Here is a 57230-nt window from a genome sequence, read left to right as displayed (position 1 = left end):
GGCTGTGACCGTCTCCTGCATGAGGTGGAGCTGCAAGTCAGGGATATCGTCGAGGACCTTCCTCCGGTGTTCCAGGAGTTCTACGCATCCGAAATCGCCCGCACGTGCGCGGATTGCGGAACACTACACCCTGGGAAGGGCTGACTGTGGATATCATCGACATCCACACGCACTTCGTTCCGCGTGGCTGGCCGGACCTGGGCGATGGGCAGCCGTGGTTTCGTCTCGAATCCGAGCGCGATGCGATGATCATGATCGGGTCGCAGAGCTTTCGCCGCGTCGGGCGGGAGTGCTGGGATGCGGAAGACCGACTCGCCGACATGGACGCCGACGGGGTATGCGCGCAGGTTGTGTCACCCACGCCGGTGTTCTTCGGCTACGACGCCCCGGGCCCCGAGGCGACGAAGATCGCACGCATCTTCAACGACCTCGCCCTGGAGATATGCGCCCCCGGCGGCGGTCGGTTGCTACCTTTCGCCCAGGTCCCCTTGCAAGATCCGGATGCCGCGTGCCGAGAGCTCAGTCGTTGCCGGGAGATGGGGCATCTGGGTGTCGAGATCGGCAATCACGTCGGTGATCGTGACCTCGACGATGCCGGGGTCGTGACATTTCTGCAGCACGCGGCAGAAATCGGGATGCCGGTCTTCGTTCATCCCTGGGACATGGCCGATTCGCCGAGGCTGGGGCGCTGGATGGCACGCTGGTTGACGGGTATGCCCGCGGAGACCCACCTGTCGCTCATTTCGATGATCCTCGGTGGAACCTTCGACAAGGTGCCCGATTCGCTGCGAATCTGTTTTGCCCACGGCGGCGGCTCCTTCGCCTTCTGGCTCGGCCGGTTCGAGAACGCGTGGCACCGAAGGCCGGATATCGTCGCGACCTCGCAACAGCCGCCCTCTGCCTATGTGGGCCGTTTCAGTGTGGACTCGGTTGTGTTTCAACCGGAATCGCTTCGCCTGTTGGTGGACACGCTCGGCGTCGAGCAGGTCATGGTGGGCAGCGACTACCCGTACCCGCTGGGAGAGCGGCCCGTGGCGGACGTTGTCCGCCGGTCGGCGTTTCTGGACGACCACGAACGCGAACTCGTGTCGCGGGTCAATGCCGAGAAGTTTCTCGGGTTGCAAACCGGCCTCCGACGACCCAGCGCCGTGGCCGGACAAACGAGTGCAGGAAGTATTGTTCGCGGCGGTGACGCCGTGCCCAGAAGGAATCTCCCATGACCGAGACCACGGCCCAGTGTCCAGTAGCCCACGGGTTCGACCCGTTGTCGCCCGAGTACCTCGCGTCGCCGTACCCGCAACTGAACACTCTGCGGGAAGCCGGCCCCGTCCACTACATCCCCTCGCTCGACTACTGGATTGTCACCCGGTACGCCGACGTCGCGGCGGTATTCGCCGATCCGGCCACGTTTTCGGCAGTGATCGCGCAAGCGCCGCTGGCGCCGCTGACCGCCGAGGCGGCCGGCATTCTCGAATCGGGAGTGCGCAACACTCCGGTCCTGTCCAACTTGGATCCACCCGCGCACACCCGGGTCCGGCTACACCTGGCTACTCTGTTCCTGCCGCGCAAAGTCGCGGCCATGGTGCCGCAGATCGAAAGTCTGGCAACGGAACTGATCGACCGCTTCGCGGAGCGTGGATCCGCGGACCTCATCGCCGAGCTGGCCTTCCCGCTACCGGCCCTGACGATGTTCCGTCTCCTCGGCTTCCCGGACTCGGACGCCGAGATGCTCAAGTCGTGGTGCAACGACAAGCTCGAGGTCAACTGGGGCAAGCCGACGGCCGAGTATCAGCGACGCGCGGCGACGAACATGAGCAATCTGTGGAGCTATTGCGCCGAATTCGTCGCCCGTCGGCGGCGCGACCTCAGCGACGATCTGACCAGCACGCTGATTCGTCAGCGCGAGAACGACACCGAGGCTCTCGACGACCGGGAAGTCGCGAGCGTCCTGTTCGCCCTGGGCTTCGCCGGTCACGAGACCACGACGAACCTCATCGGCAACGCGCTGCGTCAGCTCCTGGCCCGACCGGCAACGTGGGCCGAGGTATGCGCGGACCCGGCGCTGATCGACGGAGCGGTCGAGGAGACGCTGCGTTTCGACTCCTCGGTTATCGCTTGGCGTCGCGTCACCACCCGTGCGACGACAATCGGCGGTGTAGCGGTACCGGCCGGGGCCAAGCTCATGGTGTCGTTGGGCGCGGCCAATCACGATCCGGCCATGTTCCCGGATCCCGAGACATTCGACATCCGGCGCTCCAACGCCAGGCTGCAACTGTCCTTCGGCAAGGGGACCCACTTCTGCCTCGGACAACATTTGGGCCGGGTAGAAGCACGGACGGTGATCCGGCTGCTGAGCGAGCGATTCCCGGATCTGAGTCCGGTCCCGGACCAGTCCTTCACCTTCCCGCCGAATATCAGCTTCCGGGGGCCGGAACATCTGCACGTCCAGTGGAAGGCGGCATCATGACGCGACTGCATGTCCTCATCGATCGGGAACGCTGCACCAGCTGCGGCGACTGCGTTCTCTCGGTGCCCGAGGTATTCGACCTGGACGACCACGACGCCAAGGTGATCTTGCTGAATGCGGAGCCGGACATCTCGCTGGCCGACGCACTCGAACAAGCCGCGGACGACTGCCCCACGGATGTAATCGAGATCCGGAGGTGAGTCGCCCGGGCGCGCTGATAGTCGGGGGCTCACGGGCTGGACTGAGTGCCGCCATGGCTCTTCGCAAAGGCGGCTACGATGAGCACATCCGGATCATCAGCGCCGAAGAGCACTTGCCGTACGACCGGCCCGCTGTGTCGAAGGACTTCCTCCTGGCCGCGAAAACCGTCGAGGAGTTGTCGCTGGTATCCCCGGGTAGTGTCGACACGATCGAATTCTCGCTGGGGCTGCGCGCGATCGCGTTGGATGTCGCCACGCGCCGGGTCCGCACGAGCAACGGGGAGCAAGCGCGATTCGATGTCCTGTTCCTGGCCACCGGATCCGAGCCGGTGTGGCCGGCCGCGCTGCCGCGGATCGGAGGCGTCCATACACTTCGGGGCGTCGAGGACAGTCTCGCGCTGCGGGATGAGCTGGGCAGCGCCGACAAGATCGCCATTGTCGGGGGCGGTTTCGTCGGTGCGGAGGTCGCGTCGGTGGCGCGCGGCCTTGGTAAAGACGTGCATATCATCCAGCGTGGTCCGGCGCTGCTCACCCGGATCCTCGGAGCGGAATTCGGGAGGATCTGGACGGACGTTCATCGTGCCCGCGGCGCGACCGTATCCTGCGGCGTCGAAGTCGCCGCGGTGTTGCAGGCCGATGGTCGCGTAGCCGGTCTCGAGCTGTCGGATGGTCGGAGAATCGAGGCCGACCTGGTCGTCATCGGCGCCGGCGCACGGCCGGCAACGGACTGGCTCCAGGAATCCGGCCTAACCGTCGCAGACGGCATCGTGTGTGACGAGTACCTGGTAGCGGCGCCGGGAATCTACGCTGTCGGCGATATCGCGCGCTGGCAGCACCCGCAACGCGGCGCTTCCACGCGTGTCGAGCATTGGACCAACGCGCACGAACAAGGCACGGCGGCGGCACTGCACCATCTCGGACGGGGCCGCCCTTTCACCAGTATCCCGTACGTCTGGTCCGACCAATATGGGAAGAGAATCCAGGTGTACGGGTCGACGACGGACGCGACACACGCCAAGGTTCTGTCGTCCGACGCGGACGGACTACCTCGTGTCGTCGTATACGGCCGGGCGGGGCGCCTGGTGGCGGCTCTCGGTGTGGACGCTCCACGAGAACTCCTGCCACTTCGAAAAGCGTTGATGCGAAACGATGAGTGGGATTCGGTAGCCGGGGCTGCCTGAGCCGCCGCCGCTCACTCGGTTCGGCTGGTCAGGTCACCGGAATGCGGGAATTCCGGTGAGCGCGCGCCCGATGCTCAGAGCATGCATCTCCTCGGTGCCCTCGTACGTCGCGACGGTCTCGAGGTTGTTCATGTGCCGCATCACCGTGTGGTCCAGGGTGATGCCGGCCGCGCCCAGCATGCCGCGCGCGGTGCGCGCGATCTCGAGTGCCGTGCGAACATTGGCGAGCTTGCCGTGGCTGACCTGTTCCGGCGTGATGCGGTGGGCATCCTTCAGCCGACCGAGTTGCGCGGCGGTGAGGCCGGCGCTGGTCAGCGCGATGGACATGTCGGCGAGCTTGCGCTGGGTCAGTTGGAAAGCGGCCAGTGGCCTGCCGAACTGGGTACGCGAAAGGCTGTACTCCAGGGCCTCCTCGAAGCAGGCGCGGGCAGCGCCGACCGCGCCCCAGAGAATGCCGTACCGGGCCTCGTTCAGGCACGACAGCGGGCCTTTGAGCCCACGCACTTCCGGAAACACCGCGGATGCGGGCAGGCGGACGTTGTCCAGCGAGAGTTCGGCTGTCACGGACGCACGCAGCGAGAGCTTGCGTTTGATCTCGAACGCTTCGAAACCCGGTGTGTCGGTCGGTACGACGAAGCCGCGGATGCCCTCGTCGGTCTGGGCCCAGACCACCGCGACCGCGGCGATCGTGCCGTTGGTGATCCACATCTTCGAGCCGTTGATGATCCAGTCGTCGCCATCGCGCTTGGCCGAAGTACGCATCGACGCGGGATCGCTACCGGCGTCGGGCTCGGTCAAGCCGAAGCAGCCGATCGCATCACCTGCGGCCATCCCGGGCAGCCACTCCTGGCGCTGTTCTTCGGTGCCCCAGCGATGGATCGCGAACATGGCCAGCGAGCCCTGTACCGATACCAAGCTGCGCAGGCCGGAGTCGACCGCCTCGAGTTCACGGCACGCCACGCCGTAGGCGGTGGCTGTCGTACCGGCGCAGCCGTACCCTTCCAGGTGCATGCCGAGCAGGCCGAGTTTGCCGAGGCCGGGCGCGATCGCGACCGGAATGGTTCCACGCTCGTACCAGTCGGCGACGTGTGGCGCGAGTTCCGAACGGACGTATGCGCGGACCGCGTCGCGGATCGCGCGTTCCTCTTCGGACAGCGAGCTGTCGATGTCGAGGACATCGCTGGAGGTCATCATTTTCCCTTCCATGCCGGCGGGCGACCAGCGTTGAATGCGGTGTGGAACTCGGCGTGGTCGTCGGTGGTCATCAGCAGGGCCTGGGTCATCGCGTCGAGTTCCATCGACGACGACAGTGACATGTCCAGCTCCCGCGTCAGCAGCGACTTGGTTTGCGCCAGAGCCAGGGTGGGACCGGTCGCGATCCGATGGGCGAGCGCGGCGACCGCGTCATCGAGCTGATCGTCGGCCACCAGCTGCGATGCCAGACCGTACCGATCCGCGGTCTCGGCGTCGATCGTGTCGCCGAGCATCAGCAGCGAGGTGGCCCGGCCGAGTCCCACGACTCGGGGCAGGAGGTACGCGGCTCCCATATCGCCGCCGGACAGGCCGACCTTGGTGAAGAGGAAGGCGAAGCGTCCGGATCGTCCGACGATGCGGAAATCCGCGGCGAGAGCGATGACAGCGCCCGCACCAGCGGCAATGCCCTGGACCTTGACGATGATCGGGATCGGACACTCGCGCATCGCGCGGATGACGTCGCCGGTCATCTTGGTGAACTGCATGAGTTCACCGGCCTGCATCCGGAGCAGTTCGCCGATGATCTCGTTGACGTCTCCGCCGCCACAGAATCCGCGTCCTTCGCCCTGAATGACCAGCACCTTGACGCCGTCGTGGTGGGGCAACTCCGCGAGCAGGTCGCGGAGGTCGGCGTAGGACTCGAAGGTGAGTGGATTGAGTTTGTCCGGACGATTGAGCGTCACGGTGGCGATGGGACCCTCGACCTTGAAGTCGAAGTGCTCCCAGGTCGTCGTGAGCCGAACCGAGGCCCTGAACCGAGTCACGGTGCACTCCTTTCCTTGAACAACTCGCGGGCGATGATCGAGCGCTGGACTTCCGAGGCGCCCTCGTAGATACGCGGCGCACGGACATCGCGATACAGGTGCTCGAGCGGGTGCCCGCGTTCCAGAGCGCGAGCACCATGGAATTGGACGCACTGATCCACGACCGTCTGGGCGGTCTCGGTGGCGAAAAGCTTGGCCATCGCGGCGGATCGAGTGATTTCACTGCGGGATGCCCCCGCGTCGTAGGAGCGTGCCGCGGCGTAGACGAGAAGTCGTGCGGCTTGCAGGTGGGTGGCCAAGTCCGCCAGCTTGTGGGCGAGGGACTGCTGCGCCGCGAGGGGGCCGCCGTACGCCGACCGGGTGGCGACGTAGTCGAGGGTGGTGTCGATCGCCGACTGTGCCATCCCGACGGCGAAGGCTCCGACGCTGGGGCGGAACAGGTCGAGGGTACGCATCGCGACCTTGAACCCGGCGTCGACCTGACCGAGCACGTCGCCCGGAGCGACGCGCACACCATCGAAGCGGAGGCGCCCGATCGGATGGGGGGACAGCAGGTCCAGGTGTTCGCCCGACAGTCCGTCGGCGTCGCCGGCCACCGCGAATGCGGTGACCCCCCGTGCGCCCGCGCCTGGGGTGGTACGGGCGAAGACGGTATAGACGTCGGCTTCGGGCGCGTTGGAAATCCAGATCTTCTCGCCGTGCAGCCGCCAACCCTCGCCGTCCCGATCGGCGCGCAATGCGAGGGCAGCGGCATCGGAACCCGCCGCTGGCTCGGTGAGTGCGAACGCGGCCACCGTCTCGCCGCGGACCACACCGGGCATCCACCGTTCGACGGTTTCGGGAGTGCCGGACTGCAGGATCGGATAGCTGCCCAGACCTTGCAGGGCAAGGGCGGTTTCGGCCTCGGTCGATACGCCCGCGAGGGTTTCGCGCAGCAGGCACAACTGCATAGCTGCCGCATCCCGCGGCGACTCCTCGGGAGACCCCCCGAACAGGCCGCGGAGCACGCCGTGCCGGCCCATGGCTGCCAGCAGCGGCCGGTTCACCCGGCCTTCGACGCCTTTCTCGGCGTGCGGAAGCAGATGAGCAACGGCCACGTCGCGGATGCGATCGGTGTATTCCCGCTCTTCGGTGCTGAGGACGGTCATCGAGCCTCGGCTTCCTTCGCGCCCCAGCGTGCGTGCCGGGTTCCGGTCCGGCCCTCACGGATGAGCTGGAGTCTCGGCTTCGGTCCGTCGGTGCGGCCGGTCTGCGGCTTGCGACGACCCGCCTTCCAGGGGGCGGGCCATTCGGCGCCGGGTCCGGTGTATCCCTGATCGGCGGCTGCGTGCAAGGTCCAGTTCGGGTCGTACAAGTGGACGCGGCCGAGAGCGCAGAGGTCGGCGCGGCCGGCGAGCAGGATGGAGTTGGCGTCGTCGAAGGAGGAGATGACGCCGACCGCGATGGTGGGGATGCCCAGCTCATTGCGGATTTTGTCGGAGAAGGGCGTCTGGTACGAACGGCCGAACGCCGGCTTTTCGTCGGGAGTCACCTGTCCGGTCGAAACGTCGATGGCTGCTGCACCGGCCTCCTTGAAAGCCGCGGCGATGGCGACCGCGTCGTCGGCGGTGATGCCGCCGTCGATCCAATCGGTGGCCGAGATGCGCACCGTCATCGGCTTGTGGTCGGGCAGGACTGCGCGCATGGCGCGAAACACCTCGAGCGGGTACCGCAGCCGGGCGGTGAGATCGCCGCCGTATCGGTCGCTGCGCCGGTTGGTGACCGGTGAGATGAAGGAGGAGAGCAAGTAGCCGTGCGCGCAATGCAATTCGATGAGGTCGAACCCCGCTCGGTCGGCATTTTCGGCCGCGGCCACGAACTGCTGGGTGATTTCGGCGAGGTCGGCTTCGGTCAGTTCCCGGGGTGTCTGGTTGACCCCTGGTCGGTACGGCAGCGGCGAGGGCGCGACGATTTCCCAATTGCCCTCGTCCAGGGGCTGGTCGATACCTTCCCACATCAGCTTGGTGGATCCTTTGCGGCCGGAGTGGCCGAGCTGGATGCCGATCTTCGCTCGTGTTTCCCGGTGCACGAAATCGGTCACCCGGCGCCATGCCTCGGTCTGCTCGTCGGTCCAGACCCCGGTGCAGCCGGGGGTGATACGCGCGATCTCGCTCACGCAGACCATTTCGGTCATGACCAGACCGGCGCCACCGAGCGCCTTGCCGCCGAGGTGGACGAGGTGAAAATCGTTCGCCAGGCCGTCGGCCGAACGGTACATGTCCATAGGTGACACGACGATTCGGTTGACCAACTCCAGCTGTCCGAGCCGGAAGGGCTGGAACATCGGGGGAGTGTCCGGCCGATGATCGGGGTGCTGCGCGGCGAACCAGGCAGTGACCCGCTCGACGAACTCGGGATCGCGCACCTGAAGGTTCTCGTAGGTGACCCGGCGGCTGCGCGTCATGATATTGAACGCGAATTGCCTGGGGTCCTGATCCACGTATTGCTCGAGGTTCTCGAACCACTCCAGGCTGGCCTGCGCCGCCCGTTGGGTGGAAAGCACGACCGCCTTGCGTTCGACTTCGTATTCCTCGAGCGCCGCCTCCACGTTGTCGTGTTCATAGAGGCAGGCGGCCAGGGACAGAGCGTCCTCCATGGCCAGCTTGGTGCCGGAGCCGATGGAGAAGTGCGCGGTGTGGGCGGCGTCGCCCAGCAACACGACGTTGCCATGCCGCCAGTGCTGGTTGCGCACTGTCGTGAAGTTGATCCACTGCGAGTTGTTGGCCATCACTTCGTGGCCGTCCAGGATGTCGGCGAACAGGTCCTTGATCCGCTCGATGGACTTCTCGTCGGACTCGCCTGGCCGGAATTCCTGCGCGGCGAAGACATCGAAGCCCGCGGCGCGCCAGACCTCTTCGTTCATCTCGACGATGAATGTGCTGCCGTGCGCGTCGAACGGATAGCCGTGCACCTGCATCACGCCGTGTGGTGTCTCACGGATGAAGAACTTGAATGCCTCGAACACCTTGTCGGTGCCCAGCCACATGTACTTGCAGGCGCGACGTTCGAGGCTCGGTCCGAAGGACTCGGCGTAGTTGGTTCGAACCGCCGAGTTGAGACCGTCGCAGGCGACGACGAGGTCGTGCGTCGCCGCAAGAGTCTCGACGTCGGGGGCTGCGGTCTGGAAGTGCACGACCACGCCGAGTTCGGCGCAGCGCTGTTGGAGAATCTCCAGCAGTCGCTTGCGACTCATGGCCGCGAAGCCGTGGCCACCGCTGGTCAGTACCTGATCTCGGAAGTGCACGTCGATGTCGTCCCAGCGGGCGAACTCGCGCTGCATCCGCTGGTAGATCGACGCGTCGGCGTGCTCGATTCCGCCCAGCGTCTCGTCGGAGAAGACCACGCCGAACCCGAACGTGTCATCCGCGGCATTCCGCTCCCACACAGTGATCTCGTGCTCCGGCCCCAGCTGTTTGGCCAAAGCTGAGAAGTACAGGCCACCGGGGCCCCCACCGACGACTGCGATACGCACGCTTGCCTCCTGGCTGACTCGGACAATGAGTCGATGTTATGCCGAAACTATTACGATCGTCAAATATGCGGCATATATTGGTCTTGTGGGCTCGGCCCTGGAGCGCCTTCCCGTGGGTGTGCCGAGCCGGCGACGCCCAGCAGTGCGCGGACCTCATCCGGCCACGGCACTGCACGACCTTCGCCGGCGTCGATGTGGACGGCGGACATCGCGCCACTGGCGGCGACCTCGTCGCCGCGCCGTACGGTGAAGCTGTAGCGGATGGAAGTTCGCCCCACAGCGGCAAGTCGCAGGGTGATGGTGACTCGGTCCCGGAACCACAGCCGAGCTCGATAGTCGACCTCGTATCGGACGCGGGGGATGACCCCGAACAGGTTCGACAGTCCGAGCTGTTCGTGCAGCTCCGCCTCGGCTGCTTCGACCCAGCGCACTACGGTCGAATGGTGGTAGTGGCCGGCGGCGTCGGTGTCGGGCCACTCGACGATCCGCTCGACCGTTACGCCCGGAAGAGAGTTTCCGGTCATCAGACTTCTGTGCTGGTCTGCGGGATCAGGTCATGGAGCCGGAACCGCTGCAACTTTCCGGTGGTCGTCTTGGGCAGGGCATCGACGAATACCACGCGCCGAGGGTATTTGTAGGGTGCGATGCGCTGTTTGGCATGCGCTTGCAGTTGCGTGACCAGCTGATCGTTCCCCTCGACGCCGTCACGCAGGACGACGAACGCGGCGACGATCTGGCCGCGCGCCGAGTCGGCCAGCCCGACCACGCCGCACTCCCGTACGTCGGGGTGGTCGAGCAACGCGTCCTCGACCTCGGGCCCGGCGATGTTGTACCCGGAGGAGACGATCATGTCGTCGCTGCGAGCCTGGTACCAGAAATAGCCGTCGGCGTCCTGAATGAAAGTGTCGCCCGTGATGTTCCATCCGGCCTGCACATACTTACGTTGGCGCGGGTCGGCCAGGTAGCGGCACCCGGTGGGTCCTTTGACCGCCAGTCGCCCGGGCGTACCGGGCGGCTGTGGATTGCCTTTGTCGTCCAGCACCGTGGCGACGAAGCCGGGTACGGCGCGCCCGGTGGAACCCGGCCGAATCTGGTCGCCGGCGGCGCTGATGAAGATGTGCAGCATTTCGGTCGCGCCGATGCCGTTGATGAGTTCGATGCCGGTCTGCTCGAACACCGCCTGCCAGGTGGCAGCGGAAAGGTGCTCGCCGGCCGACACCGCGCGACGGAGTTTCGACAGCGACTCGGCCTTGCCGGAGGCGAGCATGGCGCGGTACGCCGTCGGTGCGGTGAAGCAGATCGAGACGCTGTGCTCGGCGATCAGCGCGGCAAGTTCGTCGGGGGTCGCCTTCTCGAGCAGCAACGTGGAGGCGCCGACCCGTAGGGGAAAGATCACGAGGCCGCCGAGGCCGAAGGTGAAGGCAAGGGGCGGCGTGCCGGTGAAGACATCGTCGGCTTCCGGCCGGAGCACGTGCGCCGAGAAGGTATCGGCAATCGCCAGGACGTCGCGATGGAAGTGCATCGTGGCTTTGGGGCGACCGGTGGTTCCGGACGTGCACGCGATCAACGCCACGTCGTCGGCCGAGGTGTCGACCGGTGCGAATTCTTCGTGCTTGCCGGCGATCGCCGACGTCAATCCTCCGTCTGCGCCGTATTCGACCACGCGCAGATCGGGGATGCTCGACGCGGTGAGTTCGTCGGTGAAACGGGCATCGCACAGCGCGAAGTCGACAGATGCGATTTCGGCGATGGCCTCCAGCTCGCCCCGGCGCAGCAACGGCATCGTCGTCACCGCGACGGCACCTGCCTTCAGTACTCCGAACCAGCAGGCGACCAGCCAGGGGTTGTTCGGTCCGCGCAGCAGGACGCGGTTGCCGGGCACGATACCGTGGTCCTCGATGAGTACGCGCGCGATTTGATTCGACACACGGCGCAAGTCGCCATAGGTCCACGCGGCGGAGTCCGGAGCGAGGAGGCAGGGCCGATCGGATCCCACACGGTCGGCGACCTTGTCGAGTAGTTCGACCGCGCAATTGAGCCGGTCGGGATAATCCAGGCCTGGAAGTTCGAAGAGCAGCTCGGGCCACTCGTGTACGGGTGGAAGGTTCGCTCCGCAGAATGTGTCGACGTGAGCGGAGGGTGAAGGCGGCATGGCGTCGCTCCTGGGTGGGCCCTGATATTAATACATGTCCGCAGTTTATGTATCAGCCGTAACGAGGATCAACGTTTCAACATAAAGCGGTCGTGGTCGATGTCGCCGGTGCGGCGGTTCGAGGTGGCTTGATCAGACCGGAAGAACGGCGAAGCCCTGCACCTCGACCAGAGCGTCGCTGTCCCAGAGTCGGGACACTCCGATGCCGGCCATGGGCGGGTACCAGGTGCCGACAAGGCGCTTCCAAATCGCACCGATCCGGCGTGAGCCGGCTCGGTATGCCTCCATGTCGACGATGTAGATCGTCAGGCTCGCCAGGTTCGCCGGTTCACCGCCTGCGGCGGCAAGTGCTGTGAGCAGGTTGCTCAGAGCCTGTTCGAACTGTTCGGCGATGGTCTCACCGACAATGCGGCCGGAGGGGTCGAGCGCGGTCTGTCCGGCGAGAAAGACCATTCTGCCGGAGCCCACTGCGGCGTGCGAGAACCCTTTCGGCGTGCCCAGCTCCGGCGGGTTGACGGCCTCGAGGGTCGGGTGATTCGTTGGGGTGGTCATGACTGGACTCCTCCGCCGTCGATAGTGAGGCCTTGGCCGTTGATGGCCGAGTTCGTGAGGCACAGCAGCACGACTTCGGCCACCTCGGCGGGCTCTACCAGCCGATTGTTGAGCTGCTTGGCGGCCAGGGCCGCTCGCGCTTCTTCTTGTGTGAAGCCGGTTTTTCGGGAGATCGTGGAGACGGTCTGCTCGGTCATCGACGTATCGACGTATCCGGGGCAGACTGCGTTGACCGTGATGCCCTTGGCTGCCAACTCGGCCGCCGCGGAGCGCACCACGCCGAGGATCCCGTGCTTGCTCGCGGTGTAGGCGCTGACATATGGCTCACCGTGTTTGGCGGCGACCGATGCGATGACGACGATGCGCCCGTGCTCGTTTTCGATCATCGCCGGGACCGCCCGCCGGATGCATCGGAACGGTGCGGTCATGTTCAGGTCGAGCATGTGTGCCCACTGCTCGTCGGTGGTCTTCGCGAGCGGCGCCGAGGTGCCCGCACCCGCGTTGGCCACCAGGACGCCGACATCACCCCATGTGCTCTCGACCGTGGTGAAAAGGCGATCGATCGCATCGGTGGACGTGATATCCGCGGGGAGCACGAGAGTCTCGCCTGGGCAGAGGCGGGCCGTTTCACGCAGCTCGCTCTCGCTACGCGAAGTGAGCGCAACACGGTACCCCGCATGGCTGAGCTTCGTCGCCACGGCGCGGCCGATGCCACGACCGGCGCCGGTCACGACGGCTACGTAGTTCGAGTTGGACATCTCTAGACCTTGCCATGTAATGATTACGACCGTCAATATTACGATATAACTTCGCCGATGTCAGGAAGATCATGAGTGCAGCGTTTCTGGTGAGCGGTGTCCGCACCCCGTTCGGTCGCTACGGTGGAGCGCTGGCCGACGTCCGGCCCGACGACATGGCCGCTCATGTCATAACCGCGCTGACCCAGCTGGAGCCGACGGTGGACTGGAGCGCCCTCGACGATGTGGTCTTCGGCTGTGCCAACCAGGCCGGCGAGGACAACCGCAACGTCGCAAGGATGGCGGTGCTGCTCGCGGGGCTGCCCGTCGACGTTCCCGGGATGACGGTGAACCGGCTGTGCGGCTCGGGTCTGGATGCCGTCGCACATGCTGCCGGCAGCATTCGTTCGGGCTGTGCCGATATCGTGATCGCCGGAGGGGTGGAGAGCATGACTCGCGCACCTTTTGTCTCGCCGAAAGCCGAAACTGCTTGGGCGCGTACACCGTCGATGTACGACACCACGATCGGCTGGCGGTTCGTCAACCCGCGCATCGAGCACCGATACGGCATCGAATCCATGCCGGAGACTGCTCAGATCGTCGCCGACACCTGCGCGATCGAGCGGGAAGATCAGGACGCGTTCGCATTGAGGTCGCAGCGGCGCGCGGCCCGGGCGATCGCATCGGGGCGCCTCGCCCGCGAGATCGCTCCGATCGAAATTTCCCAGCGCCGCGGAGAGCCGCGGATCGTCGCCGTCGATGAGCACCCCCGCGCGACCAGCCCGGAAGCTCTCGCAAAGCTACCGGCGATAACGCCGGGTGGCAGTGTCACCGCGGGGAACTCGTCCGGCGTCAACGACGGTGCGGTCGCGGTACTGGTCGCCTCCGAACGCGCCGTCGCCGCATACGGTTTGACACCACTGGCGCGGATCACCTCGGTTGCGCACGCCGGAGTTGCGCCGCGCGTGATGGGCACCGGTCCGGTGCCCGCGACGCGAAAACTACTCGCACGCGCGGAACTGGGAATCGGTGGCGTCGACATAATCGAACTCAACGAGGCTTTCGCCGCGCAAGCGTTGGCCGTTCTGCGCGGTCTCGGATTGCCCGACGACGCCGAGCACGTCAATCCGAACGGTGGTGCGATAGCGCTCGGACACCCGCTCGGTGCAAGTGGGGCGCGGCTGGCGCTGACTGCCGCCATGGAGCTTTCGGACCGTCGAGCACGCCGTGCGATCGCGACCATGTGCGTCGGTGTCGGCCAGGGCATTTCGGTGCTGCTCGAGGCTGCGTGAGGGGCGATGGTGATGACGTTCGATACCCTGACCGTCGAGGACAACGACGGTGTCGTTCTGGTCACGATCAATCGGCCGGAGGTACGCAACGCGATCAGTCAGGAAGTGCAGTCCGATCTTCGGTCCGCGCTTGCCGAGCTGCGTAGCGACGACCGGGTCCGTGCGGTCGTCTTCACCGGCGCGGGTAACCGGGCCTTCGTGGCCGGCGCTGATATTCAGCGACTGCGCGACTACGACAAAGAGACCGCGCTGCGGTCGAGAATGCAGCAGCTTTTCGACGAGATCGAGGCATTCGACAAGCCGACTATCGCCGCCGTCAACGGCTACGCTCTCGGCGGTGGCTGTGAACTGGCGATGGCCTGTGACATCAGAATCGCGGCCGAGAGCGCGCGCTTCGGCCTCCCGGAGACGAACCTGGCGATCATTCCGGGCGCCGGCGGAACCCAGCGGCTCACCCGGCTGGTCGGCCTCGGACAAGCCGTTGACATGGTCCTGACCGGTCGTGTCATATCCGCCGCGGAGGCGCTCGGCATGGGGCTGGTGTCGCGAGTCGTTCCCGACGCGGACCTGCTCCCGAGCGTGTACGACGTAGCGGCAACGATTCTGGCGAAGGGTCCGCTCGCGGTGCGCCTGGCCAAGCTTGTCGTGCGCTGCGGTGCCGACGTAGATCTGCGCAGTGGACTCCTTATCGAACGGTTGGCGCAAGCACTGCTCTACGAGAGCGCCGACAAGCGCGAAGGCGTCGAAGCATTCCTCGGAAAGCGATCCCCGAATTTCACAGAAAAGTAGGTGTGTTCATGAAGATCGAGCGTGTACTCGTGGTCGGCGCCGGAGCGATGGGGTCGCAGATCGCCCTCGTGTGCGCGCGGGCAGGGTTGGCTGTCGCCTGTCACGACATCGATCCTTCCCGGATCGAGACGGCTTGCCGCGACCTGCGCGAGCGCAGCGCCCGAGATGTGGCCAAGGGGCGACGTGAGCAGGCCGACGAAGACCTGGCGTGGGAATTGCTGACCTTTGGTACCGATCTTGCCGCGCTCGCCGCCGAAGCCGATTTCGTTATCGAGGCCGCGGTCGAAAAGCTCGACATCAAGCGCTCCTTGTTCGCCGAGCTGGACCGCGTGGCGCCGCCTCGCGCGATCTTGGCTACCAACTCCTCCGGCTTCGTGCCCTCGAAGCTCGCTGATGCGACCGGTCGCCCCGACCGGGTCTGCAACGTTCACTTCTTCAATCCGGCCCTGGTGATGAAGTGCGTCGAGGTGGTCGCCGGGCCACAGACCGCACCCGAAACCGTCGACGCGGCGGTAGATCTGGTTCGCCGTCTCGGAAAAGTCCCCGTCGTCCTGTCCAAGGAAATCCCGGGTTTCATCGCGAACCGGATCTTGAATGCCGTACGCGATGAGGCGATTCATCTCTACGAGAACGGAATTGCCTCTGTGGATGCGATCGATACGGCGTGTCGTACCGCGCTCGGCTACCCGATGGGGCCTTTCGAACTCATGGATCTGACCGGTATCGACATCGGTTATTTCACCAAGACGGCGAGGTACGCCGAGACCGGCGACCCGCGTGACGCACCGTCCGAAAGCGTGACCCGGTTGGTCGAGGCCGGACAGCTCGGGCGCAAGGCGGGGATCGGGTGGTATGTCTACGATGAGGCCGGCCAGAAGGTCGGGCCGGCTGAACCGAGCCGCGTGCGGGACGACCGTTCTCGCTCGCGCATCACGCCGGACGAGCGACTTCCCTGAATGGTGGCCGGGGGTGCGTTCACTCGGGCTCGTGCTGGTGGGTCCCGTCGGTCGTTCCCAGCACGCGGTCCAGTAGATGGTCGACGAGATCGAGTGTTTCTTCTGGAGTGCCGTACCCCTGGAGCATGCCTTGGGCGAGTCCGCCGATTGTCGCGGTGATGAGTGCCGCGTCGCGCTCTGGCGATGCGTCTGCACCTCGGGCTCGTTCGATTTGCCCGGCGACGATCGTGGTCAGGGCGCGTGGCGCGGCGAAGGTTTCTTCCGCGGTGATGCTCTGGCCGGTGACGGCCGCCCAACCGAAGGTGCCGAGGACGATCGTTTCCTCGCGGCGTTGCTCGTCGAGCGGGAGCAATTCGGTGAGGAGCGCGTGGATCATCGCGCGGGGGCCGGCGTCTTCGCCCAGCGTGGTCCACCGTCGCGTGAAGCGGGCGCCGGCGTCCGCCATTACCGAGCGGTGGGTCGCCAGGAGGAATTCTCGCTTGGTTCCGAAGTAGTACTGCACCAGTCGTATCGACATCCCGGCCTCGGCGGCGACCGTTTGGAAAGTGACGGCTTCCAGGCCCCCGCTGACGATGACCCGGCGTACGGCGTCGGTGATCTGCCGCCGCCGAGCTTCATGGTCGACCAATCGTGGCACCAGTCCTTGCCGCCTTCCTGTCGTGTCGAACGATCCCGCGAGCTTTGAGGGTACGCGCAGACCGCATATGTGGTACGTCCATACCGTCAATGTCTGGTACGGACGTACCGTAAAATGCGAAAGCGTGGTGTCACGCCGATAGCCGGGCGGTGCGCCAGCGGCAAGGCCACAACGGCATGTGGTCACGCCGCCCTGGCTGCCGACTGGCCGGCGCCGTCGACCGAGATCGACGTCGAGGCAACGTTCGGGACGACGCGAGGGCACCACGTCGGGAGCCGGAGGCGGCACCGCATGGCGCGACTGCCTGGTGGTCGGCACGGACATGAACCTGGTGCCCTGAGGGCCTAACGCAAGCATACTTGCAATAGGCGAGGTGTCTGGTTAGTATCGCAAGCCAAGCTGCGATTGAGGCTTTTAGCGTCTCGCGGGGTTGTCCATTTGGCATGCTGGGAGCCTTCTCTATGAGCATCAAGCAACCGTCCCGCCTCTCTTCCTTAGGAGTCGGACAGGCGGAGGCCATAGATTCTCGATTCCGTTCGGCCGCGTTTCTGAAGCGGTCGATCAACAAGGTCTTCCCGACGCACTGGTCGTTCCTGCTCGGTGAGATCGCGCTCTACAGCTTTATCATCCTGCTGCTGTCGGGTGTGTACCTGACGTTGTTCTTCGACCCGTCCATGAGCGAGGTGGTCTACAACGGCGCGTATCAGCCGTTGCGTGGGGTGACCATGTCGCGGGCGTATGAGACGGCGCTGAACATCTCCTTCGAGGTGCGCGGTGGCCTGTTCGTGCGGCAGGTGCATCACTGGGCGGCGTTGTTGTTCGCGGCGTCGATCATCGTGCATCTGTTCCGGATCTTCTTCACCGGCGCGTTCCGCAAGCCGCGGGAGGCGAACTGGGTGATCGGGTCGGTGCTGTTGATCCTGGCGATGTTCGAGGGCTTCTTCGGTTACTCGCTGCCCGACGATCTGCTGTCGGGTACCGGTCTGCGGGCCGCGTTCGGCGGTATCGTGATGAGCATTCCGATCATCGGCACGTGGATCCACTGGCTGATCTTCGGTGGGGATTTCCCCGGTGACATCATCATTCCGCGGTTGTACATCGCGCATGTGTTGTTGTTCCCCGGCATCATCCTGGCGTTGATCGCCGCGCATGTGGCGTTGGTGTGGTATCAGAAGCACACTCAGTTCCCCGGTCCGGGCCGCACGGAGAACAATGTGGTCGGCGCGCGGATCGTGCCGGTGTTCGCCGCCGATCAGGGTGCGTTCTTCGCCTTCACTCTCGGCATCGTGGGCATCATGGGCGGCGTGTTCCAGATCAACCCGGTCTGGAACCTGGGTCCGTACAACCCGTCGCAGGTGTCGGCGGGTTCGCAGCCGGACTTCTACATGATGTGGAGTGACGGCTTCCTTCGACTCTTGCCGCCGTGGGAAATCTACCTGTTCGATCGGTACACCATCCCGGCTCCGTTCTGGATTCTGGTAGCGATGGGCTTGGTATTCGTGTCGCTGATCGCGTACCCGTGGATCGAGAAGCGGCTGACCGGCGACACCAGCGCGCACCACAACCTGTTGCAGCGTCCGCGTGACGTCCCGGTCCGGACCGCGATCGGCGCGATGGCCATCGCGTTCTATGTCGTGCTCACCTTGTCGTGCGCAAACGACATCATCGCGCTGAAGTTCGACATCTCGCTGAACGCGACCACGTGGATCGGTCGTATCGGCATGCTCGTGGTCCCGCCGGTGGCGTACTACCTCACCTACCGGTTCTGCCTCGGCCTGCAGCGCAGCGACCGGGCGGTGCTCGAGCACGGTATCGAGACCGGTGTGATCAAGCGTCTGCCGCACGGCGAGTACATCGAGATGCACCAGCCGCTGGGCCCGGTCGACGAGCACGGTCACCCGATCCCGCTGGCCTACCAGGGCGCGCCCGTGCCGAAGAAGATGAACAGGTTGGGCTTCGCTGGTAGTCCCGGTCTGGGCTCGTTCCTCCGGCCCGACCCGTCAGCAGAGGCGGAACGGATAGCAGCGCACGAACACGAGCAGGAGCAGGAGCTGCTTGCGGCGATGCGAGAGCGGCAAAACCGCACCGGCCGCGAACACGAAGAGGGTCGATGAGACGGATGCGGTCGCGCCGATCGGTAGCAGCTCAGAGTGCAGGCTACGGCCTCTTGGTCGCCGCGGCGACGGTGTCGAGTGCAACCGCGGCTCGGACGGTTCGGGAGATTCTGCGCTCGAATGGCATTCGTTCGACACAGGCGCCCGCGCTGGAACCGGGTGAACGGCACCTGCTCCGCGTTCTGGTCTTTCCCGAGGATGCGGCGTACGCATATAAGGTGATCTGCTCCAACACCATTTAGGGCTCGAACGAGGAGCCTTGCGGGCGGCTGGACATATTCCATACCGGGAGGACTCCGGGCCTACCGGGCGTTCGGCACCATCGGCGGCCCGACCTGATCCAACGCGGTACAGCGCGGCGACTGGCGTCGCAACCAGGCTTGCGATAATCACGAGATGGCAGGTTCTGAAGTGGAGAATGGGCGAGGCCGCGTTCGAGGTCAAAGGCTACAGGATGCGGTCCTGGCTGCGACCATCGCGCGCATCGAGGATGTCGGGATCAGCCGGGTACGTGTGATCGACGTGGCCAAAGAGGCCGGAGTGCATGAAACGTCGATCTACCGTAGGTGGAAGACGCTCCCGAGACTGTTGATCGATGCGCTCGTCTCTGCAAGCGTGGCGGCAATTCCCGTGCCCGATACGGGATCGACGCGGCGCGACCTGGAAGAGTTCACCGCCGGCCTCGCCAGATTCACGCAAACTCCTCATGGTGCGGCGCTGACCCGTGGTATCGCGCTGTCCGAAGCGGACCCCGAGGTGGATGGTGTTCTGCGGGAATTCTGGGAGCAGCGGCTTCAAGCTGTGGCGGAAATTGTTCAGCGAGGTCAGCGCCGGGGTGAGGTTCGTCCTGAGGTCGACGCGCGTCTCGTCGTCGAAATTCTGAGCGGCCTGGTCGTTTTCCACACCATGCATCTCGGCGGTCCAATGCTGTCGGCCTTGACCAATCGAGCGGTGGCCATGATTTTTCCGGGTATCTCGCACGGCGCGAACTGAGGGGTGACCGGGAACGGCGTACTTCCAGTTTGGTGTACAGGCGGTCCGTTGCTCGGGACTACTCGGGATCGCTTCGATCAGGGCCGCAGTTAGTATCAGTAGATGTCCGGCGACGTGCTGATCCGACAGTTAGAGTATTTGATTGCCCTAGCGCGCGAGCAGCATTTCGGCCGCGCGGCTTCGTCTTGTCACGTCAGCCAGCCGGCCTTGTCGGCGGGACTGCGCAAGCTGGAGCGGGAACTCCACGTGACCATAGTACGGCGAGGACGACGATTCGAAGGGTTCACGCCCGAAGGTCTACGGGTGCTCGATTGGGCGCGGCGGATCGTCAACGAACGTGATGAGTTGCGGTCGGATCTCGACCGGATGCGCCGCGGACTGGCCGCAACCATACGGATCGGGGCGATCCCCACCGCGGTGCCGGTGCTACCACTGGTCACTGCGGCAGTTGCGGACAGGCATCCCTCGGCCCGCGTGCACATCGAGGTTCTCTCCTCGGTCGAGATCGTGCGCAGAATCGCCGAACACGACCTCGATGCCGGGCTGACCTACGTGGACGACGAGGTTTCGCAGTCGTTGCTGGTACTTCCGCTCTACTGGGAGAGATATATTCTGCTCACTCCGGCCGACGGGCCATTGTCGGAATATCGCCGTGTGGACTGGCATGACATCGCGGGATTGCCATTGTGTGCCCTGGCGACAACCATGCGCAATCGACAAATACTTGATTCCGCCATGGCGGGAGCGGGTGTCGAGGGTACGGCGGTAGTGGAAACCGACACGGTGGAGGCATTGTATTCGCATGTCGCAACCGGTCGTTGGTCGAGTGTCATCGCACATACCTGGATGCATGCGCGTGGCGTACCGCCTGGGATCCGAGCCATCGACATCGCGCACCAGCCGAAATCGCCCCCGGTGGGTCTGGTCACCGGTTCCTCCATCGTATCGTCCGCCTTGCGGACAGCAGTACAGGAATCCGACATCGCCGGCGAACTCGGATACGGAGTCAGGGACGTGATCGATCCGAATTCGCTCTCGCCTGGATGATGCGGGCGATGACGCTGCCGCGGCGAATTTTCGGGCGACTCAGGGAACGGCTTCGCGTCGGTGCGGGTCAGCTGCCGTTCTCCGGTCGTAGACGTTCCACGGCGGTGTAAACGTTCATCGAGTTGCCGCGGAGAAAGCCGACGAGCGTCAGTCCGCTCTCCGCCGCGAGGTCCACCGCGAGCGACGATGGAGCTGAGACCGCGGCGAGCAAGGGGATTCCCGCCATAAGCGCCTTTTGTACGAGCTCGAAGGATGCCCGGCTGCTCACCATGAGGATCGTCTCGCGTAGGGGCAGCAGCCCCGACCGTAGAGCATGTCCGACGACTTTATCCACGGCGTTGTGCCGGCCGACGTCCTCGCGCAGGCACAACAGCCTGCCGTCGGCGGTGAACAGCCCGGCTGCGTGCAGCCCGCCGGTGCTGTCGAACACTCGCTGGGCAGCGCGGAGCCGCTCGGGAAAAGTCGTCAGAGCTGCCGGCGCGATGGCAAGCGGATCAACGGCCACAGACCACTTCGCCGATGTCCGCACTGCCTCCAAACTGGCCTTACCACACAGCCCACAGGAGGAAGTGGTGTAGAACTTCCGGCCCAGCGACGTGTCCGGCAGGGCCGCGCCCGGCGCCAGGTCGACATCGAGGATGTTGTAGGTGTTTCCGCCATCAGCGGCGGCATCGGAGCAGTAGCGGGCGCCGGTCAGCTGATCTGGCGTAGATATCACGCCTTCGCTCACCAGAAATCCGGCCGCGAGGTCGACATCATGGCCGGGTGTGCGCATCGTCACCGTGAGCGGACGCCCGCCGATCCGGATCTCCAACGGCTCCTCGGCCGCGAGGGTGTCCGGACGCCGTGAGTACAGACCGTCTCGAATACGCACGACCGGTCGCCGCGCGGTCACTCGTCCCATGACTGCTCCCGCTTCTCGGCACGTCGCTTCGACGGCACTCTATGGCTCCTCCGCCGGGTCACGGCGTGGAACTTCGCAGCAGATCGACGACGGCGACAACATGGGCGTCGCACTCCTCGCCTGCGTGTGCCGCCTGTTCCAGCAGTTGGGCGCGCAGACGAGGTTCCCAGTACCTGCGAATGTGCTCGACGATGGGCGTAGCCGCCTCGCCCGGCGGCAGGTGCCGGAATTGGGCGGCGATCTCCGTTGCCAGCCGGATTGCGGGTGCGGTTCTCATCGTCACATCGGTCCCGGAGAGTGGACCGGCAGGTGGGACTGATCGGATGCCGATGCAGCGCCCACCGCCGGCCGCCGCAGGGCGACCTGTACCGCGGTGACCTTGTACTCGGGGCAGTTGGTGGCCCAGTCGGAGTTGTCAGTGGTCACCACGTTCGCACCCGTCACGGGGTAGTGGAACGTCGTGTAGACGACTCCCGGTGGCATCCGGTCCGAAGTCATGGCGCGAAGTGTGGTTTCGCCCGTCCGGCTGGTCAGCGCCACTTCCGCACCGTCGCAGATGCCGCGTACCTCCGCATCATGCGGATGGATCTCGAGAATGTCCTCCTTGTGCCAGACGACGTTGGCGGTCCGGCGCGTCTGCGCACCTACGTTGTACTGGCTGAGGATCCGGCCGGTGGTGAGGATCAACGGGAACTTGCGCGTGGAACGCTCGGTTGTCGGGACGAATGTCGTGGGGACGAATCTGCCCTTGCCCCGGACGAATTCCGCGACATGCATGACCGGTGTGCCCTCGGGCGCCGCGTCGTTGCAGGGCCACTGCACGCTCCCGAGTTCGTCCAGCTTCTGGAAGGAGACCCCGGCGAAGGTCGGCGTGAGCCGGGCGATCTCGTCCATGATCTGGCTCGGCTTGTCGTACGCCATCGGGTAGCCCATCGCCTGAGCGATCTCGCACGGGATCTGCCATTCGTGTTTGCCGGTCCGGGATGCCATCACCGGACGCACCCTGTTGATCCGGCGCTCGGCGTTGGTGAAAGTCCCGTCTTTCTCGAGAAACGACGTGCCCGGCAGGAAGACATGAGCGAACTTGGCGGTCTCGTTCAGGAACAGGTCCTGCACAACCAGTAATTCGAGTGCTTCCAGAGCCGCGAATACATGGCTCGTGTTCGGATCGGATTGGGCGATGTCCTCGCCCTGAACGTAGAGTCCGCGGAAGGAACCATCGATGGCCGAGTCGAACATGTTGGGGATGCGCAGACCGGGCTCGCCCGACAGCGGCCGCTGCCAGAGTGTCTGGAATACATCACGCACGGCGTCGTCGGAGACGTGCCGGTATCCGGGCAGTTCGTGCGGGAACGACCCCATGTCACACGAACCCTGGACGTTGTTCTGGCCGCGCAGTGGGTTGACGCCTACCCCGTCACGCCCGATGTTTCCGGTGGCCATGGCGAGGTTCGCCATTCCCATTACCATCGTCGAACCCTGGCTGTGCTCGGTGACGCCCAGTCCGTAGTAGATTGCCGCGTTGCCGCCCGTCGCGTAGAGCCGCGCCACCGCCCGCAGTTCCGCTGCGGGCACGCCGGTAATCGTCTCGGTCGCCTCGGGGCTGTGCTCGCTCCGGGCGATGAATTCCGCCCATGGACCGAAGTCCTCACATCTCGCCTTGACGAACTCCTGGTCGACCAGGCCTTCGGTCACCACCACGTGGGCAAGCGCATTGACGACCGCGACGTTGGTGCCCGGGTTGAGCTGCAGATGGTGTGCCGCCTCGATATGCGGCGAACGAACCAGGTCGATGCGGCGTGGATCGATCACGACGAGCCGGGCGCCGTCGCGCACCCGGCGCTTCATTCGTGAGGCGAAGACGGGATGCCCGTCGGTGGGATTCGCTCCGATCACCACGATGACATCCGCTTTCGCGACCGACTGGAAATCCTGGGTCCCAGCGGATTCACCGAAGGTTTGCTTCAGCCCGTACCCGGTGGGGGAGTGACACACGCGGGCACAAGTGTCGACATTGTTGTTGCCGAACGCCGCGCGTACCATCTTTTGCACTACGTAGACTTCTTCGTTGGTGCAACGCGAGGAAGTGATCCCGCCGATGGCGCCGACCCCATGCCGCGACTGGATGTCCCGCATCTTCTCGGCGACATAGTTGATCGCGGTGTCCCAATCGACCACACGCCACTGGTCGGTGATCTTCTCGCGGATCATCGGCTCGTGCACGCGGTCGGGGTGGGTGGCGTATCCGAAGGCGAACCGGCCCTTGACGCATGCGTGGCCTTCGTTGGCGCCGCCGTTCTCGTCGGGAACCATGCGTACCAGTTCATCTCCGCGCAACTCGGCTTTGAACGAGCACCCCACGCCGCAATACGCGCAGGTCGTCCGAACGGTACGAGTCGGGATGCCCAGCTCGACCACGGATTTCTCCTGCAGTGTCGAGGTGGGGCAGGCCTGCACACAGGCACCGCAGGAAACGCATTCGGAGTCGACGAAGTTCTCGCCCGCGCTCGCGGACACCTTGGATTCGAAACCGCGTCCCTCGATGGTGAGCGCGAACGTTCCCTGGATCTCGCCGCAGGCCCGGACGCATCGTGAACAAGCGATGCACTTCGACGGGTCGAAGTCGAAATACGGATTGCTGCGATCTTTTTCGAGGTGTAAGTGGTTCTCACCCTCGTAGCCGTAGCGGACCTGCCGCAAGCCGACCACGCCGGCCATGTCCTGTAGCTCGCAGTCACCATTGGCCGGGCAGGTCAGGCAGTCCAGCGGATGGTCGGAGATATAGAGCTCCATGACGCCCTGCCGCAGCTTCTCGAGTCGCGGCGTCTGGGTGCGGACCCGCATCCCTTCGGTTACCGGGGTGGTGCAGGAGGCTGGTGTCCCGCGCCGGCCGTCGATCTCCACCAGGCACAACCGGCAGGAGCCGAAGGCATCGAGACTGTCGGTGGCACACAGTTTCGGTATCTCGATTCCGGCCAGTGCGGCCGCGCGAAGCACCGAGGCGCCCTCGCCCACACGGACCGGCAGACCGTCGATTTCCACCGTCACCACTTGTGCGTCCGCCGGGGGAGCAGGCGTGCCGAGGTCACGTTTCTTGATCAGCGTCATCGTGTCGCCTCCGTGTGCCGAGCGGTGAAATCCTCTGGGAAGTGGAGAAGGGCGCTGCGGACGGGGTTGGGTGTGAGACCTCCCATCGCGCACAGCGAGCCCTCGGTCATCAGCTCGCAGAGGTCGTTCAGTAGAGCGAGATTCGAATCCGGGTCCGCGCCGCCGACAAGGCGATCGATCACTTCCACTCCGCGCACGGAACCCACGCGACAAGGAGTGCACTTGCCGCACGATTCCTCGGCGCAGAATTCCATCGCGAACCGTGCCATCGCGGCCATGTCCACGGTGTCGTCGAACACGACGATGCCGCCGTGCCCGAGCATCGCCCCGGCCGCGCCGAAGCCCTCGTAGTCCGTCGGTAGGTCGAGTTGTGAGCCAGGGATATAGGCACCGAGGGGGCCGCCGACCTGCACGGCCCGAACCGGCCGGCCAGAGCGTGTGCCGCCGCCGTATCTGTTGATCAGATCGGCCAGCGAAATGCCGAAGGCAGTTTCGAATACGCCGCCCCGGGCGATGTTGCCGGCCAATTGGAACACCTGTGTCCCGCGGGAACGCTCGACACCCAGCGCGGCATAAGCCTTCCCGCCGTCGGCCAGAATGGCAGGCACACTGACCAGAGTGAGCACATTGTTGACCACCGTGGGCTTGCCGAAGAGCCCGGTGATGGCCGGGATCGGTGGCTTGGCACGCACCATGCCCCGCTTGCCCTCGAGACTCTCGAGCATCGAGGTCTCTTCGCCACAGATGTAGGCGCCGCCACCCAGGCGCAGGTGGATATCGAAACCGAAGCCGGAGTCGAGGATGTTCTCGCCGAGCCAGCCCTCGGCGCGGGCGATCGCTATCGCCTCGCGGAGCACCGCCGCTGCCGCAGGGTACTCAGAACGCAGATAGATGTATCCCTCGGAGGCGCCGACGGCGTACCCGGCGATGGTCATTCCCTCGAGGAGGCTGAACGGGTCGCCTTCCATCACGACCCGGTCGGCGAAGGTGCCGCTGTCGCCTTCGTCGGCGTTGCAGCAGACGAACTTCAACTCGCCCCCGGTCTCAGCGACCGTCTTCCACTTGATGCCGGTCGGGAAGCCCGCGCCGCCGCGGCCGCGGAGGCCGGATTCCGCCACCTCGGCGACCACGTCAGCCGGGTCGAGCTCGAAGGCTCGACGGAGTCCGGCCAGACCGCCGTGGCTCACATAGTCCTGCGGGGACAGCGGATCGGTGACGCCGACCCGGGCCAGACATAGCCTTTGCTGATCGCGCATCCAGGGCAGTTCCTCCACGAGGCCGAGACACAGGTCGCTCGGGGCGCCCTCGAGCATGCCGGCCTCGACCAGATCACCGACGTCGTCGGCGCGGACCGGACCGTACCCGATGCGACCATGCTCGGTGTCGATCTCGACCAACGGCTCGAGCCAGAGCATTCCGCGGGTTCCCGTGCGCACCACTCGCACTTCACGGCCGGCGGTCGCGCGTTCCAGAGCGACGGCAACCTCGTCGGCTCCCACCGACGTCGCCGCGGAATCTCGCGGGACGTAGACCGTGATCATGATTGCTCCGCTCGGACGATGTCGATTACCTGATCCCGATCGAGCCGCCCGTACACTTTGTCATTGATGCGGGCGGATGGCCCCAGAGCGCAGTTGCCGAGGCAAAAGACTTGACCCAGCGTCGTCGAGCCGTCGGACGTGGTCTCGCCGATCTTGATGCCGAAGGCTTGTTCCAGAGACGTCACCAACTGCTGCGCACCCACTGCTCGACAGGCCTCGGCTCGGCATACGAGCAGCGTCGTCCGGCCTGGTGGCCGTGACCGGAAATCCCGATAGAAGGTGACGACTCCGTGCACATCTGCTCGCGACAGATTCAGCTCCGCAGCCACCAAGGGCACTACTTCCGGGTCGATGTAGCCCAGGCGATCCTGGATTTCCTGCAGTATCACCAGAAGCGGGCCACGACTGTGTCGATGCGAATCGACAACTGACCGAACGAGCTCCGGCAGACTCAACGGTGCTTGATTCATGAGACGCTCCACACTTTGGTCGTACTTGTCGGAGGGTACGGATTGCGCGAGTAGTACTGCGAAAAGGCATGGAAAGCGTCCGCGCCGGAGGTTGGAAACCTGTTCATGGTCGAGCTGCCCGATATTGCAAGGGGCGGGTGGTCGCGCTGCGTACCATCATCAGAAACCTAGGCTGGGTCGAGAAAAACGTCAAAGTTCAGTTGCGGATCATTTGATAACTGCGATCTATCACGCCGGCGAGATTTCCTGTGCGATAGCGTCTTGCCGCCAGGCGGTCATCGCGGGATATGCGGCGAGGAGTTCGTCAAGGCGAGCGCGGTGCCCGTCGGTCGGATCGTCAGGCCGGGTGATGGCCCGGCACGGTGATCCGCCGCGATGGCGCCGCAGGGGCGGAAACGATGTCCGGGGGGAACCGAACGCTACGATCTGGCCGTGTCGAAGGTGTGCAACTATCCGGGCTGTACGCGCCCGATCACGAGCGCGGCGGGACCCGGCCGCCCCTCGGAGTACTGCGACCGGCCCGACCACACCCGCTGGCGTGCGTGGCGGGAGCGGCAACGGCAACAACAGGAGTCCGAGGCCGCGACCGCTACCGTCACTGTGACGCAACCGGGGCCCGTGACCGTTGCGCGACTGCGAGCCGATGAACTGCTCACCCAGTTCCGCGGACTCGCCGAGCAGTTGAACACCACGTTGAGCGCCGCGGTCGCGGAGTTTTCCACACTGGCCGACCCGGCGGTCGCGGAAGCCCAGGTGCAAGCGGTGCAGGTGGACGCGGCGCGGCGGATCGCCGAGGCGGAGGGCGCGGCGGTAGCGGCCGAGCAGGCGCGGCGGGAGGCGCAGGAGGCCAGGGAAATCGCCGAATCCGTCGCCGACGACGCGGTCGGCGCCGCCGAACAAGCCGAAGCATTGATCGCCGAGGCGAATTCGGCGCGCGAGGACGCGCTGCGGGAAGTCGAACGCGTCACCAAGCAGGCCGCGGACGACGTGTTCGCCGCCCGCAGCACCGCGGAAGCCGAAATCCGCACCGTGCGTCGCGAGTGCGCCGAGCAGATCGAACGCATCGAACAGCAAGCCGCGCAGCACGTCGAGCGTGCCGAGCGTCGCGCGGAGACCGACATCGCACAGGCCCGGCGTGAAGCGGAAGCTCTGGTGGCGGCAGCCCACTCCGAGCGCGATCTCGCCGGGCAGCGCGCGGCGGACGCCGAACGAGCGGCCGAGCGAGCCGAGCGAGCCGCCGCAGAGCGGGCCGAAGCCGCCGACGAAGTGCGAGCCGAATGGCGCCGGGCACGTGCCGAACTCGACACCACCCGCGCCGAACTCGCCGATGCACGTCGCGCCGCAGCAGCCGAACTCGCTTCCGTCCGTGCCGAAGCCGCCGCGGCCGTCGACAAGGCGCGCGCGGAAGCCGCTCAGCGGCTGGATGCGCTCGACGAAGCGCGCGTGCAGACTCTCGCGCGCGCCGAACGCGCCGAAGCCCAGCTCGACGAACTTCTCGCCGAAACTCGGCGCAAACCACCAACTACCGAACCTGCCCGACCCGACGACGCCTGAGCGGCGCACGGTCTTTCGTACTATGCTCCCGGTGCGAGTGATGCGACGCGCGGCCACACACCTATCACGTGCCGCTGACCTACCGGGACTCGCCGCTGCCGGACGCCGTCGAGGCACTCGTAGGCATATCCGAACACGGCGTGCTCGGCACCCGATGGGTGTACGACGCCGCCCGTGACCCGGTGGCGGTGGCTCAGATCGTCGCCTTGCTCACCGGGTGCGCGCGGCCACAGGCGCAGAGTGACAGCGATACCCCGGACCCCTCGGTCATCGTGTGCATCGCGGAGGGACTCTCTCGCACACAAGGATTCGGTCCCGTCCAGGACGGATCGTCCTACACCGACATCCCGGTGGGCGATCGGATCGTCCGGATCCATCGCCTTGTGCAGGTCGCGGCGGAGCCTGCGGTCACCGCTGGGGTGAGCGCTCCGTGGCGGCTCGATGACGGCGCCGCCGCCACCGGCGTATTCATCGAAGTGGCCGCGTAATTCGACTACGACGGCACGCATTGGCGGAGACCTGCGCCCGCACACCGATAACCGGGATAAGGCAAACGACTCGCTAATCGCAACTCCGGTCATATCATGTAGCTATGCCCGTAACCGAGGTCGAAGGGCGTACGGAACCACTGGCCGGCGCAGCCCGGCAGACGGTACTGTTGGCCGGTGCCTGCTCGATGATCATGGGTGTGGCCCTAGCGGTGTGGCCGCACAAGTCGCTGCCGACAGCGGAACTGCTGTCCGGCGGCTACCTCCTGCTCAACAGCGTCTTACAGCTGGTCGCGGCGCTCGGTGTCCGCCTCGCCACCCCGTTGCGTGTGCTGGCGCTGGTCAGTGGTGCGCTGTCGGCCCTGCTCGCGGCGCTCTGCCTCGCGGGCGGGAATTCGGCTCCGCTGCTGTCGTTCTGGATCGGATTGGCGTGGGCGATCCGCGGGATCTGCCACGCCACCGTGGCGGTCTGGGCCGACGATCTGCGCGGGCGTGGACGGCAGGAGCTGTTCGGACTGGTCACACTGGCGTTCGGCGTGCTGGTCGGTTCGGTGCCGTTCGAGTCGACGGACACCCTCGGCTGGGTGGCCGGATCGTGCGTCATCGCGATCGGAACACTGGAAGCGTTGTGCGCCGTGGGCTCCCGGCGCGACACCGTCGCGTTGCCGGGCATGGTGCCGACCCTGCGCCTGGATGGCCGGCCGTGAGCGCACATCCGGTGGCGAGCCGGATGCTATCGCGGTTGACTGGGCGCCATGGCATCCCAGCAATCCGAGCTCCGGTCGCCCGCGGAACTCATCGTGGTCACCCATGGCACCGATACCGCGATCACGCCGATCGCTTTGCGCGACAGTCACAGCGCGCAAGCGCGTCTGGCGGAGCTACTCCCGGCCGGGAGCGAGCTGGTGCGGATCTTCGGACCGGCCAACCGCCTGGAGCGCAGGCTCACCGGCACCCCGCACCTGGAAACCGGAGCCGAATACCTCAACTATTTCCACGTCCGCGGCGGCACCGGCCGACTCGACGAACTGGCTGAGCGGTTGCGTGCCGCCGACGACGTGGCGGCGGCGTATGTGAAACCGCCCGCCGAACCGCCGATCGCGCCGGTAGGTACGCGAGCGGTCACCGCCCGCTCCATCGTCGAGGCTCCGCCGGTCACGCCGGATTTCTCGGTGCGGCAGGGATATTTGGATGCCGCCCCGCAGGGGGTCGACGCCCGGTGGGCCTGGACGGTTCCCGGCGGCCGGGGAACCGGCGTACGGGTGGTGGATGTCGAGGGCGCGTGGCGGTTCACCCACGAGGACCTACAGGTCGATCAGGGCGGGGTGATCGGAGGCAGCCCCGCACCGGAGCAGGGGTGGCGCGACCACGGCACCGCGGTCGCCGGAGTGATCAGTGGCGACGTCAACGCCTACGGCATCACCGGGATCGTGCCCGAAGCGTACATCCGCGCGGTGTCGATCTTCGGGTCCGGATCGGCTGCCGCGATCCGCTCGGCGGCGGACGCGCTCGGCCCCGGCGACGTGCTGCTGCTCGAACTGCACCGGCCCGGCCCGCGTTTCGCCTACGCCAACCGGCCTGATCAGCGCGGCTATATCGCGATCGAGTGGTGGCCCGACGATTTCGCGGCCATCAGGTATGCGGTCGGCAAAGGCGTAGTCGTCGTGGCGGCGGGAGGCAACGGCGGCGAAGACCTCGACGCCGCGGTCTACGACGCCCGACCCACGGAATTCCCGAGTACGTGGCGCAATCCCTTCCGCGGCGGCGAGGCCGATTCCGGGGCGATCATCGTCGGGGCCGGCGCACCCCCACCCGGCTTCCGCGGTCGCGACAACGGCCCGGCCCGCTCCCGCCTGCCGTTCTCCAACTATGGAGAACGGGTCGACGTGCAGGGGTGGGGACTGGAAGTAACCACCACCGGGTACGGCGACCTGCAAGGCGGTCCCGACGAGGATCTCTGGTACACCGACGTGTTCAGCGGAACCTCGAGCGCGTCCCCGATCGTGGTCGGCGCGGTCGCGAGCTACCAGGGCATGAGCGCGGCCGCGGCCGGACGCAAGACTCCGGCGGAAGTGCGTGCCCGACTGCGGGAAACCGGGTCACCGCAAACCGATGCCCCGAATCGGCCGGCAACCCAGCGCATCGGCAACCTACCGGATCTGAAATCGATGATCTTGCCACGGTAGGCCGTCGAGGCGGTCAATCGCCGAGGAATGAAATGCTCGGCAGCCCCGGTACCCCGCGCGCCGATTCCAATCGCCGGAATCCACCTATCGCATACTTGATCGAAACGGAATCCGCCGCTATCGAGCGGAGCGGGCCGATCAACTGCCGATATCCGCCGCGACCTCGGACAGCCGGTGGACGTGACGCCCGAACCGGCCGCGGTCCTCGAGCGTGCCGCCGAGGGGCTTCCCTCGCGTCGGCGGCGAGTGGGGTGTCGATGCCGTCGTCTGCCGTGACGACGATCCGGATCCGGCCGACGTCGGCGCGATGGTCGTAGGCGGCGAGGGCGTCACGTCCCGCGCGGCCGGCCGCCACGGCCGCGATCAGCGCTCGAAGGAGGTGGACACCAAATCTGTAGCTAATTGCTTAGCGCAAGTAAGCAGGCTATAGTTGCGTAGCGCAAGCAACTAATGGTGCTGGGAGTAGGTATGGCAGTCTCACCCGACGCGGCTCGGAGCCTGATAGTCGAGCTCTATTACATGGGCCGGTCGATCCGCGCTGCCCTGGCTCACGGGGAAGAGGGGCACCTGCTGCCGGGTGGTGTGGGCGTGCTCGGCTGCCTCGACGCCAGGGGGCGATGCCGGCAGGTGGATCTGGCCGCGGACTTGTGTATCAGCCCGTCGACACTGAGCAGGCAGGTCGCCGAGTTGGTGAGTTCCGGCGACATTGCCCGCCATGCCGATCCCAGCGATGGCCGGGCCACCCTCATCGAGATCACGGACCAAGGACGGGATCTGCTGCGGCGCATCCGAGTGTCGCGGGCACGGGGATTGCAGGCCGCTCTCGCCGATTGGAGCGAGGACGAAGCCGAGCAGGCCGCCATGGTTGTTCGGAAGCTCAGGAATTCACTGGCCGCAGTCGCGCACCACACCGCGGTGGTCGGGAGCGAGCCGGTTTCGGCAGAGAGTCAGGAAGTGGATGTCTAATTCAGTCGATGTGGGGACGCAGCGCGATCCGGGCACGATGACCCATCGCCAAATCCTGGAAGCGATGACGGGGCTGCTGGCCGCGTTGTTCACCGCGCTGCTCAGCACCACGATCGTCTCGACCGCGCTTCCCACGATCATCGGCGACCTGGAGGGTTCGCAGACCGCCTACGCCTGGGTCATCACCACGGCGCTGCTGGCCAACGCCGCCTCCACCCCGATCTGGGGCAAGTTCGCCGATCTGTTCAACAAGAAGCTGCTGGTCCAATCGGCCATCGTCATCTTCGTCGCCGGTTCGGTCATCGCCGGACTCGCCCACACCGTGGCGGTGCTGCTGATCGCGCGCGTCGTCCAGGGCATCGGCATGGGTGGACTGACCGCGCTCGTCGTCGCGATCATCGGCTCCATCATCCCGCCACGAGAACGCGGGCGCTACTCGGGCTACATGGGCGCGGTGATGGCGGTCTCGATGTCCGGCGGCCCCATCCTCGGTGGCGTCATCGTCGACAGCCCGCTCGGCTGGCGCTGGTGCTTCTTCGTGTGCGTGCCCATCGCGGTGATCGCCCTGGCGCTGTTGCAGTGGACGTTGCGGCTGCCCACCGACCGCAAAGAAGGCGTGTCGATCGACTGGCTCGGCGCGACACTGCTGACCGCCGGTGTCTCGGTGCTGCTGATCTGGGTGTCGTTCGCCGGGAAGGCGAACTACTACGCCTGGATCTCCTCCGAGTCGGCGCTGTACATCGGTGCCGGTGTGCTGCTGTTGATCGCGACCGTGTGGGTCGAGTCCCGCGCCGAGTCGCCGATCATCCCGCTGCCAATCGTCACCGAACGCACCACGGGTCTGGCGATCATCGCCTCCATCGCGGTCGGCGTCGGCATGTTCGGCGCGACCACCTTCCTGGGCCAGTACTTCCAGACCGCGCGCGGCTACTCGCCGACCGCCGCGGGTGTGCTGACCATCCCGCTGGTCGCGGGCATGCTGATCGCTTCGGTCGGCTCCGGTCAGCTGATCACCCGCTTCGGCAAATGGAAGAGCTTCGTCGTCTCCGGCGCCGCGCTGCTAGTGGCCGGATTCGCGCTGCTGTCCACGATCGACCACGCCACCAACCTGTGGCTGGTCGGCATCTACATCACCGTCGTGGGGCTCGGCGTCGGCATGATGATGCAAAACCTGGTGCTGGCGGTGCAGAACACCGTGAGCGTGCACAACATCGGCGCCGCCTCCAGCAGCGTCGCCTTCTTCCGCACCTTCGGTGGCGCGATCGGGGTCTCGGTGCTGGGTTCGGTGCTGGCCACCCGCGTCAGCGAACTGTCCGCGCAAGGCTTCGCCGAGCTGGGTATCCATCCCGCGTCCTCCGGCGGCGGCAACCTCAATCTCAATGCCCTACCGGCACCGATAGCCACGATCGTGCGCGCCTCCTACGGCGACGCGACCGGCCGGATCTTCCTCATCGCCGCCGGCGCGACGGTCGTCGCGCTCATCGCGACCGCGCTGCTGCCGAACCGCCCGCTACGCCGCACGATCGACCTCGATCCGGACCTCGGGCAGACCACGAAAATGTCTGCGTCGCAGGATGATTCAACAGCAGACGACCTGGCGGCACTGGATGCCGAACTGGTCGCGCTCGAGGAGTCGAGCTGGGACGAGAACCAACTGTGGGAGGGCGTCGAGCGGGTGTCGTCCGAGCCAGAGCCGGTGTCGGCCGCGTCGATCGGGCGGCCTGCGGTGGTAGAGCAGAACGGTCGCGTGTACCGGGTCGCCGCGTCGTCGCAGAACGGTGTGTCGACCGGCGGCTTGCCGGGGTCGGACTTCGAGGGCGGGGCGTTGGGTGGTCGTGTCCAGCGTGAGGACGGTCGTCCGGTGCCGGATGCGGTGTTGACGTTGGTCGATCACGGTGGCCGTCAGGTCGCGCGGGCGAGCAGTGCTGCCGATGGTGGTTATGCGATCACCGCGCCGGAGATGGGTGACTATGTATTGATCGTGTCGGCGGTGGGGCACCAGCCGACCGCGGTCACTGTGTCCGCCGGCCGGCGACCCCAGCGCCTGGATCTGACCTTGGTCGGTTCCGGTGAGTTGTCGGGTGTGGTCCGTACCGGCGGCTCCGGTGTGCCGCTGTCGGGTGCGACCGTCACGTTGACCGATTCGCGCGGCGAGGTGGTCGGATCGGCTGTCACCGGCGTCGACGGCACCTACGTGTGTCGCGGTGTGGTGTCAGGTGTCTATACCTTGGTCGCGGTCGCTGAGCATATGCGTCCCAGTGCCATCGCATTGACGGTGCCGGACAGTGGTGTGTTGCGTCATGACATCGAGTTGGCCCCGATGGCGGTGCTTGCCGGGTCGGCGTGGGCGGAGGGCAGCCGAGCGGTGCCGGATGTGCTGGTCAGTGTGCTCGACGCCGCGGGGCAGGTGACCGCGACGGCACGCACGGACGAGAACGGCCGGTATGTCGTGACCGATCTGCCCGAAGGGCAGTACACCGTCGTCGCGCGTGGTTATCCGCCGGTGACCGGGCAGGTCACCGTGTCCGGTGGGGAGGTCGCCTACGATGTGCGGCTGGGTTACGAGACCGAGGATCGTCGATGAGCGGTTTGACCGGTCGGGTGTGCACCACACAGGGATGGCCGGTACCGGGTGCGGTGTTGACGGTGACCGATTTGAGCGGGCGCCAGATCGCCCGCGCGGTCGTCGACGAGACCGGGGCGGTGGGCACAGAGCTGTTGCCCGCGGGTGTTCATACCGCGGTGCTCACCGCTGTCGGATTCGAGCCGGTCGCGCGGACCGTGCGGATCTCTCCGGCAGGCACGGGTGTGCTCGGTGCGGTGGTGTTGGTGCCGATCGCCGGGACGGTGGCGGCACCGCCACCGGGGCCGTGGACGATCGATCCGGTGCATTCGACGGTGATCGCAACGGTGCGCCATCTGGGAATAGCCAGTATCAAGGCCAGATTCGCCGAAGTGAGTGGGCGGCTCGATATCGCCGAGCCGTTCGAGCGGTCCACCGGGCACGCGGAGATCAAAGCGGCGAGTATCGATACCGGAATCTCGATGCGTGACGATCATCTGCGTTCGCCGGAATTCTTGGATGTCGACACCTACCCGCTGATCACTTTCACCGGCAGCGGGTTCCGCCGCACCGGTGGTGACACCTGGGTGATGCCGGGAGAGCTGACCCTGCACGGGCAGCGCCGCTCGGTCGATCTCGAGGTCACCTATGGTGGATCCGGACCGGATCCATGGGGTGGTGTGCGCGCTGCGTTCCACGCCGAAACAGTGTTGCACCGCAACGATTTCGCGATCGATTACAACGCGGTCGTACGCGCGGGAGTGGCCGCCGTCGGCACCACCGTCAAACTCGACCTCGATATCGAAGTCGTACAAGGCGAGCGGCTACCCGCGATGTAGCCGGCTGCGGCCGCTCCCGGGTGAATCGAGCAGGCGCGGAGCCTCGAGCCGATGTACCGGGCGCCGGGACCATTTCTGTTCACAATGTGAATCTGCGTCCCTTCGCGGCCCACTCGCCGCGCCCGCGCGGCGTGATGGTCCAGCGGCCGCGGTGCCGGCAGTCCATGATCAGACCGCGCGATTGCAGGCGCAGCAATGCGCTGCGCACCGACGAGGAGGTCAGTCGCGCCTGCTGCGCGAGTTGGTCGACGGTGAGCAATCCGCCCGGCGCCAGCACACCCAGCACCGCGAAATCGGCGGCAATCCTGGGTCGTCTCATCATGCCGCAGCCCTTTCCGTCGAGGAGAAGGCAGCCCGGGACCGGCCTCGGCTCGGCAGCCCCGGGTTGCCGAATCGACGGTAGAAGCCACACCGACACCCCGCCATGACTTTGCGCGACTTTGCGAAGTGCGTTGACCGGCATCGGGTCCGGTGGGGACTATTGCACGACATCGCCCGCCGGCTCTCGCAAAGGATCAGCCATGAACTTGCGACTTCTCGGATCCGGATCCGACCATGGAGCTTGCCCAGCCGTGTACGCGACCGACACCGGCGTGCTCGTGGTGCAGAGTGATGGATCGGAGCATTCACCGGGCTGTCGATCAACGGACCCCGCGTTGGTCGCCGGGTACCTGTGGGTGCGGGAACGGCTGTGGCCCATGGGCATAGACCATCAGCGATATTGCGACAGTGAGCAAGAGTGAACGGTGTGTCGGACGCACGCGAGGTGCTGGGCGCGCGCCTGCGTGAACTTCGTCGCGCTGCCCACCTCACCGGCCTGCAACTGGCCGCGAGGTGCGGCTGGCATTCGAGCAAGGTCTCCCGCATCGAGGGCGGCAAGCAGACACCGTCGGAAGCGGACCTCGCAGCGTGGTGCGAAGCCTGCGGGAATACCGCCGTGCTGGACGATCTGGTCGCCGGCGCGCGCAATCTGCAGTCGATGTACCTGGAATGGCAGCGCGCCGTCGCCTCTGGGCACGCGCGCAGGCAACGGCAGTCGATCCACCTGGAGGCGCAGGCCACGCAGATCCGCTGGTACGCGCCGGACACGCTGCCGGGGCTGCTGCAGACCGAGGGCTACGCGCGCGCGATCCTGACCGCCTGCATCGCCGTGACCGGCGGGCGCGACGATCTGGAAGAAGCGGTGGCCGCGCGCATGACCCGCAAGCAGGTGATCTTCCGGGTGAAGCACCGGTTCCACTTCGTGATCAACCAGGCCGCGCTCTGGCGCACGGTCGGCGACGCCACCGTCATGGCCGAGCAACTCGCTCACCTGCTCGCGGTGATGGCCAACCCGACCGTCCGACTGGGCATCATCCCGATCTGCGCGGAGTACCGCGCGCCCGCGACGAACTTCGTCATCTATGACCGCTCGCAGGTGCTGACGGAGACGGTCTCGGCGGAACTCACCATCACCCGGCCATCCGAGATCGCTGCGCACGAGAAGACCTTCGCGATCCTCGCCGAGCAAGCCGAGTACGGCGATCGCGCTCGGGCCCTGATCGCGAAAGCACTGGAACGCCGCCGCGGCGCCTGAGTGCGTCGAGCCGTGACACGACGATGCCGCCGCGGACGGGCAGCGGCGGCATCGGGGTGATCGAGTCCCGTCAGCGGATGAACGTCGCCGCTTGGTCGGCGAGATCGAGCAACGGTTGTGGAAAGACACCCAGCGCGAATGTAACCCCCGCGGTGATCGCCACGATCGTCGTGGTCAGGGGCGGGCTGACCAGCACCGGCGCGTCGGCGGGCGGGTCGGTGAAGAACATGAGCACGATCACCCGCAGGTAGAAGAACGCCGCGACGGCGCTACAGATCACGCCGATGATGACCAGCGATGTCGCGCCGCCCGAAGCGGCGGCCTCGAAGACGGTGAACTTGCTGACGAACCCGCTGGTGAGCGGCAACCCCGCGAAGGAAAGCAGGAACAGCGCGAAAACGGTTGCCAGCCAGGGCGAGCGGCGGCCGAGCCCCGCCCACCGCGGCAGACCGGTGGCCTCGTCGCCAGCCGGCTCGCGGACCAGGCTGACCACGGCGAACGCGCCGAGCGTGCCGATTCCGTAAGCCGGCAGATAGAACAGCACCGCCGCGACACCGCGATCGTTGGCCGCCACCGGCCCGGTGAGCAGGAATCCGGCATGGGCCACCGAGGAATACGCGAGCATTCGTTTGACGTCGGTCTGCGTGATCGCCATGACCGCGCCGACGGCCATGGTCGCGATCGCGACGGCCGCGAGGATGGGCCGCCAGTCGTCACGCAGGCCGGGGACCGCGACCTGCAGTACGCGCACCAGCGCGCCGACCGCCGCGATCTTGGTGGCCGCGGCCATGAATCCGGTGATCGCGGTGGGAGCGCCTTGGTAGACGTCGGGCACCCAGGACTGGAACGGCACCGCGCCGATCTTGAACAGCAGACCGACCGCGAGCATCGCGACCCCGAGCACCGCCAGCGTCGCGTTGTCCGGATGCTGCGCGATCGCGTCGGCGATGCCGCCGAGCCGCACCGTGCCCGCCTGGCCGTACAGCAGCGCGACGCCATAGAGAAAGAACGCCGAGGAGAACGCGCCGAGCAGGAAATACTTCAGCGCCGCTTCTTGGGAGAGCAATCGTTTGCGCCGGGCCAGACCGCACAGCAGATACAGCGGCAGCGACAGCACTTCGAGCGCGACGAACATGGTCAGCAGGTCGTTGGACGCCGGGAACAGCAGCAGGCCGCCGACGGCGAGCATCGTGAGCGGAAACACCTCGGTGGTGGCGACACCCGCGTGCAGCGCCGCCGCTTCGGCCGCGCTGCCGGGCACCGCGGAAGCCTGGGGGGTGAAGGCGTCCACACCGCGTTCGAGGGTGGCGGCGGCCCTGCTCCAAGTTCCGGGGCCCGACCGCGCCCGCCGGCGCGGCTCGGCTCCACGCTCGGCGATGAACACGATCCCGAGCAGCGACACCACCAAGATCGTGCCCTGCAGGAACAGGGTCACGCCGTCGATCGCGACCGCACCCGCGACAGCGGTGGTTTCGGTGCCGGCCAACAGCAGCACGGCGACCAACGCGGCGACCGAGCCTGCCACGCTCAGCACCAGCTGGGTGGCATAGCGGTAGCGCCGGGCGACGAACGCTTCGGCGAGCACGCCGAGCACGGCGGCGCCGAACACGATGAGCATGGGGGACAGGGCGCCGTACTCGATGCTCGGCGCGGGAACGCTCGCGGCGAGCGTCGTGGTGGAGGCGAGGTCGGTCATTTGGGGGCACCTCCGGGATGGTGGGCCGATCCCGCTTCCGCCGGTGGCACCGACGGCGCGGGATCGCTCCGGCCGATGGTGGTGAGCGTCTGGCTCACCGCCGGATCGATGAAGTCGGTCAGGACTTTCGGGTAGATGCCGAGGAACAGCAGCGCGGCGATCAGCGGAATCACGACGGCCAGTTCACGCGGGGCGAGATCCCAGATCCGCTCGTTGCCTTTCTTCACCGGTCCGGTCATCATTCGCTGGTAGAGCCACAGCACGTAGAGGGCCGCCAGCACCAGTGCGCCGGCGGCGATCACGGCGGCGAACCGGTAGCGGGTGAAGGTGCCGATCAGCACGAGGAATTCGCTGATGAACGGGGCGAGACCGGGTAGCGACAGCGTCGCCAGACCGGCGATGAAGAACGTACCGGCCAGTACCGGTGCCACCTTCTGCACGCCGCCGTACTCGGCGATGAGCCGGGTTCCGCGCCGCGACACCAGGAATCCGGCCACCAGGAACAGCGCGGCGGTGGAGATGCCGTGGTTGACCATGTACAGCGTCGCGCCGGTTTGGCCCTGGCTGGTCATGGCGAAGACGCCCAGGATGATGAAGCCGAAGTGGGAGATCGAGGTGTAGGCGATCAGGCGCATCACGTCGGTCTGCCCGATGGCCAGCAGCGCGCCGTACACGATGCCGATCACCGCGAGGGTGATCACCAGCGGCGCGTAGGTGTCCGACGCGGAGGGGAACAGCAGCAGGCAGTAGCGCAGCATGCCGAAGGTGCCCACCTTGTCGACCACGGCCATCATCAGTACCGCGCTGGACGGCGTCGCGGCGACGGCGGCGTCGGGCAGCCAGGTGTGCAGCGGCCATAGCGGCGCCTTGACCGCGAAGGCGAACATGAACCCGAGGAACAGGGCATTGAGCACCGCGGGGCCCGCGCCGAGCTGTCCGGCGTCGGCGGCGGCGACCACGGTGCGGAAATCGAACGTGCCCGAGGAGCCCTGGCCCAAGCCTTCGCGGGCGGTGAGTACATACAACCCGATGATCGCGGCCAGCATGATCAACCCGCCGAACAGGTTGTACAGCAGGAACTTCACCGCCGCGCGGGAGCGCTGCCTGCGCAGCAGTGCGTCGCCGGTGCGCGGACCGAACCCACCGATGAGGAAGTACATCGGGATGAGCATCGCCTCGAAGAAGACGTAGAACAGCAGGATGTCCAGGGCGACGAAGGAGATCAGCACCATCGCCTCGACGAGCAGGATGAGTGCGACGTAGGTGTGGGCCACCCGCTTGCCGCTGCCGACTTCGCGTTCGTCGTGCCAGCCCGCCAGGATCAGCAGTGGCACAAGCGCCGTGGTCAGCAGCACCAGCACCAGTGCGATGCCGTCCAGTCCGAGGGTGTAGCCGGCGCCGAACGCCGGGATCCACTGGTGGGATTCGACGAACTGGTATCGCGCGCCGACGGGATCGAAGCGCACCGCCAGCCCGATGCCGGTACCGAGCGCGAGCACCGAGAAACCCAGTGCCACCGCGCGGGCGAGGGTGCGTCGCGCGGCGGGCAGGGCCAGCACGATCGCCGCACCGACGACCGGCACCAGCCACAGCGTCGTCAACCAGGGGAACTCGTTCACCACAACCTCACCGCCAGCAGGGCGGCGGCCACCAGGGCCGCGCCGGTGAACATGGACAGGGCATAGGAGCGCACGAACCCGGACTGCACTCGCCGGGCGCGTGCGGACAACCCGCCGATCAGCGCCGCGATGCCGTTGACGACGCCGTCGATGCCGCGATTGTCGAGGAAGACCAGCGCCCGGGTCAGGTACTGGCCCGGCCGCATGAACGCGGCCTCGTTGACCGTGTCGCCGTAGAGATCGCGGCGCGCGGCGACGGTGAGCGCGGATACGGCTTCGGGTGCGGTCTCGGGGACCTCGCGCTGCGCGTACTGCGCGTAGGCCACCCAGACCCCGACGGCGACCACGCCCAGCGCCAGGATCGTGACCAGCGCCGCGGGAACGGCTTCGGTGCCATGGTGGGTGCCGACGACCGGTTCGAGCCAGTTCTGCAACGAGGAGCCGAAGACGAACACCGCGCCGGCTCCGATCGAGCCGACGGCGAGCAGGATCATCGGCCCGGTCATCACCGCGGGGGCTTCGTGCGGGTGGGTGTCCGGCTTCCAGCGCCGCTCGCCGAAGAAGGTCATCAGCATGACCCGCGTCATGTAGAACGCGGTCAGTCCCGCGCCGGCCAAGGTGACCAGTCCCAGCGCCACCCCACCGAGACCGCCTTGGTTGAACGCCGCCTCGATGATCCGGTCCTTGGAGAAGAATCCGGCGAACGGCGGAACGCCGATGATGGCGAGATAGCCGAGACCGAAAGTGACGTAGGTGATCGGCAGCAGGGTGCGCAGTCCGCCGTAGCGGCGCATGTCGGTTTCGTCGTTCATCGCGTGCATCACCGAACCGGCGCCGAGGAACAGCCCGGCCTTGAAGAACCCGTGGGTGAGCAGATGCATGATGGCGAAGGCGTACCCGGCGGGGCCGAGCCCGGCGGCCAGCACCATATAGCCGATCTGGCTCATGGTGGAGGCGGCGAGCGCCTTTTTGATGTCGTCCTTCGCGCAGCCGATGATCGCGCCGAACAGTAGGGTGACCGCGCCGACCAGCACCACGCCGAGGCGTGCGTTCGGTGCGAGGTCGAAGATCGCGTTGGAGCGCGCGATCAGGTACACGCCCGCGGTGACCATGGTGGCCGCGTGGATGAGCGCCGACACCGGGGTGGGGCCTTCCATCGCGTCACCGAGCCAGGATTGCAGCGGCACCTGCGCGGACTTGCCGCATGCGGCCAGCAGCAACAACAGGCCGATCGCAGTGAGCGTGCCCTCGCCCGCGGCGGACGCGGCTCCGAACACGACATCGAAGTCGACCGACCCGAACGTCGCGAACATGACCATCATCGCGATCGCCAAGCCCATGTCGCCCACCCGGTTGACGACGAACGCCTTCTTGGCAGCCGTTGCCGCGGACGGCTTTTCGTGCCAGAACCCGATCAGCAGGTAGGAGGCCAAGCCGACGCCTTCCCAGCCGAGGTAGAGCACGAGGTAGTTGTTCGCCAGCACCAGCAGGAGCATGGCCGCGAGGAAGAGGTTCAGGTAGGCGAAGAACCGCCGCCGCGCCGGATCATGGCTCATGTAGCCGATCGAGTAGACGTGGATCAGTGAGCCGACGCCGGTGATCAACAGTGCGAAACACATCGACAGCTGGTCGAGTCGCAGCGCGAAGTCAACCTGGAGGCCGGCTACCGGGACCCAGCTGAACAGGTTCTCGTGCACCGGTCGGTCGACGGTGTCGCGACCGAGCATGTCGGCGAACGCGAGAGCGGCGACCACGAACGAGGCCAGGGCCAGCGCGGCACCGAGCAGATGACCCCACTTGTCGGCGTAACGTCCGGTCAGCAACAGGACGATCGCGCCCGCCAGGGGGAGGGCGGGCAGCAGCCACAGCGTTGCGGTGCCCACGTCAGAACTTCAGCAGGTTGGCGTCGTCGACCGAGGTCGAGCGGCGGGTGCGGAAAATGGTCATGATGATGGCCAAGCCGACGACCACCTCGGCCGCGGCGACCACCATCGTGAAGAACGCGAACACCTGCCCGTCGAGGTTGGCGTGCATCCGGGCGAAGGTGACGAACGTGAGATTCACCGCGTTGAGCATGAGCTCGATGCACATGAACACGACGATGGCGTTGCGCCGCAGCAGCACTCCGGCCGCACCGATCGTGAACAGCAGAGCGGACAGGAACAGGTAGTTCTCGGGATTCACCGGTTGCCTTCCTCGTCGCTGGGTGTGTCGGTCCCCTCCGATACGGGCGTGGTGCCGACCGAGATGACGGCCGCTTCGGTGAGCGCCCTGGTGCGGCGGTGCCGCAGGATGGTGCTGACCGACAGCTCCTCGAACGACCCGTCGGGCAGCCGCGCGGGGACGTCCACCGCGTTGTGCCTGGCGTAGACGCCGGGGGTGGGCAGTGGCGTGGCGCGGTGGCCCTTCTCGCGGAACCGCCGGCGCGACAGCTCGCGCTGATCGGTGCGAGCGCCGAAGTGCTCGCGGTGCGCGAGCACCATGGCGCCGATGGTGGCGGTGATCAGCAAGGCGCCGGTGAGTTCGAAGGCCCACACGTAGCGCAGGAAGATCAGTTCGGCCAATTCGGCGATCACGTTGCGGCCGGAAAAACCAGTGGCGGGGAAGGTGATTTCGGATTCGCGCACGCCGTGGGCGATGCCGCCGCTGAGCAGCAGCCCGAAGCCGACGCCGACCGCGGCGGCGGCGAGCCGCTGGCCGCGGATGGTTTCCTTCAGCGATTCGGCGGAGTCGACGCCGACGAGCATCAGCACGAACAGGAACAGCATCATCACCGCGCCGGTGTAGACCACGATCTGCACGACGCCGAGGAACAGCGCGTCCTGGGCGATGTAGAACGCGGCCAGCGCGATCATCGTGGCGGCCAGGCACATCGCGGAGTGCACCGCCTTGGGCGCGAACACCATGCCGAGCGCGCCGAGCACGGCCAGCGGGGCGAGGATCCAGAACTGGACGGTCTCGCCGGTGGAGGCGCGGGTCAGCGGCTCCGCGGCCAGGATCAGTTCGGTCACCGTGTCGCTCCTTCCGCACCGGCGGCAGCGGGTTCGCGGGGCGCATCGGTCGCCGTGGCTCCGCTGGTGGTCTGCGCGGTGCCGGGCACTCGGCCGAGGTAGTAGTCCGCCTCGTCGGCGCCGGGGTGCATGGCGTGCGGCGGCGCGGTCATGCCGGGCTGCAGCGGGGCGAGCAACCGGTCCTTCTCGTAGATGAGATCGGCCCGGTTGTCGTCGGTCATCTCGTAGTCGTTGGTCATCGTCAGCGCCCGGGTGGGGCAGGCTTCGATGCACAATCCGCAGCCGATGCAGCGCAGGTAATTGATCTGGTAGACCCGGCCGTACCGTTCACCGGGCGAATACCGTTCGGTCTCGGTGTTGTCGGCGCCCTCGACGTAGATCGCGTCGGCGGGGCAGGCCCATGCGCACAACTCGCAGCCGATGCACTTCTCCAAGCCGTCGGGATGCCGGTTGAGTTGGTGCCTGCCGTGGTAGCGCGGCGCGGTCGGCGTCTTCTGCTCGGGATAGAACTCGGTGTTCGGTTTCTTGAACATGGTGCCTGCGGTGACCGCGAACCCGGCCAGCGGCTCGAACAGCCCGGCTTTGCCGCGGGTGGCGTCGCGCGCGTGTGCGTCGGCGGGCAGCGGCGGCACCGGGAAGCCGAGGTAGACCTTGGAATCGGTCGAATCGGTGGAACCGGTGGCCACCGGTTCCTCGACCGGTGGCGCGGTCGGCTGTGCCCGGCCCGCCCGCAGGAACTGCAGCACCAGCAGGCCGGCGACCAGCAAGCCACCGATCACCAGGATGGGGGTTCGCACTCGGTAGCCCTCGGCCTGCAACACCCGCGCGGTGGCCACCACCATGACCCAGGCCAGCGAGGTCGGGATCAGCAGTTTCCAGCCGAGATTCATGAACTGGTCGTAGCGCAGCCGGGGCAGTGTGCCGCGCAACCAGATGAACACGAACAGGAACGTCCAGACCTTCGCGGTGAACCACAGCACCGGCCACCAACCGGAATTGGCTCCGTCCCACATGTTCAACGGCCACGGCGCATGCCAGCCACCGAGGAACAACGTGGTGGCCAGCGCGGAAACCGTCCCCATGTTGACGTACTCGGCCAGCATGAACATCGCGAACTTGAGCGAGGAGTACTCGGTGTGGAAGCCACCGACCAGCTCGCCTTCGGCCTCGGGCAGGTCGAACGGCGCCCGGTTGGTCTCGCCGACCATGGCGACGCAGTAGATCAGGAACGACGGCAGCAGCAGGAACACATACCAGGTGCCTTCCTGCGCGGACACGATGCCGGAGGTGGCCATGGTGCCCGCGAGCAGGAACACCGCCGCGAAGCACAGCGCCATCGCGATCTCGTAGGAGATGACCTGCGCGGTCGAGCGCAACCCGCCCAGCAGCGGATAAGTCGAGCCCGACGACCATCCGGCCAACACGATGCCGTACACGCCGATGGAGGTGATCGCGAGGATGTACAGCACCGCCACCGGCAGATCGGTGAGCTGCAGTGGGGTGGTGACACCGAAGAAGGACACCTCCGGCCCGAACGGGATCACCGCGAACGCCATGAAGGCGGGCACCACCGAGATGACCGGCGCCAGGATGTAGATCGGTTTGTCCACGATCGCGGGGACGATGTCCTCTTTGAGCGCCATCTTCACGCCGTCGGCGATGCTCTGCAACGAGCCGAACGGCCCGGTCCGGTTCGGGCCGATGCGCATCTGCATGCGTGCCACGATCTTTCGTTCCGCCAGCACGGCGACCAGCGGAATCAGCATCAGGTAGACGAAGACGGCCAGTGCCTTGACGATCACCAGCCACAACGGGTCGTGCCCGAACCCGCTGGGCGCGTAGGGATCGGACGCGGCGTGGGTCACCGTGGACGCCATGACGAGCGCGGCGAGATCACTCATGACGGTGCTCCTTCATCCTCTCGTCGGCGTGCCGCAGATACACGATCGCGCCGGGCTGGGCCGCGAGCTGCTCGGCGATCGAACAGCCGGGCGAGTGCTGCGGCAGCCAGACCACGCGGTCGGGCAGGTCACTGATCAGCACGGGGAGCGTGATCGCGCCGCGGCTGGTGGCGACGGTGACCAGGTCGTCGGGTTGCACGCCGATCTCGGCGGCGGTGGCCGCCGACAGACGCACCACCGGCGGCCGGGCGATGCCGGCCAGATTCGGTTCGCCGTCTTGCATGCGGCCTTCGTCCAGCAGCATGCGCCAGCTGGCGAGCACCGCCGTTCCGGGTTGCGGCCGCGGCAGCGGGTTGGCCTGGTGCACGGGGGCGGTGACGGGTGCGCCGTCCCACGCGCCGAGTTCGGCGAGTTCGGCGCGGGCGGATTCGATGTCGGGCAGGCCGAGGCGCACCGACATCTCGTCGGCGATGGCGTGCAGCACGCGCTGATCCGACAGCGGCGCGGTCTGACGGCGCACCATATCGTCGCCGAGCGCGGCGGCGAACGGGCGTGGCCTGCCCTCCCAGGTGCGGAAGGTGCCGGACTTCTCCATCGCCGCGGCTACCGGGAAGACCACGTCGGCGCGTTCGGTGACCGCGCTGCGGCGCAGTTCCAGGCTCACCACGAACCTGGCGGCGTCGATCGCGGCCAGCGCCGCGGCCGGGTCGGGCAGGTCGGCGACATCGACCCCGCCGATGACCAGCGCGCCGAGGCCGGACGCGGCCGCCAGGATCGCCGCGGTGTCACGGCCCGCGCCGACCGGCAGCTCCGGCACGTTCCACACGGCCCGGACCTGCTGGCGGGCGCGGGGATCGGCGACGGGCCTGCCGCCGGGCAGCAGACCGGGCAGCGCACCCGCTTCGACCGCGCCGCGTTCACCTGCCCGGCGCGGCACCCAGGCGAGGGCGGCTCCCGTCTCGTCGGCGAGACGTACGGCGGCCGACAGCGCGCCCGCGATGCCCGCCATTCGCTCGCCGACCATGATCACCGCTCCCGGTTCGCGCAGCAGCCGGGCCAGATCGGCCAGCTGGGCGGGATCTGCTCCGGGCGTGGTGATCTCGCCGGTGCGGATGGCGTCGAGCAGATGCGGTTCGCCGCCCGGTACGGCGCGCATCAGCCGTCCGGACATGCGCTCGAGCCCGCGCGAGGAGTACGGCGCCAGCGAGTAGATGGGCAGTCCGCGCTTGCGGGCGGCCTTGCGCAGCCGCAGGTAGACGATCGGCGACTCTTCTTCGGGTTCGAATCCGACGAGCAGGACGACCGGTGCGGCCTCCATGCTGTCGTAGGTAACCGTGCCGTCCTGACCCGCGACGCGAGCGGCGAGGAAGTCGGCCTCCTCCGCCGAATGCGCGCGCGAGCGGAAGTCGATGTCGTTGGTGCCGAGCGCGACTCGGGCGAACTTCGCGTAGGCGTAGGCGTCCTCCTCGGTGACCCGGCCGCCGACCAGGACACCTGCGTTGCCGAAGGCCGCGGCGAGTCCCTCCGCGGCCGCGGCCAGCGCCTGCGACCACGAGGCGGGGGCGAGCTCGCCGTCCCAGCCGCGCACGAGCGGGGTGGTGAGCCGGTCGGGTTCGGTGGCGTAGGCGAAGGCCCACCGGCCCTTGTCGCAGTTCCATTCCTCGTTGACCTGCGGGTCGTCGCCGGCCAGCCTGCGGAGCACCTTGCCGCGCCGGTGGTCGGTGCGCTGGGCGCAGCCGGAGGCGCAATGCTCGCAGACGTTCGGGCTGGACACCAGGTCGAACGGGCGCGCGCGGAAACGGTAGGCGGTGCCGGTGAGCGCGCCCACCGGGCAGATCTGCACGGTATTGCCGGAAAAGTAGGAGTCCAGCGGTTCGGCCTGCGCGGTGCCGACCTGTTGCAGCGCTCCGCGATCCATCAGTTCGATGAACGGATCGCCGGCGATCTGCTGGGAGAAACGGGTACAGCGGGCGCAGAGCACGCAGCGTTCCCGGTCCAGCAGCACGGCCGTGGACAGCGGAATCGGCTTGGGGTAAGTGCGTTTGCGGCCGTCGAACCGGGATTCGGCGCGGCCGGTGGACATCGCCTGGTTCTGCAGCGGGCACTCACCGCCTTTGTCACACACCGGGCAGTCGAGCGGATGGTTGATCAGCAACAGTTCCATCACGCCCTCCTGCGCCTTGTCGGCGGCAGGGGAGGTGAGCTGGGTGCGCACCACCATGCCCTCGGAGACGGCCATGGTGCAGGAGGCGACCGGTTTGCGCTGCCCTTCGACTTCGACCAGGCATTGGCGGCAGGCGCCGACCGGGTCGAGCAGCGGATGGTCGCAGAAGCGGGGGATCTGGATGCCGATCAGTTCGGCGGCCCGGATCAGCAGCGTGCCGGGCGGCACGCTGACGGCGGTGTCGTCGATGGTCACGGTCACCAGGTCGGCGGGCGCGGGCGCGCCGTTGTGGTCACGCACGGCGGCAGGCCCGGTAGCCGTTCGCCCGCCACCTCTGATCGAATCGCTCCGCGATACCGGTTTCATCCGACCTCTTCTCTTGACTCGGCCCATGCCGTGCTGCGCGCCGGGTCGAACGGGCAGCTGCCCAGCCGCAGGTGTTCGGCGTATTCCTCGCGGAAGTACTTCAGCGAGGAGATGATCGGGCTGGCCGCACCGTCGCCGAGAGCGCAGAACGACTTGCCGTTGATGGTGTCGCTGATGTCGAGCAGCTTGTCCAGATCGGATGCGACGCCGGAGCCGGCCTCGATGCGTTGTAGCAACTGCACCAGCCAGTAGGTGCCCTCCCGGCACGGGGTGCATTTGCCGCAGGACTCGTGGGCGTAGAACTCCGTCCAGCGCAGCACCGCCCGCACCACGCAGGTGGTGTCGTCGAAGATCTGTAAGGCCTTGGTGCCGAGCATGGATCCCGCACCGGCGACGCCTTCGTAGTCGAGCGGCACGTCGAGATGTTCTTCGGTGAACAGCGGCGTCGACGAGCCGCCCGGAGTCCAGAATTTCACCCGGTGCCCGGCGCGCACGCCACCGGCGTAGCCGAGTAGCTCGCGCAACGTGACGCCCAGCGGAGCCTCGTACTGCCCCGGCCGGGTCACATGACCCGACAGCGAATAGAGGGTGAAGCCGGGCGATCGCTCGCTGCCCATGGAGCGGAACCACGCGATGCCGTTGCGGATGATGGGCGGCACGCTGGCGATGGACTCGACGTTGTTCACCACGGTCGGGCAGGCGTACAGGCCCGCGACGGCGGGAAACGGCGGGCGCAGGCGAGGCTGGCCGCGGCGGCCTTCCAGCGAGTCCAGCAGCGCGGTCTCCTCGCCGCAGATGTAGGCGCCCGCGCCGGCGTGGACGATCAGCTCCAGGTCGTAGCCGGAGCCGAGGATGTCGGGGCCGAGGAAGCCCGCCTCGTAAGCCTGGGCCACCGCGGCCTGCAGCCGCCGCAGCACCGGAACCACTTCGCCGCGCACGTAGATGAACGCGTGCGCCGCGCGGATGGCGTACGCGGCGATGACGACGCCTTCGATCAGCGCGTGCGGCGCGGCCAGCATGAGCGGAATGTCTTTGCAGGTGCCGGGTTCCGATTCGTCGGCATTGACCACCAGGTAGTGCGGTTTGGTGACGCCGTCGGGGCCTGGGCCCTGCGGGATGAAGCTCCATTTCATGCCGGTGGGGAAGCCCGCGCCGCCGCGCCCGCGCAGACCCGCGTCCTTGACGGTTTGGATGACCTGATCCGGATCCATCCGCAGCGCGGTGCGCAGCGCTTGGTATCCGTCGTGGCGCCGGTAGGTGTCCAGCGTCCAGGACTGCGGATCGTCCCAGTAGGTGCTCAACACTGGGGTGAGTGTCATCGCCTGCCCTCCGCGTCCGGTTCCGGCGCGGGGGCGCGCATGCCCTGTTCGCGGGCGACTCGCAGACCGGCGAGCGTCGCCTCACCGGCTGTGCCGTCGAGCGCGCCGGGGCGCTCGTCGGGGAATCCGGCGAGGATGCGGGCGGTCTGTTTGAACGTGCACAGTGGCGCGCCCCTGGTCGGGGTGACCTGCTGTCCGGCCCGCAGCGCGTCCACGAGAGCCCGTGCGGATTCGGGGGTCTGGTTGTCGAAGAACTCCCAGTTGACCATGACCACCGGGGCGAAGTCGCAGGCCGCGTTGCACTCGACGTGCTCGAGTGTGATCGAGCCGTCCGCCGTGGTTTCGCCGTGCCCGATGCCGAGGTGGCGCTCGAGTGCGGCGAGGATGGCGTCGCCGCCCATGACCGCGCAGAGCGTGTTGGTGCAGACGCCCACGTGGTAGTCGCCGGTGGGTGCGCGCCGGAACATCGAGTAGAAGGTGGCGACCGCGGTGACTTCCGCGCCGGTCAGGCCCAACTGCTCGGCGCAGAACTCGATTCCGGTGCCGGTGACGCAGCCCTCCTCGGACTGCACCAGGTGCAGCAGGGGCAGCAGCGCCGAGCGTGGATGCGGATAGCGCGCGACGATCTCCTTGGCGTCGGTTTCGAGTCGTTCGCGGACGAAAGGCTGATAGGGCTCGGGCCGTGTGCTGAGTTCGAGCAGGACTTGCGTCGTCCCGTCGCCGGCGCCGTTCGAGGTATCGCCGTGTGTTGCCGGGTTCATCGGTCCACTCCGCCCATGACCGGGTCGATGCTGGCGACCGAGGCGATGACGTCGGCGACCATGCCGCCCTCGCACATCGCCGCGACCGCTTGCAGATTGGTGAACGAGGGGTCGCGATAGTGCACCCGGTAGGGCCGGGTGCCGCCGTCGCTGACCATGTGCACGCCCAACTCGCCGCGGGGCGACTCGACGGCCGCGTACACCTGGCCGGCCGGAACGCGGATGCCTTCGGTGACCAGCTTGAAATGGTGGATCAGGCCCTCCATGGATGTGCCCATGATCTTGCCGATGTGCTCGGGGGAGTTGCCGAGTCCGTCGGCGCCGAGCTGCAGGTCGGCGGGCCAGGCGATCTTCTTGTCGTCGATCATCACCGGGCCGGGCCGCAACCGGTCCAGGCACTGCTCGACGATCTTCAACGATTCCTTCATCTCCTCCACCCGGATGACGTAGCGGCCGTAGCAGTCGCATCCGGTGGTGATGGGAACGTCGAATTCGTAGTTCTCGTAGCCGCAGTAGGGCTGGGCTTTGCGCAGGTCGTGCGGCAGGCCGGTGGCGCGCAGCACCGGGCCGGTGATGCCGAGGGCCATGCAGCCCCGCAGGTCGAGGTAGCCGATGTTCTGGGTGCGGGCCTTCCAGATCGGATTGGCGGTGAGCAGATGCTCCATGTCGCGCAGTCGTTTGGGCAGCAGCGCGAGCAGTTCGCGCACCTTGGTGACGCCGTTGTCGGGCAGGTCCTGCACCAGGCCGCCGGGGCGGATGTACGCGTGGTTCATCCGCAGGCCGGTGATCGTCTCGAACACGTCGAGGATCAGCTCGCGTTCGCGGAAGCCGAACAGCATCGGCGTCAGCGCGCCGAGTTCCATGCCGCCGGTGGCCAGGGCGACCAGGTGCGAGGAGATGCGGTTGAGCTCCATCAGCAGCACGCGGACGATCGTGGCGCGCTCCGGGATCTGTTCGGTGATGTCGAGCAGCTTCTCCACGCCCAGGCAGTACGCCGTCTCGTTGAAGAACGGCGACAGGTAGTCCATCCGGGTGACAAAGGTGACGCCCTGGGTCCAGTTGCGGAATTCGAGATTCTTCTCGATACCCGTGTGCAGGTAGCCGATTCCGCAGCGGGCCTCGGTGACCGTTTCGCCTTCGATCTCCAGGATCAACCGCAGCACGCCGTGGGTGGACGGATGCTGCGGACCCATGTTGACGACGATGCGTTCTTCGCCCGTGCCGGACAGTGTCTCGGCCACCTGCTCCCAGTCCTGCCCAGCGACGGTGACCGTGGCGGGCTCGGGCGTGGTGACCTCGGGTTCGGTGTCGGTGTCGTGCATCAGCTGTATGCCCTCCGCTCGTCGGGCGGCGGAATGCGCGCGCCCTTGTACTCGACCGGGATCCCGCCGAGCGGGTAGTCCTTGCGCTGGGGATGACCGCGCCAGTCGTCCGGCATGGTGATCCGGGTCAGCGAGGGGTGGCCGTCGAACCGGATGCCGAAGAAGTCGTAGGTCTCGCGTTCATGCCAGTCGGTGGTCGGATACACCTCGTACAGCGAGGGAATGCGCGGGTCCGCGTCCGGCGCGGAGACCTCCACCCGTAGGCGGCGGTTGTGCGTGATCGACATGAGGTGGTAGACGGCGTGCAGTTCACGGCCGGAATCCTCCGGGTAGTGCACGCCGTCGACGCCGAGGCAGAGTTCGAAACGCAGCGCGGGATCGTCGCGCAACGCACGGGCCACCGCGGGCAGATGCTCCCGGCGTACGTGCAGGGTGAGCTCGCCGCGGAAGACGATCACCTTCTCCAGCGCCGCGTCCAGGCGGACGCCGGTGGCGGTGAGCGCGGCCCGCAGCGCGTCGACCACCTCGTCGAAGTACCCCCCGTAGGGGGCGGGCGTGCCGCCGGGCAGGGTGACCGGGCGGACCAGGCGGCCGTAGCCGGAGGTGTCGCCGGTACCGGTGGCACCGAACATGCCGCGGCGCACGCCGATGACGTCGGCGTCGGCCTGGACGGAATCCTGCTGGGGCAGTGTGCCTTCGGGGCCGGTGGTGGCCGCGGCATCGATCGGGTCGTGTGCGGGCGGGGTTTCGGTGTGGTCCGGGGTGTCGAAGGTCATCGCAGCAGACCCTCCATCCGGATGGTCGGCGTCGAGGCGAGCGCGGCTTGTTCGGCGGCGCGGATGGCTTCCTCGCGGTTGACGCCGAGCGGCATCTGTTGAATTTTGGCGTGCAGTGCCAGGATCGCGTTCAGCAGCATCTCCGGACGGGGCGGACAGCCGGGCAGGTAGATATCCACCGGCACCACGTGATCGACGCCCTGCACGATGGCGTAGTTGTTGAACATCCCACCGGAGGAGGCGCACACGCCCATCGCCAGCACCCATTTCGGTTCGGTCATCTGGTCGTAGACCTGGCGCAGCACCGGAGCCATCTTCTGGCTGACCCGGCCCGCGACGATCATCAGATCGGCCTGCCGCGGCGAGGCGCGGAAGGCCTCCATGCCGAAGCGGGCGATGTCGAACCGGCCCCCGCCGGTGGCCATCATCTCGATGGCGCAGCAGGCCAGCCCGAAGGTGGCCGGCCACAGGGAGCCCTTACGCAGGTATCCGGCGAAATCCTCGACCGTGCTCAGCAGGAAGCCGCTGGGCAGTTTTTCCTCGAGACCCATGTTCTAGTGACTCGCTTCCACTCGTCGGCTACGAATCGGCTGCGCGGCGGTCAGTCCCAGCTGAGCCCACCCCGCCGCCATTCGTAGGCGTAGGCCACCGAGACGTTGACGATGAACAACGCCATCGCGGCCAGACCGAAGAGACCGAGCGCATCGAAGTGGACTGCCCACGGGTAGAGGAACACGATCTCGATGTCGAAGATGATGAACAACATGGCGGTGAGGTAGTACTTCACCGGAAAGCGTTGCCCGGTAACGTTCCCCGGTCCGCCCGCCACGGCGTGCGGGGTGGGCTCGATACCGCATTCGTAGGCTTCCAGCTTCGCCCGGTTGTACCGTTTCGGGCCGACCAGGGCCGCCATGGCGATGGAGAACAGTGCGAACGCCGCCGCGATCGCACCGAGTACAAGAGTCGGCACCTCGATGTTCACGACTGCACTTCCCCTCCTTGCGAGCTGCAGCTGACAACAGCGTCCGAGGCGGGCTGACGTCGTTGTTCGCCTCGGCCGGACTCGCCCCTCGGCTTCACCCGGGGACGGTCATTACCGGATCCGTCTCCGTGTGAGATAGAGCACAGCCTACAACTGAAAGGGCGGACCGCAGCGCGTTTGGCGACGGCGTTTGATCGAATTCAGTACGACTATTTATGACCGAAACGGTGGTAATCCGCGGCGAGCCCGCGTGTCATTGGGTGAACGGTCAGTTGGCGCGGCGATATGTCAGGTACTGCGACGTCAAATGTGGTCCCGAGCGGGTTCGGAGTCGGCAACGACGACAATTGCGCGGCGGGCGGGGCCGTCGACGGGCCGCGGGCCCGGAGGTCGTCTTCCGGGGTATGGGCGCGCAGGCACGCCCGAGCCAACTAATTCATGATCGCCATGAATCGTCGAGGTGGTCAGGCCGCGGAACGGCTGCGCAGCAGAGCCACGACGGCGTCGGTGAGCCGGAGCGGATCGATGGGATGTGCCACCACCGCCTCCGCACGTGACCAGCTGGCCAGCCATGCGTCGTCGGGCCGGCCGGTGAGCACCAGCAGCGGAGGGCACGGGTCGACTTCGTCCTTCAACTGCTTGGCGATGCCGAGCCCGCCCGCCGGGGCGGCCTCGCCGTCGAGCACCGCCAGGTCGATGCCACCGGCATCCAGCTGAGCGATCACCACGGGTGCGGTGGCTACCTCCAGGTACTCGAACACCGGCAACTCCGGGCTCGGACGCTTGCCCAAGGCCTGGATCACCTGGCGCCTGGTGTCGGCGTCGTTGCTGTACACGAGAACCCGCAGTGGGGTGGAACGAGTGGAATCGGCCACGAACGGCATGGTACGTCCGCGAGGGCTTACCGCGTGGCAGGTTCGGCGCAGATGGTTCGCGCGCGTCGTGCGCCGCGCGTCACCAGTGCAGTCGTTGTCCGAAAGCCGATGGCAAGCAGTTGATAAGAATCTGCCGGTAGAGTCCGGCGAATGCGGGGAGATATCACGCAGGCCCTCGTCGGCACCGACGTGTGGACCGATGAATTGCTGGGCAGCGCCGGGATTCCGGTGATCGACGTACCGTTCGTGACCATCGGCAGTGGGATCGGATCGTTCGTCACCTACGACACGCTCCGGATCTTCGGTGTGCCCGCCGAGGCGATGGCGGTGCTCGGGCCGCAGGAGCACCCCTGGGCCTCCTACGAGTACCTCACCAGGGTGTCACAGATCCCCCGCGGTGAGCGCCTGCGCAGCGACTCGGCGTCGACACCGGACAACATCTGGGGCTTCCCGTCCTACGCGGTGCGGGAAGCGATCGCGGACAAGTCGATCAAGCCGCTGTGGAACGTCTTCGTCGAGCCGATCTTCGCCAATTACTACACCCCGCGGGCCGGTCAGGCGTTCGTCTCCATGGAGCGGGAATTCCACCGCGTCGGCTACGCCCGCTCCTTGCACAGAGGGCACGTGCGCATGGTCCGCAAGCGCCACGGCGGCGGATACTTCACCATCCTCACCCCGCCCGCGGGTTCGACGCCGACCAAGCGGGTCGCCTTCCGCAGTACGTATGTCCATGTCGCCGTGGGGTATCCGGGCCTGAAGCTGCTGCCGGACCTGCAGGAGTATCGCGAGACCCATCGGGACCCGACCCGTGTGGTCAATGCCTACGAGCCGCACGAGCACGTCTACCAGGCGCTGCAGCGGCGGCCCGGCACGGTGCTGATCCGCGGCAGCGGGATCGTGGCCAGTCGCGTCCTGCAACGGCTCATCGACGACCGGGACAGGTATCGGCTCGACACCCGGATCCTGCACTTGTTCCGCACGTATGTCGACGGCTCGCACGGCAAGAACATCTTCAGCAGACGTAAAGGCGGCGACGGGTGGGCCTACCAGGGCTTCAACTATCCGAAGTCGGTGTGGGGCGGTCAGCTCAAGCAGAAGGTGCGGCGGCTGCAAGGCGAGGAGCGGGCGCAGGCGTACAAGGAGATCTCCGGCACCAACACCCCCATCCGGAACAACTGGCAGGAACAGTTGCGCCGTGGTCGCCGGGAAGGGTGGTACCAGGTGATGGCGGGCACCATGCAGGCTCCGCGTCCGGCCGCGGGCCGGCAAGGGGTGGTCGCGACGATTCTTCCGGACGCCAGTGCGCCGCTGCCGTTTCCGCCGCCGACGCAACCGTTCGACACGACCGTCGACTACATCATCGACTGCACGGGCTTGGAAGCCGACGTCCGGGAGCACCGGCTGCTGGCCGACCTGCTCGACCACGCCGGTGCGGGACGCAATCCGCTCGGCCGGCTCGACGTGGACACGACCTTCGAGCTGATCGGCACCCGCAGCGGCACGGGGCGGATGTACGCCTCCGGCAGCGCGACGCTCGGCGGGCCGTTCGCCGGCGTGGACACCTTCCTCGGCTTACAGATCGCCGCGCAGGAGATCGCCGACGATCTGGCCGCGCTCGGTTTCTGCCGGAGGATGGGTCCGCTGCGCTCGACGCGGCAATGGTGGCTGTGGGTTACGAACGAGAAGATCTGAGCGATGCTTCCTACTTTGAACGGGCGAATCCAGACCCGTCTGCTCGCGCTGAGCGTGATCGGCTTCGTCGTCGCGCTGCTCATCACCCCGTTCCTGCCGACCGGCTCGTTGAGCATCGGTCAGGCGTACCGGGTGACGTCGTCGGTGCTCCTTGCGACCGTTCTGGTCGGTGTGCTCTGGGAACTGCTCTACCATTTGCTGCAGCAATTCCGCTGGGAGAAGGACTGGCCGACCTTGTTCGGGCTGGTCACCATCCTCAATGAGGGAGTGCTGATCTGGGTGCTCGTGCGCTACACCACGGTGGTGCTGCCCGAGCATCTGCGTCCGTCGCTCGCGGCATTCCTGATCCAGTTCGTCATCACGTGGATCGTCTTCTGGCTCATCGTGAACGGGCCCATGCGCGTGGTGTTTCATCGGTGGCGCTTCCAAGGCGGCCGGTTCCTGTGAACGCGCAGATCGAGGTATTGCCCGGCGCGCACCTGGTGGCGAGCGAGAGCGGCGCCGTCGTGGTCGTCGCGCACCGGGGTGACGGGCTCGTCACGGCGGACACGGTCGCGGCCCGCGCGATGGCGGCGCTGCTGGACATCGTGCGCGAAGCCGTCGCGCACGACCGGCGCCGCAGCGGGCGTGCCGTGGCGCGACTGGCCACTACCTGGCTGATGAGCCTGTCCAACGGCGAGGAGGATGAGGTCGAATTCGGAGTGATCACACCGGTGGACGACGGCCTCGCGGTGTTCCTGCACGGTGGGGTCACCGCGGTGCTCGCCGGTCCGGGCCACACGGAGGTGCTGCGCGGCCGGGACGCCGGATTCACCGTGGACCGCGTAACGCTCGCACCCGGCAACGGTGCCGGGCTGTTCGTGGACGAGGCGGGCTGGACTGCGGAATCACTGCCGGGGCGCGGGATCCTGTCGCTCGATGCGGGGACCGCACCGGGTTCGGGCGCGGTGCTGTGGTCGGGTGCGATCGGTGACGAGCCGGACAGCCACGGTGCCGCCGACTCCCCGCGGCAACCTCACGCCGGCTCCGCACCGCAATCCGGCGCGGAGCCGTCGCACATCGAGCCACGACCGCAGTCCGAACCGCATCACGTCCAGGGCCGGCCGCCGATGCCGGATCCGACCCCGGCGCCGCAGTCGAATCTCACCGCCGGACCGCAGGCAGCGCCGCGACCACACCGTCCCGGAGCGCAGCCGGGACCGGAGGAGTCCGGAGCCCACCCGCGGTCGGCGCCGAACCTGCGTAAGGAAGAGAATTCCGGCGACGCCGCGACGGAAGTCGATCTCCAGGCACCGGCACGGCCCGCGCACCGTACCGATCGCGATCACGCGATCGCCACCGACGCGGATCTCGCCGAGACGATGGTGCCCTCGGCCGGGGTCGTCGCGGACGCACTCGGATCGACCGGTTCGAACACGCTGGGACATCGGGTGATCGTGCAGGGTTTCCAGTGCGCCCGGCATCACCACAACGATCCGCGGGTGTCGTTCTGCGCGGTGTGCGGTATCCGGATGGATCAGCTCACCTGCGTGCTCAGCGAAGGGGTGCGCCCGCCGCTCGGTGTGCTGCTGCTGGACGACGGCACATCGTTCGTCCTGGACAGTGACTGTGTTCTCGGCCGCGAGCCGGAGCATTCGGAGGCGGTCGCGCGTGGTGCGCGTCCGGTGCGGCTGGACGACAGCTCGGGTGGAATGTCGCGGGCGCACGCGGAGATCCGCCTGGTCGACTGGGATGTCACGGTCGTGGACGGCGGTTCCACCAACGGCACCCACATCCGTCATCCCGGACGCCAGGACTGGGTCCGGGCGGTCCCCGGCCAGCCGGTCGCCCTCGCGCCTGGCGCCCAGATCCAACTGGGCGGACGCGTACTGACCTTCGACTCCCAGCACGGACAGCTCTAGCCGC

The 57230-nt window shown here is 66.8% G+C and carries 51 protein-coding genes (1 of these 51 cut by a window edge); 22 read left to right on the top strand and 29 right to left on the bottom strand.

What is annotated here, in order from left to right:
• The 5 genes in view from ACT89H_RS07645 to ACT89H_RS07625 are tightly spaced (at most 2 nt apart) and all read left to right on the top strand, a layout consistent with a single transcriptional unit that may run on beyond the window.
• Nucleotides 1-144: the final stretch of a 3-hydroxyanthranilate 3,4-dioxygenase gene (locus tag ACT89H_RS07645; protein ID WP_445107806.1), read on the top strand. It extends 384 nt beyond the left edge of the window; 144 of the gene's 528 nt are visible here — the last part of the coding sequence; its start codon lies off the left edge, out of view; its stop codon occupies nucleotides 142-144.
• 2 nt (nucleotides 145-146) lie between these two features.
• Nucleotides 147-1220, top strand: a complete 1074-nt coding sequence (locus ACT89H_RS07640) for an amidohydrolase family protein (protein ID WP_445107805.1) — start codon at nucleotides 147-149, stop codon at nucleotides 1218-1220.
• Nucleotides 1217-2467: a cytochrome P450 gene (locus ACT89H_RS07635; protein WP_445107804.1), complete on the top strand. Its 1251-nt coding sequence runs from the start codon at nucleotides 1217-1219 to the stop codon at nucleotides 2465-2467. The genes ACT89H_RS07640 and ACT89H_RS07635 overlap by 4 nt, the downstream gene beginning before the upstream one ends.
• Nucleotides 2464-2667, top strand: a complete 204-nt coding sequence (locus ACT89H_RS07630) for a ferredoxin (protein ID WP_445107803.1) — start codon at nucleotides 2464-2466, stop codon at nucleotides 2665-2667. The genes ACT89H_RS07635 and ACT89H_RS07630 overlap by 4 nt, the downstream gene beginning before the upstream one ends.
• Complete coding sequence (locus ACT89H_RS07625) at nucleotides 2664-3848, top strand: NAD(P)/FAD-dependent oxidoreductase (protein WP_445107802.1); 1185 nt, start codon at nucleotides 2664-2666, stop codon at nucleotides 3846-3848. The genes ACT89H_RS07630 and ACT89H_RS07625 overlap by 4 nt, the downstream gene beginning before the upstream one ends.
• 33 nt (nucleotides 3849-3881) lie before the next feature.
• Here ACT89H_RS07625 and ACT89H_RS07620 read toward each other — a convergent pair whose 3' ends face one another.
• The 8 genes from ACT89H_RS07620 to ACT89H_RS07585 all read right to left on the bottom strand — a co-directional run bounded on the left by ACT89H_RS07620 (nucleotide 3882) and on the right by ACT89H_RS07585 (nucleotide 12839).
• Nucleotides 3882-5042 carry an acyl-CoA dehydrogenase family protein gene (locus tag ACT89H_RS07620; protein WP_445107801.1) on the bottom strand — a complete coding sequence of 387 codons (1161 nt, stop codon included), beginning with the start codon at nucleotides 5040-5042 and terminating at the stop codon, nucleotides 3882-3884.
• A complete protein-coding gene (locus ACT89H_RS07615) occupies nucleotides 5039-5866 on the bottom strand; it encodes an enoyl-CoA hydratase family protein (RefSeq protein WP_445107800.1) in 828 nt (275 codons plus the stop codon). The genes ACT89H_RS07620 and ACT89H_RS07615 overlap by 4 nt, the downstream gene beginning before the upstream one ends.
• Nucleotides 5863-7014, bottom strand: a complete 1152-nt coding sequence (locus ACT89H_RS07610) for an acyl-CoA dehydrogenase family protein (RefSeq protein ID WP_445107799.1) — start codon at nucleotides 7012-7014, stop codon at nucleotides 5863-5865. Before ACT89H_RS07610 ends, ACT89H_RS07615 begins: the two co-directional genes overlap by 4 nt.
• A complete protein-coding gene (locus ACT89H_RS07605) occupies nucleotides 7011-9377 on the bottom strand; it encodes a bifunctional salicylyl-CoA 5-hydroxylase/oxidoreductase (RefSeq protein WP_445107798.1) in 2367 nt (788 codons plus the stop codon). Before ACT89H_RS07605 ends, ACT89H_RS07610 begins: the two co-directional genes overlap by 4 nt.
• A gap of 59 nt (nucleotides 9378-9436) precedes the next feature.
• A complete protein-coding gene (locus tag ACT89H_RS07600) occupies nucleotides 9437-9901 on the bottom strand; it encodes an acyl-CoA thioesterase (RefSeq protein ID WP_445107797.1) in 465 nt (154 codons plus the stop codon).
• On the bottom strand, nucleotides 9901-11529 hold the full coding sequence (locus tag ACT89H_RS07595; protein WP_445107796.1) for an AMP-binding protein: 1629 nt from the start codon (nucleotides 11527-11529) through the stop codon (nucleotides 9901-9903). The genes ACT89H_RS07600 and ACT89H_RS07595 overlap by 1 nt, the downstream gene beginning before the upstream one ends.
• Before the next feature lie 132 nt (nucleotides 11530-11661).
• Nucleotides 11662-12081, bottom strand: a complete 420-nt coding sequence (locus tag ACT89H_RS07590; RefSeq protein WP_445107795.1) for a RidA family protein — start codon at nucleotides 12079-12081, stop codon at nucleotides 11662-11664.
• Nucleotides 12078-12839, bottom strand: coding sequence for an SDR family NAD(P)-dependent oxidoreductase (locus tag ACT89H_RS07585; RefSeq protein WP_445107794.1), 762 nt, complete (start codon nucleotides 12837-12839; stop codon nucleotides 12078-12080). Before ACT89H_RS07585 ends, ACT89H_RS07590 begins: the two co-directional genes overlap by 4 nt.
• A 71-nt stretch (nucleotides 12840-12910) precedes the next feature.
• Here ACT89H_RS07585 and pcaF point away from each other — a divergent pair, with 71 nt between their 5' ends.
• Genes pcaF through ACT89H_RS07570 form a run of 3 tightly spaced genes read left to right on the top strand, consistent with a single transcriptional unit; the run spans nucleotide 12911 to nucleotide 15855 of the window.
• A complete protein-coding gene (pcaF, locus tag ACT89H_RS07580; protein ID WP_445107793.1) occupies nucleotides 12911-14110 on the top strand; it encodes a 3-oxoadipyl-CoA thiolase in 1200 nt (399 codons plus the stop codon).
• Between the two features lie 12 nt (nucleotides 14111-14122).
• The gene (locus ACT89H_RS07575; RefSeq protein WP_445107792.1) at nucleotides 14123-14899 is read left to right on the top strand and encodes an enoyl-CoA hydratase/isomerase family protein; all 777 of its coding nucleotides are present in this window, start codon (nucleotides 14123-14125) and stop codon (nucleotides 14897-14899) included.
• Between the two features lie 8 nt (nucleotides 14900-14907).
• Nucleotides 14908-15855, top strand: coding sequence for a 3-hydroxyacyl-CoA dehydrogenase family protein (locus tag ACT89H_RS07570; RefSeq protein WP_445107791.1), 948 nt, complete (start codon nucleotides 14908-14910; stop codon nucleotides 15853-15855).
• A gap of 19 nt (nucleotides 15856-15874) precedes the next feature.
• Here the strand turns inward: ACT89H_RS07570 and ACT89H_RS07565 are convergent, their stop codons facing one another.
• Entirely contained in the window at nucleotides 15875-16810 is a 936-nt protein-coding gene (locus tag ACT89H_RS07565; protein WP_445107790.1) for a TetR/AcrR family transcriptional regulator, read from the bottom strand.
• A gap of 143 nt (nucleotides 16811-16953) precedes the next feature.
• Here ACT89H_RS07565 and qcrB point away from each other — a divergent pair, with 143 nt between their 5' ends.
• The 3 genes from qcrB (at nucleotide 16954) to ACT89H_RS07550 (ending at nucleotide 20646) form a co-directional block, all read left to right on the top strand.
• Complete coding sequence (gene qcrB / locus ACT89H_RS07560) at nucleotides 16954-18606, top strand: cytochrome bc1 complex cytochrome b subunit (RefSeq protein ID WP_445107789.1); 1653 nt, start codon at nucleotides 16954-16956, stop codon at nucleotides 18604-18606.
• 396 nt (nucleotides 18607-19002) lie between these two features.
• Nucleotides 19003-19599 carry a TetR-like C-terminal domain-containing protein gene (locus tag ACT89H_RS07555; RefSeq protein WP_445107788.1) on the top strand — a complete coding sequence of 199 codons (597 nt, stop codon included), beginning with the start codon at nucleotides 19003-19005 and terminating at the stop codon, nucleotides 19597-19599.
• Nucleotides 19600-19701: 102 nt separating this feature from the next.
• Nucleotides 19702-20646 carry a LysR family transcriptional regulator gene (locus ACT89H_RS07550; RefSeq protein ID WP_445107787.1) on the top strand — a complete coding sequence of 315 codons (945 nt, stop codon included), beginning with the start codon at nucleotides 19702-19704 and terminating at the stop codon, nucleotides 20644-20646.
• A gap of 67 nt (nucleotides 20647-20713) precedes the next feature.
• Here the strand turns inward: ACT89H_RS07550 and fdhD are convergent, their stop codons facing one another.
• From fdhD to ACT89H_RS07525, 5 genes are read right to left on the bottom strand one after another with little or no spacing between them, the layout of a single operon-like run.
• The gene (gene fdhD, locus ACT89H_RS07545) at nucleotides 20714-21550 is read right to left on the bottom strand and encodes a formate dehydrogenase accessory sulfurtransferase FdhD (protein WP_445107786.1); all 837 of its coding nucleotides are present in this window, start codon (nucleotides 21548-21550) and stop codon (nucleotides 20714-20716) included.
• Nucleotides 21551-21608: 58 nt separating this feature from the next.
• Entirely contained in the window at nucleotides 21609-21827 is a 219-nt protein-coding gene (locus ACT89H_RS07540) for a formate dehydrogenase subunit delta (protein WP_445107785.1), read from the bottom strand.
• 2 nt (nucleotides 21828-21829) lie between these two features.
• Complete coding sequence (gene fdhF / locus ACT89H_RS07535; protein WP_445107784.1) at nucleotides 21830-24658, bottom strand: formate dehydrogenase subunit alpha; 2829 nt, start codon at nucleotides 24656-24658, stop codon at nucleotides 21830-21832.
• Nucleotides 24655-26199 (bottom strand): formate dehydrogenase beta subunit, encoded by a 1545-nt coding sequence (locus tag ACT89H_RS07530; RefSeq protein WP_445107783.1) that lies wholly within the window; start codon nucleotides 26197-26199, stop codon nucleotides 24655-24657. The genes fdhF and ACT89H_RS07530 overlap by 4 nt, the downstream gene beginning before the upstream one ends.
• Nucleotides 26196-26669: an NADH-quinone oxidoreductase subunit NuoE family protein gene (locus ACT89H_RS07525; RefSeq protein ID WP_445107782.1), complete on the bottom strand. Its 474-nt coding sequence runs from the start codon at nucleotides 26667-26669 to the stop codon at nucleotides 26196-26198. Before ACT89H_RS07525 ends, ACT89H_RS07530 begins: the two co-directional genes overlap by 4 nt.
• Nucleotides 26670-27101: 432 nt before the next feature.
• On the opposite strand from ACT89H_RS07525, the gene ACT89H_RS07520 reads away from it, so the two are divergent.
• From ACT89H_RS07520 to ACT89H_RS07485, 7 genes are all read left to right on the top strand, one after another.
• Nucleotides 27102-28223 carry a coiled-coil domain-containing protein gene (locus ACT89H_RS07520; protein WP_445107781.1) on the top strand — a complete coding sequence of 374 codons (1122 nt, stop codon included), beginning with the start codon at nucleotides 27102-27104 and terminating at the stop codon, nucleotides 28221-28223.
• Between the two features lie 68 nt (nucleotides 28224-28291).
• Nucleotides 28292-28711 (top strand): maltokinase N-terminal cap-like domain-containing protein, encoded by a 420-nt coding sequence (locus tag ACT89H_RS07515; RefSeq protein ID WP_445107780.1) that lies wholly within the window; start codon nucleotides 28292-28294, stop codon nucleotides 28709-28711.
• A 104-nt stretch (nucleotides 28712-28815) separates the two neighbouring features.
• Nucleotides 28816-29418, top strand: a complete 603-nt coding sequence (locus ACT89H_RS07510) for a DUF308 domain-containing protein (protein WP_445107779.1) — start codon at nucleotides 28816-28818, stop codon at nucleotides 29416-29418.
• Nucleotides 29419-29466: 48 nt separating this feature from the next.
• The gene (locus ACT89H_RS07505) at nucleotides 29467-30897 is read left to right on the top strand and encodes a S8 family serine peptidase (protein ID WP_445107778.1); all 1431 of its coding nucleotides are present in this window, start codon (nucleotides 29467-29469) and stop codon (nucleotides 30895-30897) included.
• Nucleotides 30898-31365: 468 nt separating this feature from the next.
• Nucleotides 31366-31863, top strand: a complete 498-nt coding sequence (locus ACT89H_RS07500; RefSeq protein ID WP_445107777.1) for a MarR family winged helix-turn-helix transcriptional regulator — start codon at nucleotides 31366-31368, stop codon at nucleotides 31861-31863.
• 37 nt (nucleotides 31864-31900) lie between these two features.
• A complete protein-coding gene (locus tag ACT89H_RS29565; RefSeq protein ID WP_498049528.1) occupies nucleotides 31901-34447 on the top strand; it encodes an MFS transporter in 2547 nt (848 codons plus the stop codon).
• Nucleotides 34444-35265, top strand: a complete 822-nt coding sequence (locus ACT89H_RS07485; RefSeq protein ID WP_445107776.1) for a YceI family protein — start codon at nucleotides 34444-34446, stop codon at nucleotides 35263-35265. Before ACT89H_RS29565 ends, ACT89H_RS07485 begins: the two co-directional genes overlap by 4 nt.
• A 79-nt stretch (nucleotides 35266-35344) precedes the next feature.
• Here the strand turns inward: ACT89H_RS07485 and ACT89H_RS07480 are convergent, their stop codons facing one another.
• A complete protein-coding gene (locus ACT89H_RS07480) occupies nucleotides 35345-35587 on the bottom strand; it encodes a MarR family transcriptional regulator (RefSeq protein WP_445107775.1) in 243 nt (80 codons plus the stop codon).
• A gap of 426 nt (nucleotides 35588-36013) precedes the next feature.
• Between ACT89H_RS07480 and ACT89H_RS07475 the strand changes: the two genes are divergently transcribed.
• On the top strand, nucleotides 36014-36841 hold the full coding sequence (locus tag ACT89H_RS07475; protein WP_445107774.1) for a helix-turn-helix domain-containing protein: 828 nt from the start codon (nucleotides 36014-36016) through the stop codon (nucleotides 36839-36841).
• Between the two features lie 70 nt (nucleotides 36842-36911).
• On the opposite strand, the gene nuoN is transcribed toward ACT89H_RS07475, so the two are convergent.
• The 14 genes from nuoN to ACT89H_RS07405 form a co-directional block, all read right to left on the bottom strand.
• Nucleotides 36912-38537, bottom strand: a complete 1626-nt coding sequence (gene nuoN / locus ACT89H_RS07470) for an NADH-quinone oxidoreductase subunit NuoN (protein ID WP_445107773.1) — start codon at nucleotides 38535-38537, stop codon at nucleotides 36912-36914.
• The gene (locus tag ACT89H_RS07465; protein ID WP_445107772.1) at nucleotides 38534-40156 is read right to left on the bottom strand and encodes an NADH-quinone oxidoreductase subunit M; all 1623 of its coding nucleotides are present in this window, start codon (nucleotides 40154-40156) and stop codon (nucleotides 38534-38536) included. The genes nuoN and ACT89H_RS07465 overlap by 4 nt, the downstream gene beginning before the upstream one ends.
• On the bottom strand, nucleotides 40153-42039 hold the full coding sequence (gene nuoL / locus ACT89H_RS07460) for an NADH-quinone oxidoreductase subunit L (protein ID WP_445107771.1): 1887 nt from the start codon (nucleotides 42037-42039) through the stop codon (nucleotides 40153-40155). The genes ACT89H_RS07465 and nuoL overlap by 4 nt, the downstream gene beginning before the upstream one ends.
• Nucleotide 42040: 1 nt before the next feature.
• Nucleotides 42041-42340, bottom strand: a complete 300-nt coding sequence (gene nuoK, locus ACT89H_RS07455) for an NADH-quinone oxidoreductase subunit NuoK (protein ID WP_445107770.1) — start codon at nucleotides 42338-42340, stop codon at nucleotides 42041-42043.
• On the bottom strand, nucleotides 42337-43167 hold the full coding sequence (locus ACT89H_RS07450; protein WP_445107769.1) for an NADH-quinone oxidoreductase subunit J: 831 nt from the start codon (nucleotides 43165-43167) through the stop codon (nucleotides 42337-42339). Before ACT89H_RS07450 ends, nuoK begins: the two co-directional genes overlap by 4 nt.
• Nucleotides 43164-45044 (bottom strand): NADH-quinone oxidoreductase subunit NuoH, encoded by a 1881-nt coding sequence (nuoH, locus tag ACT89H_RS07445; RefSeq protein WP_445108246.1) that lies wholly within the window; start codon nucleotides 45042-45044, stop codon nucleotides 43164-43166. Before nuoH ends, ACT89H_RS07450 begins: the two co-directional genes overlap by 4 nt.
• 16 nt (nucleotides 45045-45060) lie before the next feature.
• On the bottom strand, nucleotides 45061-47598 hold the full coding sequence (locus ACT89H_RS07440; RefSeq protein ID WP_445107768.1) for an NADH-quinone oxidoreductase subunit G: 2538 nt from the start codon (nucleotides 47596-47598) through the stop codon (nucleotides 45061-45063).
• Nucleotides 47595-48917 carry an NADH-quinone oxidoreductase subunit NuoF gene (gene nuoF / locus ACT89H_RS07435; protein ID WP_445107767.1) on the bottom strand — a complete coding sequence of 441 codons (1323 nt, stop codon included), beginning with the start codon at nucleotides 48915-48917 and terminating at the stop codon, nucleotides 47595-47597. Before nuoF ends, ACT89H_RS07440 begins: the two co-directional genes overlap by 4 nt.
• On the bottom strand, nucleotides 48914-49678 hold the full coding sequence (nuoE, locus tag ACT89H_RS07430) for an NADH-quinone oxidoreductase subunit NuoE (protein ID WP_445107766.1): 765 nt from the start codon (nucleotides 49676-49678) through the stop codon (nucleotides 48914-48916). The genes nuoF and nuoE overlap by 4 nt, the downstream gene beginning before the upstream one ends.
• A complete protein-coding gene (gene nuoD, locus ACT89H_RS07425; protein WP_445107765.1) occupies nucleotides 49675-51000 on the bottom strand; it encodes an NADH dehydrogenase (quinone) subunit D in 1326 nt (441 codons plus the stop codon). Before nuoD ends, nuoE begins: the two co-directional genes overlap by 4 nt.
• Nucleotides 51000-51776 carry an NADH-quinone oxidoreductase subunit C gene (locus ACT89H_RS07420; RefSeq protein WP_445107764.1) on the bottom strand — a complete coding sequence of 259 codons (777 nt, stop codon included), beginning with the start codon at nucleotides 51774-51776 and terminating at the stop codon, nucleotides 51000-51002. Before ACT89H_RS07420 ends, nuoD begins: the two co-directional genes overlap by 1 nt.
• A complete protein-coding gene (locus ACT89H_RS07415) occupies nucleotides 51773-52327 on the bottom strand; it encodes a NuoB/complex I 20 kDa subunit family protein (protein ID WP_040866749.1) in 555 nt (184 codons plus the stop codon). The genes ACT89H_RS07420 and ACT89H_RS07415 overlap by 4 nt, the downstream gene beginning before the upstream one ends.
• A 50-nt stretch (nucleotides 52328-52377) precedes the next feature.
• Nucleotides 52378-52758, bottom strand: a complete 381-nt coding sequence (locus ACT89H_RS07410) for an NADH-quinone oxidoreductase subunit A (RefSeq protein ID WP_445107763.1) — start codon at nucleotides 52756-52758, stop codon at nucleotides 52378-52380.
• A 464-nt stretch (nucleotides 52759-53222) separates the two neighbouring features.
• Nucleotides 53223-53642 (bottom strand): Rv3143 family two-component system response regulator, encoded by a 420-nt coding sequence (locus ACT89H_RS07405; protein WP_445107762.1) that lies wholly within the window; start codon nucleotides 53640-53642, stop codon nucleotides 53223-53225.
• A 141-nt stretch (nucleotides 53643-53783) separates the two neighbouring features.
• Between ACT89H_RS07405 and ACT89H_RS07400 the strand changes: the two genes are divergently transcribed.
• From ACT89H_RS07400 to ACT89H_RS07390, 3 genes are read left to right on the top strand one after another with little or no spacing between them, the layout of a single operon-like run.
• Nucleotides 53784-55325, top strand: a complete 1542-nt coding sequence (locus ACT89H_RS07400) for a hypothetical protein (RefSeq protein WP_445107761.1) — start codon at nucleotides 53784-53786, stop codon at nucleotides 55323-55325.
• A gap of 3 nt (nucleotides 55326-55328) precedes the next feature.
• Entirely contained in the window at nucleotides 55329-55772 is a 444-nt protein-coding gene (locus tag ACT89H_RS07395; RefSeq protein WP_445107760.1) for a hypothetical protein, read from the top strand.
• Nucleotides 55769-57226: an FHA domain-containing protein gene (locus ACT89H_RS07390; RefSeq protein ID WP_445107759.1), complete on the top strand. Its 1458-nt coding sequence runs from the start codon at nucleotides 55769-55771 to the stop codon at nucleotides 57224-57226. The genes ACT89H_RS07395 and ACT89H_RS07390 overlap by 4 nt, the downstream gene beginning before the upstream one ends.
• The last annotated feature ends 4 nt before the right edge of the window (nucleotides 57227-57230 follow it).

The organism is Nocardia aegles (genome assembly GCF_052545135.1).
The sequence above is the reverse complement of the archived record's forward strand: the minus strand, read 5'-3'. Positions and strand labels throughout refer to the sequence as shown.

Excerpts from the sequence above, each read along its gene's own strand:
- ACT89H_RS07635 (WP_445107804.1), top strand. The coding sequence starts at position 1,217 with ATGACCGAGACCACGGCCCAGTGTCCAGTAGCCCACGGGTTCGACCCG.
- ACT89H_RS07630 (WP_445107803.1), top strand. The coding sequence starts at position 2,464 with ATGACGCGACTGCATGTCCTCATCGATCGGGAACGCTGCACCAGCTGC.
- ACT89H_RS07620 (WP_445107801.1), bottom strand. The coding sequence starts at position 5,042 with ATGATGACCTCCAGCGATGTCCTCGACATCGACAGCTCGCTGTCCGAA.
- ACT89H_RS07610 (WP_445107799.1), bottom strand. The coding sequence starts at position 7,014 with ATGACCGTCCTCAGCACCGAAGAGCGGGAATACACCGATCGCATCCGC.
- ACT89H_RS07600 (WP_445107797.1), bottom strand. The coding sequence starts at position 9,901 with ATGACCGGAAACTCTCTTCCGGGCGTAACGGTCGAGCGGATCGTCGAG.
- ACT89H_RS07595 (WP_445107796.1), bottom strand. The coding sequence starts at position 11,529 with ATGCCGCCTTCACCCTCCGCTCACGTCGACACATTCTGCGGAGCGAAC.
- ACT89H_RS07590 (WP_445107795.1), bottom strand. The coding sequence starts at position 12,081 with ATGACCACCCCAACGAATCACCCGACCCTCGAGGCCGTCAACCCGCCG.
- ACT89H_RS07585 (WP_445107794.1), bottom strand. The coding sequence starts at position 12,839 with ATGTCCAACTCGAACTACGTAGCCGTCGTGACCGGCGCCGGTCGTGGC.
- pcaF (WP_445107793.1), top strand. The coding sequence starts at position 12,911 with ATGAGTGCAGCGTTTCTGGTGAGCGGTGTCCGCACCCCGTTCGGTCGC.
- ACT89H_RS07575 (WP_445107792.1), top strand. The coding sequence starts at position 14,123 with ATGACGTTCGATACCCTGACCGTCGAGGACAACGACGGTGTCGTTCTG.
- ACT89H_RS07570 (WP_445107791.1), top strand. The coding sequence starts at position 14,908 with ATGAAGATCGAGCGTGTACTCGTGGTCGGCGCCGGAGCGATGGGGTCG.
- qcrB (WP_445107789.1), top strand. The coding sequence starts at position 16,954 with ATGAGCATCAAGCAACCGTCCCGCCTCTCTTCCTTAGGAGTCGGACAG.
- ACT89H_RS07555 (WP_445107788.1), top strand. The coding sequence starts at position 19,003 with ATGGCAGGTTCTGAAGTGGAGAATGGGCGAGGCCGCGTTCGAGGTCAA.
- ACT89H_RS07550 (WP_445107787.1), top strand. The coding sequence starts at position 19,702 with ATGTCCGGCGACGTGCTGATCCGACAGTTAGAGTATTTGATTGCCCTA.
- fdhD (WP_445107786.1), bottom strand. The coding sequence starts at position 21,550 with ATGGGACGAGTGACCGCGCGGCGACCGGTCGTGCGTATTCGAGACGGT.
- ACT89H_RS07540 (WP_445107785.1), bottom strand. The coding sequence starts at position 21,827 with ATGAGAACCGCACCCGCAATCCGGCTGGCAACGGAGATCGCCGCCCAA.
- fdhF (WP_445107784.1), bottom strand. The coding sequence starts at position 24,658 with ATGACGCTGATCAAGAAACGTGACCTCGGCACGCCTGCTCCCCCGGCG.
- ACT89H_RS07530 (WP_445107783.1), bottom strand. The coding sequence starts at position 26,199 with ATGATCACGGTCTACGTCCCGCGAGATTCCGCGGCGACGTCGGTGGGA.
- ACT89H_RS07525 (WP_445107782.1), bottom strand. The coding sequence starts at position 26,669 with ATGAATCAAGCACCGTTGAGTCTGCCGGAGCTCGTTCGGTCAGTTGTC.
- ACT89H_RS07510 (WP_445107779.1), top strand. The coding sequence starts at position 28,816 with ATGCCCGTAACCGAGGTCGAAGGGCGTACGGAACCACTGGCCGGCGCA.
- ACT89H_RS07505 (WP_445107778.1), top strand. The coding sequence starts at position 29,467 with ATGGCATCCCAGCAATCCGAGCTCCGGTCGCCCGCGGAACTCATCGTG.
- ACT89H_RS07500 (WP_445107777.1), top strand. The coding sequence starts at position 31,366 with ATGGCAGTCTCACCCGACGCGGCTCGGAGCCTGATAGTCGAGCTCTAT.
- ACT89H_RS29565 (WP_498049528.1), top strand. The coding sequence starts at position 31,901 with ATGACCCATCGCCAAATCCTGGAAGCGATGACGGGGCTGCTGGCCGCG.
- ACT89H_RS07485 (WP_445107776.1), top strand. The coding sequence starts at position 34,444 with ATGAGCGGTTTGACCGGTCGGGTGTGCACCACACAGGGATGGCCGGTA.
- ACT89H_RS07480 (WP_445107775.1), bottom strand. The coding sequence starts at position 35,587 with ATGATGAGACGACCCAGGATTGCCGCCGATTTCGCGGTGCTGGGTGTG.
- nuoN (WP_445107773.1), bottom strand. The coding sequence starts at position 38,537 with ATGACCGACCTCGCCTCCACCACGACGCTCGCCGCGAGCGTTCCCGCG.
- nuoH (WP_445108246.1), bottom strand. The coding sequence starts at position 45,044 with ATGGCGTCCACGGTGACCCACGCCGCGTCCGATCCCTACGCGCCCAGC.
- ACT89H_RS07440 (WP_445107768.1), bottom strand. The coding sequence starts at position 47,598 with ATGAAACCGGTATCGCGGAGCGATTCGATCAGAGGTGGCGGGCGAACG.
- nuoF (WP_445107767.1), bottom strand. The coding sequence starts at position 48,917 with ATGACACTCACCCCAGTGTTGAGCACCTACTGGGACGATCCGCAGTCC.
- nuoE (WP_445107766.1), bottom strand. The coding sequence starts at position 49,678 with ATGAACCCGGCAACACACGGCGATACCTCGAACGGCGCCGGCGACGGG.
- nuoD (WP_445107765.1), bottom strand. The coding sequence starts at position 51,000 with ATGCACGACACCGACACCGAACCCGAGGTCACCACGCCCGAGCCCGCC.
- ACT89H_RS07420 (WP_445107764.1), bottom strand. The coding sequence starts at position 51,776 with ATGACCTTCGACACCCCGGACCACACCGAAACCCCGCCCGCACACGAC.
- ACT89H_RS07415 (WP_040866749.1), bottom strand. The coding sequence starts at position 52,327 with ATGGGTCTCGAGGAAAAACTGCCCAGCGGCTTCCTGCTGAGCACGGTC.
- ACT89H_RS07405 (WP_445107762.1), bottom strand. The coding sequence starts at position 53,642 with ATGCCGTTCGTGGCCGATTCCACTCGTTCCACCCCACTGCGGGTTCTC.
- ACT89H_RS07400 (WP_445107761.1), top strand. The coding sequence starts at position 53,784 with ATGCGGGGAGATATCACGCAGGCCCTCGTCGGCACCGACGTGTGGACC.
- ACT89H_RS07395 (WP_445107760.1), top strand. The coding sequence starts at position 55,329 with ATGCTTCCTACTTTGAACGGGCGAATCCAGACCCGTCTGCTCGCGCTG.